60 protein-coding genes, 1 tRNA gene and 1 pseudogene (2 of these 62 cut by a window edge) are annotated in these 55,951 nt (G+C 57.9%); 28 read left to right on the top strand and 34 right to left on the bottom strand.

The window, feature by feature from the left end:
- On the bottom strand, positions 1–365 hold the 5' portion of the coding sequence (locus tag DHN55_RS03595; protein WP_108880009.1) for a serine hydrolase. Its footprint begins 850 nt before the window's first position; the window shows 365 of its 1,215 coding nt (coding positions 1–365); it begins with the start codon at positions 363–365; its stop codon lies beyond the left edge, outside the window.
- 237 nt (positions 366–602) lie between these two features.
- Between DHN55_RS03595 and DHN55_RS03590 the strand changes: the two genes are divergently transcribed.
- The 8 genes from DHN55_RS03590 to pheT all read left to right on the top strand — a co-directional run bounded on the left by DHN55_RS03590 (position 603) and on the right by pheT (position 8,187).
- Positions 603–890 carry a hypothetical protein gene (locus DHN55_RS03590; RefSeq protein WP_108880008.1) on the top strand — a complete coding sequence of 96 codons (288 nt, stop codon included), beginning with the start codon at positions 603–605 and terminating at the stop codon, positions 888–890.
- Between the two features lie 203 nt (positions 891–1,093).
- Positions 1,094–1,474 (top strand): hypothetical protein, encoded by a 381-nt coding sequence (locus DHN55_RS03585; RefSeq protein WP_108880007.1) that lies wholly within the window; start codon positions 1,094–1,096, stop codon positions 1,472–1,474.
- A gap of 182 nt (positions 1,475–1,656) precedes the next feature.
- Complete coding sequence (locus DHN55_RS03580) at positions 1,657–2,043, top strand: hypothetical protein (protein WP_337659886.1); 387 nt, start codon at positions 1,657–1,659, stop codon at positions 2,041–2,043.
- A gap of 168 nt (positions 2,044–2,211) precedes the next feature.
- Complete coding sequence (locus tag DHN55_RS03575; protein WP_108880005.1) at positions 2,212–3,462, top strand: cation:proton antiporter domain-containing protein; 1,251 nt, start codon at positions 2,212–2,214, stop codon at positions 3,460–3,462.
- Positions 3,463–4,019: 557 nt separating this feature from the next.
- Positions 4,020–4,217: a 50S ribosomal protein L35 gene (gene rpmI, locus DHN55_RS03570; RefSeq protein WP_108880004.1), complete on the top strand. Its 198-nt coding sequence runs from the start codon at positions 4,020–4,022 to the stop codon at positions 4,215–4,217.
- Between the two features lie 24 nt (positions 4,218–4,241).
- Complete coding sequence (rplT, locus tag DHN55_RS03565; protein WP_108880003.1) at positions 4,242–4,595, top strand: 50S ribosomal protein L20; 354 nt, start codon at positions 4,242–4,244, stop codon at positions 4,593–4,595.
- Positions 4,596–4,714: 119 nt separating this feature from the next.
- Positions 4,715–5,788 carry a phenylalanine--tRNA ligase subunit alpha gene (gene pheS, locus DHN55_RS03560; protein WP_108881683.1) on the top strand — a complete coding sequence of 358 codons (1,074 nt, stop codon included), beginning with the start codon at positions 4,715–4,717 and terminating at the stop codon, positions 5,786–5,788.
- A complete protein-coding gene (pheT, locus tag DHN55_RS03555) occupies positions 5,785–8,187 on the top strand; it encodes a phenylalanine--tRNA ligase subunit beta (protein WP_108880002.1) in 2,403 nt (800 codons plus the stop codon). Before pheS ends, pheT begins: the two co-directional genes overlap by 4 nt.
- Positions 8,188–8,549: 362 nt before the next feature.
- On the opposite strand, the gene msrA is transcribed toward pheT, so the two are convergent.
- Entirely contained in the window at positions 8,550–9,206 is a 657-nt protein-coding gene (gene msrA / locus DHN55_RS03550) for a peptide-methionine (S)-S-oxide reductase MsrA (RefSeq protein ID WP_108880001.1), read from the bottom strand.
- A 144-nt stretch (positions 9,207–9,350) separates the two neighbouring features.
- Between msrA and DHN55_RS03545 the strand changes: the two genes are divergently transcribed.
- Positions 9,351–9,440, top strand: a tRNA-Ser gene (locus tag DHN55_RS03545).
- Between the two features lie 49 nt (positions 9,441–9,489).
- Here the strand turns inward: DHN55_RS03545 and DHN55_RS03540 are convergent.
- Complete coding sequence (locus DHN55_RS03540; RefSeq protein WP_337659885.1) at positions 9,490–9,867, bottom strand: hypothetical protein; 378 nt, start codon at positions 9,865–9,867, stop codon at positions 9,490–9,492.
- Positions 9,868–9,988: 121 nt separating this feature from the next.
- Positions 9,989–10,372, bottom strand: a complete 384-nt coding sequence (locus tag DHN55_RS03535; RefSeq protein WP_108879999.1) for a GFA family protein — start codon at positions 10,370–10,372, stop codon at positions 9,989–9,991.
- Between the two features lie 244 nt (positions 10,373–10,616).
- On the opposite strand from DHN55_RS03535, the gene DHN55_RS03530 reads away from it, so the two are divergent.
- Both DHN55_RS03530 and DHN55_RS03525 read left to right on the top strand, forming a co-directional pair.
- Positions 10,617–10,880 carry a hypothetical protein gene (locus DHN55_RS03530; protein WP_108879998.1) on the top strand — a complete coding sequence of 88 codons (264 nt, stop codon included), beginning with the start codon at positions 10,617–10,619 and terminating at the stop codon, positions 10,878–10,880.
- The gene (locus tag DHN55_RS03525) at positions 10,852–11,400 is read left to right on the top strand and encodes an alpha/beta fold hydrolase (protein WP_337659884.1); all 549 of its coding nucleotides are present in this window, start codon (positions 10,852–10,854) and stop codon (positions 11,398–11,400) included. Before DHN55_RS03530 ends, DHN55_RS03525 begins: the two co-directional genes overlap by 29 nt.
- Before the next feature lie 42 nt (positions 11,401–11,442).
- Here the strand turns inward: DHN55_RS03525 and DHN55_RS03520 are convergent, their stop codons facing one another.
- The 3 genes from DHN55_RS03520 to DHN55_RS03510 all read right to left on the bottom strand — a co-directional run bounded on the left by DHN55_RS03520 (position 11,443) and on the right by DHN55_RS03510 (position 12,924).
- Positions 11,443–11,829 carry a hypothetical protein gene (locus DHN55_RS03520; RefSeq protein WP_108879997.1) on the bottom strand — a complete coding sequence of 129 codons (387 nt, stop codon included), beginning with the start codon at positions 11,827–11,829 and terminating at the stop codon, positions 11,443–11,445.
- Positions 11,830–11,953: 124 nt separating this feature from the next.
- Positions 11,954–12,379 (bottom strand): hypothetical protein, encoded by a 426-nt coding sequence (locus DHN55_RS03515; RefSeq protein WP_108879996.1) that lies wholly within the window; start codon positions 12,377–12,379, stop codon positions 11,954–11,956.
- 221 nt (positions 12,380–12,600) lie between these two features.
- Complete coding sequence (locus DHN55_RS03510; protein WP_337659883.1) at positions 12,601–12,924, bottom strand: PilZ domain-containing protein; 324 nt, start codon at positions 12,922–12,924, stop codon at positions 12,601–12,603.
- A 187-nt stretch (positions 12,925–13,111) separates the two neighbouring features.
- Here DHN55_RS03510 and DHN55_RS22210 point away from each other — a divergent pair, with 187 nt between their 5' ends.
- The 5 genes and pseudogenes from DHN55_RS22210 (at position 13,112) to DHN55_RS22205 (ending at position 15,594) form a co-directional block, all read left to right on the top strand.
- Positions 13,112–13,279: a hypothetical protein gene (locus tag DHN55_RS22210; protein WP_337659882.1), complete on the top strand. Its 168-nt coding sequence runs from the start codon at positions 13,112–13,114 to the stop codon at positions 13,277–13,279.
- A 242-nt stretch (positions 13,280–13,521) separates the two neighbouring features.
- The gene (locus tag DHN55_RS03505) at positions 13,522–14,001 is read left to right on the top strand and encodes a hypothetical protein (protein ID WP_108879994.1); all 480 of its coding nucleotides are present in this window, start codon (positions 13,522–13,524) and stop codon (positions 13,999–14,001) included.
- Between the two features lie 51 nt (positions 14,002–14,052).
- Entirely contained in the window at positions 14,053–14,433 is a 381-nt protein-coding gene (locus tag DHN55_RS22575) for a DUF4189 domain-containing protein (protein ID WP_443111082.1), read from the top strand.
- 186 nt (positions 14,434–14,619) lie between these two features.
- A pseudogene (locus DHN55_RS22570) lies at positions 14,620–15,072 on the top strand (FecR family protein); the annotation flags it as partial.
- A gap of 387 nt (positions 15,073–15,459) precedes the next feature.
- Positions 15,460–15,594 carry a hypothetical protein gene (locus tag DHN55_RS22205; protein WP_337659881.1) on the top strand — a complete coding sequence of 45 codons (135 nt, stop codon included), beginning with the start codon at positions 15,460–15,462 and terminating at the stop codon, positions 15,592–15,594.
- A 92-nt stretch (positions 15,595–15,686) separates the two neighbouring features.
- Here DHN55_RS22205 and DHN55_RS03490 read toward each other — a convergent pair whose 3' ends face one another.
- Positions 15,687–15,953 (bottom strand): hypothetical protein, encoded by a 267-nt coding sequence (locus tag DHN55_RS03490; RefSeq protein ID WP_108879991.1) that lies wholly within the window; start codon positions 15,951–15,953, stop codon positions 15,687–15,689.
- Between the two features lie 98 nt (positions 15,954–16,051).
- Here DHN55_RS03490 and DHN55_RS03485 point away from each other — a divergent pair, with 98 nt between their 5' ends.
- The 9 genes from DHN55_RS03485 (at position 16,052) to DHN55_RS03445 (ending at position 26,381) form a co-directional block, all read left to right on the top strand.
- Positions 16,052–16,540, top strand: a complete 489-nt coding sequence (locus tag DHN55_RS03485) for a GNAT family N-acetyltransferase (protein ID WP_108881682.1) — start codon at positions 16,052–16,054, stop codon at positions 16,538–16,540.
- Positions 16,541–16,652: 112 nt separating this feature from the next.
- Positions 16,653–17,417: a hypothetical protein gene (locus DHN55_RS03480; RefSeq protein ID WP_337659880.1), complete on the top strand. Its 765-nt coding sequence runs from the start codon at positions 16,653–16,655 to the stop codon at positions 17,415–17,417.
- Between the two features lie 153 nt (positions 17,418–17,570).
- Positions 17,571–18,656, top strand: a complete 1,086-nt coding sequence (locus tag DHN55_RS03475) for a hypothetical protein (protein ID WP_108879989.1) — start codon at positions 17,571–17,573, stop codon at positions 18,654–18,656.
- A gap of 32 nt (positions 18,657–18,688) precedes the next feature.
- Entirely contained in the window at positions 18,689–19,834 is a 1,146-nt protein-coding gene (locus DHN55_RS03470) for a hypothetical protein (protein ID WP_108879988.1), read from the top strand.
- Positions 19,835–19,845: 11 nt separating this feature from the next.
- The gene (locus tag DHN55_RS03465; protein ID WP_108879987.1) at positions 19,846–21,759 is read left to right on the top strand and encodes an AAA family ATPase; all 1,914 of its coding nucleotides are present in this window, start codon (positions 19,846–19,848) and stop codon (positions 21,757–21,759) included.
- A complete protein-coding gene (locus DHN55_RS03460; RefSeq protein ID WP_108879986.1) occupies positions 21,747–23,048 on the top strand; it encodes a DUF6638 family protein in 1,302 nt (433 codons plus the stop codon). Before DHN55_RS03465 ends, DHN55_RS03460 begins: the two co-directional genes overlap by 13 nt.
- On the top strand, positions 23,041–24,177 hold the full coding sequence (locus DHN55_RS03455) for a DUF2333 family protein (RefSeq protein WP_108879985.1): 1,137 nt from the start codon (positions 23,041–23,043) through the stop codon (positions 24,175–24,177). The genes DHN55_RS03460 and DHN55_RS03455 overlap by 8 nt, the downstream gene beginning before the upstream one ends.
- A 78-nt stretch (positions 24,178–24,255) precedes the next feature.
- Positions 24,256–24,684, top strand: coding sequence for a DCC1-like thiol-disulfide oxidoreductase family protein (locus DHN55_RS03450; protein WP_108879984.1), 429 nt, complete (start codon positions 24,256–24,258; stop codon positions 24,682–24,684).
- A gap of 8 nt (positions 24,685–24,692) precedes the next feature.
- On the top strand, positions 24,693–26,381 hold the full coding sequence (locus DHN55_RS03445) for a DUF4166 domain-containing protein (protein WP_337659879.1): 1,689 nt from the start codon (positions 24,693–24,695) through the stop codon (positions 26,379–26,381).
- Positions 26,382–26,386: 5 nt separating this feature from the next.
- On the opposite strand, the gene DHN55_RS03440 is transcribed toward DHN55_RS03445, so the two are convergent.
- The 8 genes from DHN55_RS03440 to DHN55_RS03405 form a co-directional block, all read right to left on the bottom strand.
- Positions 26,387–28,060 (bottom strand): AMP-binding protein, encoded by a 1,674-nt coding sequence (locus tag DHN55_RS03440; RefSeq protein ID WP_108879982.1) that lies wholly within the window; start codon positions 28,058–28,060, stop codon positions 26,387–26,389.
- Complete coding sequence (locus DHN55_RS03435; protein WP_108881681.1) at positions 28,057–29,238, bottom strand: acyl-CoA dehydrogenase family protein; 1,182 nt, start codon at positions 29,236–29,238, stop codon at positions 28,057–28,059. The genes DHN55_RS03440 and DHN55_RS03435 overlap by 4 nt, the downstream gene beginning before the upstream one ends.
- 17 nt (positions 29,239–29,255) lie before the next feature.
- Positions 29,256–29,780, bottom strand: coding sequence for a zinc ribbon domain-containing protein (locus DHN55_RS03430; protein ID WP_108879981.1), 525 nt, complete (start codon positions 29,778–29,780; stop codon positions 29,256–29,258).
- Positions 29,781–29,784: 4 nt separating this feature from the next.
- On the bottom strand, positions 29,785–30,996 hold the full coding sequence (locus tag DHN55_RS03425) for a thiolase C-terminal domain-containing protein (protein ID WP_108879980.1): 1,212 nt from the start codon (positions 30,994–30,996) through the stop codon (positions 29,785–29,787).
- The gene (locus tag DHN55_RS03420; RefSeq protein WP_108879979.1) at positions 30,993–32,690 is read right to left on the bottom strand and encodes an AMP-binding protein; all 1,698 of its coding nucleotides are present in this window, start codon (positions 32,688–32,690) and stop codon (positions 30,993–30,995) included. Before DHN55_RS03420 ends, DHN55_RS03425 begins: the two co-directional genes overlap by 4 nt.
- A 12-nt stretch (positions 32,691–32,702) precedes the next feature.
- Positions 32,703–34,016, bottom strand: a complete 1,314-nt coding sequence (locus DHN55_RS03415; protein WP_337659878.1) for a TRAP transporter large permease — start codon at positions 34,014–34,016, stop codon at positions 32,703–32,705.
- Between the two features lie 43 nt (positions 34,017–34,059).
- Positions 34,060–34,593, bottom strand: a complete 534-nt coding sequence (locus DHN55_RS03410; protein WP_337659877.1) for a TRAP transporter small permease subunit — start codon at positions 34,591–34,593, stop codon at positions 34,060–34,062.
- A 121-nt stretch (positions 34,594–34,714) separates the two neighbouring features.
- On the bottom strand, positions 34,715–35,695 hold the full coding sequence (locus DHN55_RS03405; RefSeq protein ID WP_337659876.1) for a C4-dicarboxylate TRAP transporter substrate-binding protein: 981 nt from the start codon (positions 35,693–35,695) through the stop codon (positions 34,715–34,717).
- 255 nt (positions 35,696–35,950) lie between these two features.
- On the opposite strand from DHN55_RS03405, the gene DHN55_RS03400 reads away from it, so the two are divergent.
- On the top strand, positions 35,951–36,844 hold the full coding sequence (locus DHN55_RS03400; RefSeq protein ID WP_108879975.1) for a LysR substrate-binding domain-containing protein: 894 nt from the start codon (positions 35,951–35,953) through the stop codon (positions 36,842–36,844).
- 30 nt (positions 36,845–36,874) lie between these two features.
- Here the strand turns inward: DHN55_RS03400 and DHN55_RS03395 are convergent, their stop codons facing one another.
- On the bottom strand, positions 36,875–37,711 hold the full coding sequence (locus DHN55_RS03395; protein ID WP_337659875.1) for an enoyl-CoA hydratase/isomerase family protein: 837 nt from the start codon (positions 37,709–37,711) through the stop codon (positions 36,875–36,877).
- A 225-nt stretch (positions 37,712–37,936) separates the two neighbouring features.
- Here DHN55_RS03395 and DHN55_RS03390 point away from each other — a divergent pair, with 225 nt between their 5' ends.
- Together DHN55_RS03390 and DHN55_RS03385 are read left to right on the top strand one after the other, a co-directional pair.
- Entirely contained in the window at positions 37,937–38,677 is a 741-nt protein-coding gene (locus tag DHN55_RS03390) for an MBL fold metallo-hydrolase (RefSeq protein WP_108879973.1), read from the top strand.
- On the top strand, positions 38,674–39,927 hold the full coding sequence (locus tag DHN55_RS03385; RefSeq protein WP_108879972.1) for an MFS transporter: 1,254 nt from the start codon (positions 38,674–38,676) through the stop codon (positions 39,925–39,927). Before DHN55_RS03390 ends, DHN55_RS03385 begins: the two co-directional genes overlap by 4 nt.
- 15 nt (positions 39,928–39,942) lie before the next feature.
- Here DHN55_RS03385 and DHN55_RS03380 read toward each other — a convergent pair whose 3' ends face one another.
- The 17 genes from DHN55_RS03380 to DHN55_RS03300 all read right to left on the bottom strand — a co-directional run.
- Entirely contained in the window at positions 39,943–40,278 is a 336-nt protein-coding gene (locus DHN55_RS03380) for a hypothetical protein (RefSeq protein ID WP_108879971.1), read from the bottom strand.
- A 2-nt stretch (positions 40,279–40,280) separates the two neighbouring features.
- Positions 40,281–40,580, bottom strand: a complete 300-nt coding sequence (locus tag DHN55_RS03375; protein WP_108879970.1) for a CDGSH iron-sulfur domain-containing protein — start codon at positions 40,578–40,580, stop codon at positions 40,281–40,283.
- Positions 40,577–42,538 carry an ASKHA domain-containing protein gene (locus DHN55_RS03370; protein WP_337659874.1) on the bottom strand — a complete coding sequence of 654 codons (1,962 nt, stop codon included), beginning with the start codon at positions 42,536–42,538 and terminating at the stop codon, positions 40,577–40,579. The genes DHN55_RS03375 and DHN55_RS03370 overlap by 4 nt, the downstream gene beginning before the upstream one ends.
- A gap of 134 nt (positions 42,539–42,672) precedes the next feature.
- Positions 42,673–43,866, bottom strand: a complete 1,194-nt coding sequence (locus tag DHN55_RS03365; protein WP_108879968.1) for a LysR substrate-binding domain-containing protein — start codon at positions 43,864–43,866, stop codon at positions 42,673–42,675.
- Positions 43,867–43,965: 99 nt separating this feature from the next.
- Entirely contained in the window at positions 43,966–45,096 is a 1,131-nt protein-coding gene (locus tag DHN55_RS03360; RefSeq protein ID WP_108879967.1) for a hypothetical protein, read from the bottom strand.
- A 1-nt stretch (position 45,097) separates the two neighbouring features.
- A complete protein-coding gene (locus DHN55_RS03355) occupies positions 45,098–45,934 on the bottom strand; it encodes a cobalamin-dependent protein (protein WP_108879966.1) in 837 nt (278 codons plus the stop codon).
- A gap of 18 nt (positions 45,935–45,952) precedes the next feature.
- Complete coding sequence (locus DHN55_RS03350) at positions 45,953–47,341, bottom strand: uroporphyrinogen decarboxylase family protein (RefSeq protein WP_108879965.1); 1,389 nt, start codon at positions 47,339–47,341, stop codon at positions 45,953–45,955.
- Positions 47,342–47,517: 176 nt separating this feature from the next.
- Positions 47,518–48,705: an ABC transporter substrate-binding protein gene (locus tag DHN55_RS03345; RefSeq protein ID WP_108879964.1), complete on the bottom strand. Its 1,188-nt coding sequence runs from the start codon at positions 48,703–48,705 to the stop codon at positions 47,518–47,520.
- Between the two features lie 63 nt (positions 48,706–48,768).
- Positions 48,769–49,485 (bottom strand): ATP-binding cassette domain-containing protein, encoded by a 717-nt coding sequence (locus tag DHN55_RS03340; RefSeq protein ID WP_108879963.1) that lies wholly within the window; start codon positions 49,483–49,485, stop codon positions 48,769–48,771.
- Positions 49,482–50,252, bottom strand: a complete 771-nt coding sequence (locus DHN55_RS03335; RefSeq protein WP_108879962.1) for an ATP-binding cassette domain-containing protein — start codon at positions 50,250–50,252, stop codon at positions 49,482–49,484. Before DHN55_RS03335 ends, DHN55_RS03340 begins: the two co-directional genes overlap by 4 nt.
- Positions 50,249–51,331, bottom strand: coding sequence for a branched-chain amino acid ABC transporter permease (locus DHN55_RS03330; protein WP_337659873.1), 1,083 nt, complete (start codon positions 51,329–51,331; stop codon positions 50,249–50,251). Before DHN55_RS03330 ends, DHN55_RS03335 begins: the two co-directional genes overlap by 4 nt.
- A gap of 5 nt (positions 51,332–51,336) precedes the next feature.
- Positions 51,337–52,206 (bottom strand): ABC transporter permease subunit, encoded by an 870-nt coding sequence (locus tag DHN55_RS03325; protein WP_108879960.1) that lies wholly within the window; start codon positions 52,204–52,206, stop codon positions 51,337–51,339.
- A 319-nt stretch (positions 52,207–52,525) separates the two neighbouring features.
- Positions 52,526–54,265: an arsenical pump-driving ATPase gene (gene arsA / locus DHN55_RS03320; RefSeq protein ID WP_108879959.1), complete on the bottom strand. Its 1,740-nt coding sequence runs from the start codon at positions 54,263–54,265 to the stop codon at positions 52,526–52,528.
- A gap of 8 nt (positions 54,266–54,273) precedes the next feature.
- Complete coding sequence (arsD, locus tag DHN55_RS03315) at positions 54,274–54,636, bottom strand: arsenite efflux transporter metallochaperone ArsD (protein WP_108879958.1); 363 nt, start codon at positions 54,634–54,636, stop codon at positions 54,274–54,276.
- An 18-nt stretch (positions 54,637–54,654) separates the two neighbouring features.
- Positions 54,655–54,969 carry an ArsR/SmtB family transcription factor gene (locus DHN55_RS03310; protein ID WP_337659872.1) on the bottom strand — a complete coding sequence of 105 codons (315 nt, stop codon included), beginning with the start codon at positions 54,967–54,969 and terminating at the stop codon, positions 54,655–54,657.
- Positions 54,970–55,044: 75 nt separating this feature from the next.
- Positions 55,045–55,737: a hemopexin repeat-containing protein gene (locus DHN55_RS03305; protein ID WP_108879956.1), complete on the bottom strand. Its 693-nt coding sequence runs from the start codon at positions 55,735–55,737 to the stop codon at positions 55,045–55,047.
- Positions 55,734–55,951, bottom strand: the end of a protein-coding gene (locus DHN55_RS03300; RefSeq protein ID WP_108879955.1) for a 4Fe-4S dicluster domain-containing protein. 349 nt of this gene lie beyond the right edge of the window; 218 of the gene's 567 nt are visible here — the last part of the coding sequence; its start codon lies off the right edge, out of view; its stop codon occupies positions 55,734–55,736. The genes DHN55_RS03305 and DHN55_RS03300 overlap by 4 nt, the downstream gene beginning before the upstream one ends.

Genomic DNA, 55,951 nt, shown 5'->3' with positions numbered 1-55,951 from the left:
GTCTGATCAAGGCTCTCGGCACCGGACACGAGCACCTTGGTATCTGCAAACTCCGGGATGAACATCGACACCGGGTCATCCAGGTGAACCAGCCCTTGTTCATACAACATCATGAACGCCGTCGACGTCACAGGCTTGGTCATTGAATACATGCGCGCCAGCGTGTCGGGTGTGTAAGCGGTCTTGGCCTCCACGTCCGAGTACCCGGTATGGCCTTCCCAGGCCACCCGGCCCTTGCGGGCGATCAGGGTCGCGGCAAACGGAAACCTGCCGCCATCGACATAGCGCTGCATCCAGTCGTCAATTCGGGTGAGACGGGCAGCGTCGAGGCCGCACTGGGCAGGAGATGATGTTTGTAAGGGCATGGCCGGGATTGAGGCTCAAATGGTGATGACGGTCAAGGGGTCGCAGCGCGGCAGGGCTGCTTTTTCACAATGCTGGCGCAAACGACCGGTCTGGGGGCTGAGATGTCTGTGCATCCGGCGAATTCCGGCATGTGACGGACTGCACATCCCAAAGATTACAATTCCGTCATCTTCACTGACATCAACGTGATTGACACGACATACAGACAAACAAGACAAAAAAGAGGAACCGGACCAATGACCACCATCCGCAACACAGCAATCGCCGCCGTCGCAGCCATCACCATCGCCGCTGCAATGGCCTCGCCCGCCCACGCCATTTCGAAAAAGGGCGCGTTCTGGGCCGGTGTCGGTACCGTCGCAGCCATCGGCGCTCTCGGCGCCGCACATGGCCACGGCTATTATGGCTACGATCATGGGTATCGCGGTGGCCGCCACTACCGCCGTTCGGCTCGCCGCTGCGCCCGCCGCTTTGGCTGGCACACATGGCGCTGGGAACGCTGCATGGCTCGCCGCGGCTACTGATCTCAAAAACTACCGTCATCACAATGAATTGCGCCATCGGGACAATCCCGGTGGCGTAAGTTTAATTTGTACCTGATCCCGGTTTGCCGCTAATCTGCCGTACACAGCGGATGTGTCTGGCGCGTAAGCACTTTTTACGCAGCCACAGCATCGAGAGTTAATGCGGTGAGAAAGACTGCAAGAATGACGACGGGAGTCTGGACATGTTCAGGAAATTGTCGGCCGTCGCGGCAACAGCGCTTATTGTGACGGCTGGATCACAGATTGCTTCGGCAGCTGTCGTATTGCCGGGGATTGCTGACAGGGCACCGCTCAGCAAGAGCGTAAGCGGCGGCAGCTACAAGGTGGCGCGCGATACGCGCAGAGCTCGTGAGCGCCGCCGGAAGATCCGGCGTGAGCTGGATGATATAGGCACCGGTATCATGGAAGGGTTCCTGGCGCTTGGCGCGGCAGCGGCAGCAGCGCGCGACCACAAGGTGTTCAGGCGCGACCGGTCCTGCAGGCGTATTGAGCGTCGCTGTGCCAAACGCCATGGCTGGGAGACCCGCAGGTGGGAAAACTGTGTCGAAAACCGGGGTTGCTAGATCAAATTCTGCCGATCAGACATTGCGTTGCCGGATCAGTCCGGGTGCGCTGTTTTTTGACATGTACTTGGTGTCGTTTTGCACCTAGTTTGCGCCGCAGAATCGGTACTGGCAGGTGCTTGGACGTGATGTTCACAGCCCGCCATGTGCAATAGATACAATCTAAGGACAGGAGTCTGAAATTGGTCAGGAAATTGTTTGCCGTCTCAGCGACAGCGCTGATGCTGATGGCCGGCTCGCAGATCGCATCTGCGGCAGCCATAGCGCCGGGAGTTGCCGTGAAGGCACCAATTGCGGCACCTGCAGCGGACGGCAGCTACAAGGTTGCAAAGAAGCAGCGCAGGGCGCGCAACCGCATCCGGCGCAACCGGCGCAAGCGCAACAGAAGGCGCAATCTGGGCATCGGCCTGGGGCTGACGGCAGGCGCGATAGCCATTGGCGCTGTGGCAGCCGCGGCACGCGAGCGCGAGGAATACAGGGCATGTCGCCGTATCGAGCGGCGCTGCGCGCGTCGCCATGGCTGGGAAACCCGCAGGTGGTACAGATGTGTCGAGAACCGTGACTGCTAGCCCGGTTGCAACTGAACGTTTGGCAACGCCGCCGGAGTGATCCGGCGGCGTTTGTTATTCCGGCCGGGTGGACCGGCAGGGTTTCCTTCTGCATTGTGGTTGTTGTAGCTGTGAAATGGTCATTTCATCCGGTTCGACCGGATTTTCGGTAACAGGGGCGCCACAAACATGAATACCTTGCAGATCACGGCACTGTTGATTGTCTTTGCCGGTGCCTTTGGGGCCATCAATTACCTGTTCTTCAAACTACCGTCAGCCATCGGTATTCTGGTCGTGGCGTTTCTGGCATCGTTGTCGGTGCTTGGCCTGGAAGCCTTGTTTCCGGTTCTCAGCATTGCCGAGGCCATCACCGCCTTTGTGGCGGAAATCGAATTTTCGCAAGCCCTGCTGGAAGGCATGCTGGGTCTCTTGCTGTTTGCAGGCGCCCTGCACGTTAACATTGACGATCTGCGCAATGAAGCATGGGTGATCGTCTTGATGGCGACATTGGGGGTTGCCCTTTCAACCCTCGTCGTCGGGGTTGGCTTTTACTGGCTTACCGCCATGCCGCTATTGGCGGCCCTGGTGTTTGGCGCGCTGATTTCGCCCACGGATCCGGTCGCGGTTCTCGGTGTTCTGCGGCAGGCCGAGCTGCCCAAATCCCTTGAAACCAAGATTGCCGGCGAGAGCCTGTTCAACGACGGTGTCGGCTACGTTGCGTTTTTGCTGCTCGCCGGGCTGGCGTTTCCGGTGGCAGGCGTACACGCAGATGCAAGCATTACCGGCGTGGCGGGCTTCTTTGCCAAGGAAGTGCTCGGTGGCGTGCTCCTGGGTGCGGTGCTTGGCTGGTGTGTGTTTCAGGTGATGAAGCGCATTGATGATTACCCGCTGGAAATACTGCTGTCACTCGGCCTGGCGTTTGGCGGTTATGAACTGGCCGTCGCACTGCACGTATCGGGTCCGATCATGGCGGTGGTGGCCGGGTTGTTTATCGGCAATACCGGCGTCAAATACGGCATGTCGGAACAAACCCGGCAACACCTGAACGCATTCTGGACCCTGATTGACGAAATGCTCAATGCAGTGCTGTTCCTGCTTATCGGGGTGGAGATTTTTGCCATTACATTCAACTGGGACACCATGACGACCGGGCTGGCGGCCATCGGACTGGCGCTTGTCGGCCGACTTGTCGCCGTGGCCATCCCCATAGCGGTTGTATCGCCGTTCAGGGGGTATTCGAAAGGTGTGGTGCCGATCATGACCTGGGGTGGCCTGAAGGGAGGCATCTCGGTGGCCCTGGCGCTTTCACTGCCGGCCAGCGAATGGAAACCTGAAATCCTGACCGCGACCTACCTGGTCGTGCTGTTCTCGATCATTGTACAGGGACTGACGGTTGCACCTCTCGCGAGGCGCGTGGGTCGTGAACCGGAAATGCTTTGATATCGCTCACGCAAGCAGCCTTCGGCTGCGCTCCGCTAGGGCGCACTTCGTGCGACGGCCGGTCGGCCTTGCCTCAGCACTTGCGTGCTTCGGATTGGAGCTCATCACTACTATTGTTCGGGGTCGGAGAACGGCGCGAAGCACGCAGTGCTGAGTAAAGCTGTTCGACCGGAATAATGAGTAACCACTTGCACCTACCTAGATGTTGAACCCCAACTAGGCCCGACCGGGCCTCGGGCCGGTCAGGCCCGCCCTGGCGGAGCGCAGCCGAAGGCTGCTTGCGTGAGCGGAACAAAACAAACCAGGCTGCTTGCGCAGGCGGCCGAAGGTGTTGCCAAGTGGCTCCATCGCGGTTATAAGCCACCTCGTTTGAACGAACCGCCCGGCCAGTGTGGGCTGCCGTGGCGGTTTAAATGCTTAAAAACAGGCTCAAACGACAGGCTCATCACGTCGCGAGCGAAGCAGGGCAAGGCCGATCGGCCAGCGCATGAAGTGCGCGCTCAGCTTGGGTTTGCGAACCGGATGAACATTGTCGTGAGCAAAATGGAGACAGCAAAATGCCCAAAATGAAGACGAAAGCGTCTTGCAAGAAGCGTTTCAGCTTCACCGCAAGCGGCAAGGTGAAATCGGCTCAGGCCGGTAAGCGCCATGGCATGATCAAGCGGTCGAACAAGTTCATCCGCAATCAGCGCGGGACGACAATCCTCACGGAGTCGGACGCAAGGATCATCAAGGGCTTTATGCCCAACCGCTAACGGTACGCAAGGAGTTACCCCAAAATGGCACGAGTTAAACGTGGTGTGACCGCTCATGCGCGTCACCGCAAAGTCGTCAAGGCAGCCAAAGGTTATTACGGCCGCCGCAAAAATGTGTTCCGCGCTGCCGTCCAGGCCGTGGAAAAGGCAGGTCAGTACGCTTATCGCGACAGGCGTCGCAAGAAGCGTAATTTCCGTTCATTGTGGATCCAGCGCATCAACGCTGCATGCCGTGAACTGGGCATGACCTATGGCCGATTTATCGAGGGCCTCGGCAAAGCCGGTGTCGAAGTCGACCGTAAAGTCCTGTCCGATATTGCCGTACGCGAACCAGACGCATTCAAGGCGTTGGTCGAAAAGGCAAAAGCTGCGCTGTAAGTCTTAACGCTGCTATCTGACTACACACACACCGAGTTGAAGCCGGGCATTGTTGTCGCAAGAGTATTGCGCGATAAGTCCGGCTTTGTTGTTTCTGAAAATGACCAATGGGTTTCACCATGACCGAACTGGCAGAACTGGAAAGCCAATTAGTGGGCGCCGTTGAGGCTGCGCACGACGAGGCAACGCTGGACACCGTGCGAGTGTCGGCGCTGGGCAAGAAGGGCGCCATATCCGAGCGCATGAAAACGCTTGGCGCCATGTCACCTGACGAGCGCAAACAGGCAGGCCAGGCCCTGAACGCGCTCAAGGACAAGGTGGCCGCAGCAATCGCGTCCCGCTCAGCCTCGTTGAAGGAAGCCGGCCTTGAAGCCCGCCTGGCGACGGAGTTCGTCGACGTGACATTGCCGGTACGCCCGGAAATGCAGGGCTCGGTGCATCCGGTTTCCCAGGTCTGGGAGGAGATCACCCAGATCTTCGGTGACATGGGTTTTTCCGTGGCCGAGGGCCCGCATATCGAAACCGACTGGTATAATTTCGGGGCCCTGAACATCCCCGATGATCACCCGGCCCGCCAGGAGCACGACACCTTCTACTTCAACCCGAAAGAAGACGGTTCGCGCATGGTGCTGCGCACCCACACATCACCGGTGCAGATCCGCACCATGCAGGAAAGCGAAACGCCGATCCGCATCATTGCACCGGGCCGCACCTACCGGTGTGATTCAGATCAGACCCACACCCCGATGTTCCATCAGGTCGAAGGCCTGGTGCTCGATGACAAGACCCATCTGGGACATCTGAAATGGTGCCTTGAAGAATTCTGCAAGGCGTTCTTCGAGGTCGATGCGGTAAAGATGCGCTTCCGCGCCTCGCACTTCCCGTTCACCGAACCGAGCATGGAAGTGGACATCAACTGTTCCTGGGAAAAAGGCCAGGTGAAGGTCGGTGTCGGCGACAGCTGGCTGGAGATTCTCGGGTCCGGCATGGTGCATCCCAACGTCATTCGGGCCGGTGGCCTGGATCCGGAAAAGGTTCAGGGTTTCGCCTTCGGCATGGGTATCGACCGGCTGGCCATGCTGAAATACGGCATTCCTGATCTCAGGGCGTTCTTCGAGGCCGACCTCAGGTGGCTGAGGCACTATGGCTTCCGTTCGCTCAACGTGCCGACACTGGCAGGAGGACTGTCATGAAGTTCACTCTGAAATGGCTCAAACAGCATCTCGACACCGACGCCACCATCGATGAAATCTGCGATGGCCTCGTCGGCGTGGGCCTTGAGGTCGAAGGCGTCGAGGACCGCACCAGGGCATTGGCGGAGTTCACCATCTGCAAGGTGAAAGAGGCCCGCCAGCACCCCAATGCGGACCGCTTGCGGGTATGCGATGTTGAAACCGCGGGCGGCCTGGTTCAGGTGGTGTGCGGTGCGCCCAATGCCCGCACCGGTCTGGTCGGCGTGTTCGCGGGTCCCGGCACCCACGTGCCCGGCACCGGTGTCGACCTTGAAGTCGGCACCATTCGTGGAGTTGAAAGCGCCGGCATGCTGTGTTCGGAGCGCGAGCTGATGATTTCCGATTCACACGACGGCATCATCGATCTGGCGGAAGATTTCCCCATCGGCATGAGCGCCGCCGAGGCGCTGGGTCTTGATGATCCGGTAATCGATGTTGCCATAACACCGAACCGGCCCGATGCGCTGGGTGTCTACGGCATTGCACGTGACCTGGCGGCAAAGGGCCTCGGCAGGTTGAAACCGCTGGACGTGCCGGAAATTGCTGGCACCTACAAATCTCCCATCGGTGTTGATCTGCGGTTCGCCGATGAAGACCCGATGCCGTGTTCGATGTTTGTCGGCCGCCACATCAAGGGCGTGAAGAACGGCCCGTCTCCGGACTGGCTGCAGCGCTGGTTGATGGCCATCGGCCTGCGCCCGATTTCCGCGCTGGTCGATATCACCAACTACATCACTTTCGGTTTCGGCCGTCCGCTGCATGTGTTTGATGCGGACAAGGTGCACGGCACCGTGCATGCCCGCATGGCAAAGCCGGGTGAAACACTCACGGCGCTCGACGGCAAGGAATACACGCTGGACGAGACCATGACGGTGATCGCCGATGACAACGGCGCAGAAGGCATAGCCGGCATCATTGGCGGCGAGGTATCCGGTTGTGGCGAGGACACCGAAAACGTGTTCATCGAAGCAGCCTTCTTCGACCCGGTTCGCACTGCTGCCACCGGCCGCAAGCTCAATGTGATCACCGATGCACGCTATCGTTTTGAACGCGGCGTGGATCCGGCCTTTGTGGAGGCCGGCGCCCAGCTTGCCACCCGGATGATCATGGACCTGTGTGGCGGTGAACCGTCCGAACTGGTGATCGCCGGCGCTGCCCCCCTGAACACCCGGGCTTACGACCTGCGCAAGTCCAGGGTCAGGTCGCTCGGCGGTATCGATGTGCCGGAAGCCCGGCAGGTGGAAATTCTCACCGCGCTCGGTTTCGGTGTCACCGACAATGGCGATGTGCTGTCATGTTCGGTGCCGACATGGCGTCCGGATGTCCATGGCGAGGCCGACCTGGTTGAAGAAGTGTGCCGTATCTACGGCCTGGACCAGGTGCAGTCCGAGCCGATGCAGCGCGCCCATGCCGTTGCCAAACCGGTTCTGACCACGCGCCAGAAACGCATGCTGGCGGCACGCCGGGCGCTGGCCGGTCGCGGCCTGAACGAGGCAGTGACCTGGTCGTTCCTGCCCGCAGCCCAGGCAGACCTGTTCGGCGGCGGTCAGCCGGAACTGAAACTGGCCAATCCGATCTCGGTCGAATTGTCCGACATGCGGCCGTCGCTGATCCCAAACCTGGTGGCTGCCACCGGCCGCAATGTCGACCGTGGCCAGGCCCAGGTCGGCCTGTTTGAGGTGGGCCAGGTCTATGCCGGTGACCAGCCTGAAGACGAGACCCTGCGGGCATCAGGTGTCCGGCGCGGCCAGACCGGCCCGCGGCACTGGGGCGAGAAGGCGCGCAATGTCGATGCATTCGATGCCAAGGCTGACCTTGTGGCCGCTCTTGCCGTGGCAGGCGCGCCGGTTGCCAGCGTCCAGGTCGTGCACGGTGCGCCGTCCTGGTTTCATCCCGGCAGGTCCGGCACGGTTCAACTGGGGCCGAAGAACCAGCTCGGCTGGTTCGGCGAAGTGCATCCGCGCGTGCTTGATGCCATGGACGTAAAGGGCCCTCTGGTGGCATTTGAGACGAACATCGACGCCATCCCCGAGCCCAAATCGTCCCAGGCCGCGCGTCCGCCGATGAACGCATCGGACCTTTTGCCGGTGAAACGCGATTTCGCCTTTGTCATCGACGCCGATGTACCGGCAGACAAGCTGCTGCGCGCCGCGCGCGGGGCCGAGAAAGCCCTGGTGTCGGATGTCTCGGTGTTCGACGTGTTTGAAGGCGGCAATCTCGGCGAGGGCAAGCGCTCGCTGGCCATCGAGGTCACGCTCCAGCCCAGGGACAAGACCCTGACCGACGAAGAGATCGACACCGTGTCCAAGGCAATCGTTGCCGGTGTCACCAAGGCAACCGGGGCTACCCTGAGGGGGTAGCTTGTTTAAGGGATTTCGCTCACGCAAGCAGCCTGACGGCTGCTTATTTTTGCTGGTCGAACAGCCTATCCGCCTTCGGCGGGCCGTTCTCCGACCTTGAACAACCGTTGTGATGAGTTCCTCCGAAGCACGAAAGTGCTGAGGCAAGGCCGACCGGCCGTCGCACGGAGTGCGCCCCAGCGGAGCGCAGCCGACAGGCTGCTGGCGTGAGCGGAATAGAACACCTCGTTCTCCGCACCCGAACAACCGTTGTGATGAACTCCTCCGAGGCATGTAGTGCCAAGGCAAGGCCGACCGGCCGCCGCGCGAAGCCCGCCCCAGCGGAGCGCAGCCGAAGGCTGCTTGCGTGAGCGATACAAACCTTATGCCTCGACGCCGACCCCGATCGGGCAGGCCACGCCGGTGCCGGCAAGGCCGCAATAACCGTTCGGGTTCTGGGCCAGGTATTGCTGGTGGTAGCTCTCGGCGAAATAGAACTCGGTTGCCTCACGAACTTCCGTGGTGATGGAACCGTAGCCCCTAGCGTCCAGCGCTTTCTGGTAGGCGGCCTTTGAGGCCAGTGCGGCATCGCGCTGGGCATCGCCGACCCAGTAAATGCCGGACCGGTACTGGGTGCCCATGTCATTGCCCTGCCGCATGCCTTGCGTCGGATCATGTGCTTCCCAGAAATATTTGAGGATCTGGTCGTAGGAAACGACCTTCGGGTCGAACACGACCATCACGGCCTCTGCGTGCCCGGTCTGGCCGGAACAGACCTCATCATATGTCGGGTTCGGCGTTGTGCCGCCGATATTGCCGACGGCTGTCACCCACACGCCCGGCCTGATCCAGAACACCCGTTCACAGCCCCAGTAGCAGCCGAATGCCAGGTAGGCGATCTCGTGGCCGGCCGGATAGGGACCTTTGAGCGGGTTGCCGTTGACCAGATGTTTCGCGGACGTCGGGATAGGCGTATCGCGGCCGGGAAGGGCGTCTGCGGCCGACGGTATCTCGAGCTTCTTGCGGGCAAAACCGAACATGAGCGTAATCCTTTTCCGTGTATCTGAAACACTGCTGCCTATGTTGGCATACGCGGGCGAACTTGCAAGTGGATCAGCCGGTTACAATTGTGTGATGCAGCCGCTTGATCTTCATCCCTTTATGTGTATGTTCCCGCCAGTGCTGGAGAGGTGGCCGAGTGGTTGAAGGCGCACGCCTGGAACGCGTGTATGCGGGTAACCGTATCAAGGGTTCGAATCCCTTTCTCTCCGCCAGTTTTCTCGCAAATGGGTATGTAGTTGATCCCGGCCGGAATGCCGACCATCAAAAAACCACGTCGGCCATGGCGTACATTTTCCATGCACCGTCAATTTTCGTAAACGCATAAAACCCGTGCACACGTTCGATGACAGATCCGTCTTTCCGGCATCTGGTGGCTGACGCCTGCATATGTGCGCTGGCGTCGTTGACACCTGACACCTCGAAAGACCAGTCGATCGAGTGATCCCATCCCAGTTCGGCTTTCAGTTTTGCCGGGTCGACAGGGTATTCATCCAGCATCTCGACCTGCCCGTTTTTGATGTAGGCGATCGGATAGCGGACAATCTTGTCGATCAGACCAACATCATTGGTTCTGAAGCCTTCGACGTAATAGCTTTGGTAGCAGGCGAGCAGTTCTTCTTTCAGTTGTTCAGGATGCAATTCCATCTCCTCGATGACCGGATGCCGTATGACCAGGCCGAAAGATAGACAGGGCCGGATACGGGCACAAACGAGCAAAACTTGTCCCATGCATCAGAAATTTTAAGGGGTCAGCCGGGGTTCAGCCTTGCCGGAACACCGGCGCATCGTCAGGCACCGGGTAATAGTCGCCTTTGTCAGCCACGAAAATGTGCTTGCCCATGGCCATGTCTCCAGCGTCTTCCAGACAACCGGCGGCGATGCCGATCCCGTCCTCGTCGTTCATTCGATAAAACAGGCTCGAACCACAGGTCTTGCAGAACCCCCGCTTTGCCGTCGTCGATGAAGCATACCATTGAAGACCGCTGTCGCTGGTGAATTTGACGCTGTCAAACGGCGCATGTGTCGAGGCCCACAAATGCCCGCTTGTCCGGCGGCACTGGCTGCAATGACAGACGGTCACTGTCTGCCTGACGGCATTCACTTCAAAGCGCACGCTTCCGCACTCACATCGGCCCTTGATCATTCCAGTGTCCTTTTCCGGCTTGTTTTCATGCCTTGCCAACTCCGGTGTTCATCTCGTCATTGAACTGCCGGAGGTTTTCAAGTTGCAAGGAGATTCTGCCAACCCGTAACTACCACAACCATACTGACAACCCGGTGTCAGTATGGTTGTGTTGAACGGCAATTGGGCCTGCTTCCATGTACCCCTTGCCGGTTACTGCAGTGGCTTGAATTCGCCCCGTCCCGGGAAGGAGGATTTGTCCAGCATGGACTTCAATGAATTAATGCCGTTCATCGTGTTCTGGATACCCTGGCTGATGGCGGTGAATGAACTGCGCAATCATTTTCGCAATGGTTTCATGAACGAGTACCTGCGCCGCAGTTCAGAGGACGACGAACCGGCAACGCGGACAACGACGCTTGCGCGGCATCCCATCAGTTACCGGTTGCTGTTACTGCTGTACGCCTCAACCGCCATCGCAGTGCCGGTCGTGACAGCATTTGTGCTGTACAACAGACAGGCAGGCTGAACGCCGCTTTGGCGGTTGTGCACATCCCGAGCGGGTGTCGGGCCTGGTGCTGGTTTCAGGCTATGCGGCCGGTTGGCGCATTGGCGCGTCGGTTGAAGAGAAGGAGAAGCGCGAAGCAGTTCTGACGCTTACCAAGCATGGCTGGGGAACCAGCAATCGCGCTTACCGCCACATATTTTCGCAAACCTTCATGCCAGATGCCAAGCCCGAAGACCTGGAGTGGTTCGATGAGTTTCAACGCCAGTGCACGTCACCGGAAAATGCGGTCAGATTCCAGAATGCCTTCGCCGATATCGATGTGCGCGAAAGTCTCGCAAAGGTGAAAGTGCCGACCATTGTGTTCCATTCACACGACGACCAGCGCGTCTCACTCGACCAGGGCCGTGAGCTGGCAATAGGTATTCCCAATGCCCGGTTTGTGCCGCTTGAAAGCCGGAACCACATCTTGCTGGATCACGAACCGGCCTGGGAAACCTGCCGGGATGCAATAACGGCTTTCCTGGAGGAGCACGGAATCTGAAAGTTGCCGGACCGCACTCGCCTGGCGCTGCATGTTTTGCGGTTAGTCCAGCAATCCCTGGGCCTTCGCATCGTCAATCTCGTTCACCAGGTTCTGGGTGAATTGCCGGACAACGCTGTCCTCGGTGTTTTGATTTATGGTGTTGATCGCCTTGCCAATGATCAGCCCGTGAAGCTTGTTCAGCTTGTCCTTGTAAGGTTGGATTGTCGCAACCTTCTGGGCATCGGCGCTGGTAGCCTGCAGGTACATTGCGGCACCGGACAAAACCAGTGCGAAGGCCATGAACACATATATGGGCGTGATCATTGTGGGCCTCGGCTGGTCCTTTTTCTGCTCTGCTTTCAACAGCAGATAGGCTAGTCCGGCCAGCAGAAATCCCAGACCGACAAAGCCCAGCTTCAATACTCCGACAAAATCCAGACTCTCCATCAGACCATCCTTTCAAAATTTGAATGACGATGATCTGACGCTAAGTCAGCAGCTCGGTGGCTTCAAGTTTTACCAATCACTACAAGAGTCGGTGAGCCGGCATCACCGACTGCTTGCCGCGCAGTTACTGGCTCCGGGTGTTGTTCTTCAGCGACCAGTTCTTGAAATCAAGATAAAGCCTCTTGATCTCCTCCGGTGAGTATTTCTTGTTTGAGGTCGCCTGGAGCAATTTTGCAAATGCGGCAAATTCCGGGTTTTTCCGGATTCTCGATTGCAACCTGGGAGCAACATTGTACCGCGTATTACCGTCCCCCACCTGGTCCACGCCCATGCTGAGCCCGACCTGGATGGTGTTGACCTTCAGGCCGTTGCCGCTGGCAACGACGGTCACGGCATCGGTGTTCGATTTTTGACGGTCAGTGATTTCAGACTGGCTTTGCGTTCCGGTGGATCCGGTGTTCAGCGCCGTCGGCACAATCATCAGGAAACCTGCCAGAAGCAGGGTACAGGGCCTGAGTTTGTGGAATTCGGTGAGCTTAAGGTAAAGCATGAGCGGTCTTTTCAATGGCGGGATCAGCATCATGGTGCCCCCCAGTGAAATTTCGTCCAAATGCGTCCTTTTGGTACACGAACTAACAGTAAGCCCAACGTTGGCTTGAGCTTACGTTCGGGAATATGCCCAAAATTGAGGCGATCAACAACAGTTTTTATGCTGACTGGAACGAAGTCCACGATTTTGGGTGGATGTAAATCCGCTACGACGTCAACCGATCAGGGCCGCAGGTCAAACGCTCCGTAAGCCAGGGCCCGGTTCCCGTCGTAGATGTTGTGGCGATAGTCAGGATCACCGATGAACTGAACACCGGCTTCTGATCCTTTCATCCAGCGCAGCCTGCAGGGAACTGCAACGTTTTCACTGGGGACCAGGATCTTGAATCTTTCAGGCAGGTATCTCAGCGGCACCGATGCGAGCTTCGCGCCCGTCAGGCTCATGTCCTTCAGTTCACAGAACACACGGCATCCGTTATCGCCAATCAGCAGGCTGACCGGGTGACTGAGCGCATAGCGCGGATGGGAATTTCGTTTGTTGTTCATGCGGCGCAATATACTCATGCCGTACGTCGGGTGAACTGCAAACTGTTTGTTCGGCTAACGAATGGTTGCCAAATGGGCAGTTCAAAACCGAAGCCGGACCATCGCGAAACCTTGCGGTAAACATCATTATTAACTGTCAAATCAAGCTGTTATCAACCTGACACGACGTTCATATAAAATGCCGGACATGGAACAGCTACTCGTAATCCTCGGCGTTGTGATTGCCGCTGCTGTCGCATTGTATTGTGTGCGGTTGCTGGATCGCGCCTGGCCGAAGCTCGGAAAGCGCCGCCCGCGGCGTCCCGCCAGCACTCACGAGGAGGTAAAACTGCCCGGCCATCGCAAGGGTTTGTGATGGTGCCGAGCGTTTTGGGTGCCCGCTTGACGGTGTATGCTTCAATGAACTGACACGTCCAGAAGGTCGCCGGCCTGTCGCCGCCGGCCCCTCCGGTTCTGCACTCACTTCGATTGCAAGTCAGCATCCTACGTAAGTCAGCATCCTAGCCATATGATGGCGTTTGCAACGTCCCGGTCCAATGTGTTCTTATGGGAGTGCTTTAATTCATTCTCATTTGATTCGATCCGGGGACATTTTCAATGACCATATCAACTGGCTACAGCAAACTTTGTAAATTCGCCGTTCTCACAATCGCAACGACAGCGTTTTTGGCAATGCCGGCAGCGATTGATTTCTCCAGTGGCAGTTCTTCCGGAAACTCTGCCTACGCCAAAGGTAATGGCGGTGGCAACGGTGGTGGTAATGGCGGCGGCAACGGCGGTGGCAATGGCGGCGGTAACGGCGGTGGCAATGGTGTCGGCGCTGGAAACGGTAGCGGCAATGGAATTGGAAATGCGGGCCGGGGGAATGCGAACGCCGGGCCGGGCAACAATTCAGCCGCCAATGCATCTGACACAGGCAAAGCAAACGCCGCGCCAAACTCGGCAGTAGGTCAGGCAGCCGCGGCGGAAGCCGCAGCAGCAGAGGCCGCAGCAGCCGAAGCGGCTCAGGCCGATAGTACCAGCGATACAGCGGCTGGAGATTCAGCTTCGGGAACCGGAACGGACGGGTTGCTTTAAGGGTCGAGCGATATTTTTAAGTTACCGGCCCTGATCATCTCCATCATTGCCTTGACGGTATTGACGGGCTGTTCTGGTAACACCTCCACTACCCGGTTGTCCGGTGCCAAGCCCGCACTCGAGAACGGCGCGCCGTTTGGTGCCATAGCATTTTCAAACTCAACCCGGAGATGGCAGATCGAAAGCGACCTGCCGACCCGTTTGGCTGCCCGGACCAAGGCGCTTTCCGGCTGTCGGGCAAACGACTGCAGGGTTTTGGCAGAATTTCGCCGTGGACAGTGTGCCAGCCTGTCGCTTGATGCGGCCAATGCAACTACAGCGCCTTATGTCTCGGTCGCGACGGATGCCGGTTCTGCAATCAGTTCGGCCCGCCAATCCTGCAACTCTGCTGGCGGGAAAGACTGCAAGGCATCTCCTCCCATTTGCAATTAGCAGCAATGTCTATGCGCATTGCAGTTCAGGCAACCGATTTGCCTTTGGGGCAACTTTGGGCCAAGATGCAATTACCTTGAGTTCCGGGGAACGAGTGGGCTTTGCAAAAAGTGGCTGTTAGTGAAATGCCGCTAACACTATTTGCAGGGGGGAATCGCAGGGCTCCACTTGAGAAAGTGGGATGGTATGCGTACGTGTCTGTTATCGATATCGATTGTTCTAAGTCTGATTTTCATTATTTCGCCCTCCAATGCTGCGCCAAAAGTCGGAAAAGCGGTCTCCGTAAAGCAGTCCGTCAAAGGCAATGGCGGACGTCGCATTGCGACCGCGAGCCCGGTGTATGCGAATGAGCGCATCAGGGCCAACAGCAGGGGTCTGGGTCAGTTTGAGTTGAACGACGGAACCCGTCTTGTTGTCGGACCGGGAGCCAACCTGACGTTGAATAGCCAGGTGACCGGCAGCAGAAGTTCGTTTTCCAAATTGGCGTTGCGCACTGCCGGCGGGGCTTTCCGCTTTATCAGCGGTAACAGCGGTTCTTCCGCCTACCGAATTACGACACCGGTGGCAACGCTGGCTATTCGGGGTACAGCGTTTGATTTCCGGACTGTCGGCGGGCGTACCTATGTAATGCTTCTTCGCGGTGCTGTGAGAGTTTGTGGCCGCGGCGGCCGCTGCAAGCTTTTGAACCGCCGGTGTTCGTACATCGTTGCAGGTTCACGCAACCGAATTTCTGATCCCATGAGGCCTCGCCGCGGGGTCCTCAACAGACGGCAGCTTGCCCGGATTTTTCCGTTTGTCGTGAACCAACGCCGGTTGAAATCCCGGTTTCGCCAGAACACGGGTGGATGCGCTTCACAGATCGCCAGAACAGGCAATCGCGGGTCAAATACAGCAACAGCTTCGGTTTCGGCTCCCTCTTCCCCCAATAACAGCTTGGGCAACCCTGGAAACAATAAAGGTGTAGGTCGGGCAGGCGAGGCGCCTGGACGGGGAAATTTCGGCGGCGGTAGCGTCGGACGAGGGGACGTGGGCAATGGCGGCGGTAACGGCGGCGGCAATGGCGGTGGCAACGGTGGCGGCAATGGCGGCGGTAACGGTGGCGGCAACGGCGGCGGCAACGGTGGTGGCAACGGTGGCGGCAACGGCGGTGGTAGAGGTTGATGCAGTTAAAAACATCACCCGTATCATCAATTCCCGATCTGCGTTCATTGACCGCCCGGTAACCTCAGCATTCATCCGTCTTCCGGTAGGTTTTAAAGCGGGTAATCCCGTTCCGGATCGACGCCGCAGGTTTCAATGAACTTGCGTACCTGGATAACCTCCTGCTTGGGCAAAGCGTGCGAGGCGACGTGGAAGTTGGCCACATGGCCGTTGAGTTTCACCTGCAGCTTGCCGCTGCCGGAATGGCCCAGGTCCGCGCCCAGCTCGGTGAAGATCGTCTCTACATCACGGAAATGCAGATTGGGATTGATCGGGTGAGCGAAAATCTGGTGCAGGACCTTGCGATGGCGATGGTTCATTGAGCATTGTTTCCCTGGCTGTTGCTTCACCGCAGAACCTAGCCAGTGCCGCAACCGTCGGCTTTGATACTGATCAATACCCGGGAGCACCGAAGGTCATGCACATTGACATCAGACCGTTCACGCCGTCAGACCTCGATGAACTTCAGCACATACGCGAACTGGCGTTTGCGCCCGTGTTCAGCTCTTTCCGCAACCTCGTCGGCCCCAAGATTGCCGGTGTCGCACTGGCCTCTGCCGAAGCGGAACAGGCCGAGCTTCTCGCCGGCATGTGCGCACCTGACTCGCCTGAACAGGTATTTGTCGCGGTTCTCGACGGGAAAATCGTTGGCTTCACGGGCCTGTCGCTTGACGAAAACACCAGGGTCGGTGAAATCGGTCTCAATGCAGTCCATCCGGACGTTTCAGGCCGTGGCATCGGAACCCGGCTTTACCGGTTTGCCATTGAGGCAATGAAGGCTGGGGGAATGAAAGTGGCCAGCGTCGGGACAGGTGGCGATCCCAGCCATGCACCCGCCCGCCGGGCCTATGAGAAGGCCGGTTTCGGCCCGGCCATGCCCAGCGTGTGGATGTACAGGTCATTGTGAGTTTGCACACCATCCGCTGGCAGTACATCAAGCCTCGGCTTGTGCAGAACCTCACATTCCTGCTGACAGTTTGTATGCAACAACACCCATACAATTTTTGAGGGGCACCCACATGAGAGTAACTTCACGCAGCAGGTGGTTGATTGCCATCCAGGTCTTTCTGGCATGGACCATCGCTGCTGCCGCAACACCAAGTCCCAGTGCCGTCATCTCCGATCAAATCATCGGTACGGTGCCCGACGGATTCTTCGTCATCCGGACCACGATCCTTCGCCCGCCGTACTATTACCAATTCCGCGAGCGGGTGGAGTTTGTCGAACTGGCCATCCCGAGCGGCAAGGTTCGGCACAGGTGCACTTTGCGCGAAACCGATAATCATTCAGACGCCGCTGCCGACAAGCCAGTCTGGACGCGGACCGAGGTGAAGACATCGGCATGCAAGATGTTTGAAACCCTGTCCCTCAAGCGTGCAAATTACATTGTGCCCAGAAGCACCGGTCCCGGCACTTATTCGTTTCACCTGGATGCGAAGGGGGTGACCGTGAAGGACAACTGGTCGCAAGACACCCCGACACCCGCTGCGTTGCTGCCTGCCAAAGACATCAGGCGGCAGATTGCAACCATCGCGACAATTCCCGCCGCAAGCCTTGAGTGGCAGACGGATGCCAATTCGGACGGATTGACAAGCCTGCTGGAGCTGGGCGACGGCGCCGATCCGTTGCATGAAGCGTGTGAACTGGATCCGGTTGCCACAACCGCGAGAGGCACCACGTGGCTGTTCCTCCGGTTCCGGTGCTGGTCGGGAGACGACGATGGAGACGGGGCGATTTTCTACTTACCTGCAGACAGCGCCACCTGGGCCAAGGACGAGAACTGATGCCGGTTTGCCGGGATTTTTCGACCGTGCACAGCCTCGCGTCGCTGCAACACTACCTTTACCAAAATCAGGTAAAGTTTGTTACGAAGATGTAATCTGTCCGTGTCGTGCCTATATTGGAAGCATGCAAACGAAAAGACTGGGGTGTGAAACATGATTGATACCAAAACACTGGATACCGAAATCGAGAAGACACAGACCGTCATGGAGGAAATGCGCTCCAAGATGGATGCCAGCAACGAGATGATCGAACAGATCGCCGAGGCCGACACGCTGGGAGATGTCGATTTCGATATCGAGAACGCCCGCATTCAGGACGTGTTGCAGCAGCAGAAGACCATGGAGGCAAACATCGCCGACATGATCATCGGGTTGGAAGACATCACCAATTCGTTCGGCGACGAATTCAAGAACATGCAGGAATACACCGTCGGTGAAAAACTGATCGGTTTCTTTTCCAAGACCAAGGCCCAGTCGGTGCGCAACGAACGGGTTCGCACCACCTCGCTGGCCGGTAATCTGCAGGACCTGCTGGCCAAGTCCAACATCATCGTCGGCATTCTGAAAGAACAGAAGTCCGTTCTTGAGCAACGCTATGCCACGTCTGAGGAAAGCCTGCGCAAGGTGATCGACCGCCGCAAGGCCGTGACCGACGACCTGCAGGCGACGCAGAAGCAGATCGAGAGCCTGAACCCGGCCCTGATGGACCTGGAAAACAAGATTGCCGCCTCGACGGATCAGGCCGCGCGCACCAAGCTTGAAGGTGAACGTTCCAAGCTTGCCACCGAATACAACCAGGCCCAGGCGCGCGAACAGGAACTTCTGGCCGGTTCGCAGACCCTGGAACGCTACACCTCCATGTTCCAGACTTTTGTCGACAGCCTGAACAACCAGATGGCGGCCCAGTCCACCCTGATCAACAAGCTGAACATCGACACCGAGCAGCGCGTGGTACTGTACAAATCACTGGAAGACTCGCTCAAGACCGCCTCCCAGCAGGAGGTCGCCCACAAGATCAACACGCTGGGGTCCAAGGTGGATACCGCAGCAGAAGAAACCATGGCCGGCATCGGCGCGGCCGCCCAGTCGCACATTGCCGACCTGCTCGAGCTGCATTCGAAGAATATGCTGTCGTCGCAGGAAATCCAGCGCCGTAAGAAGCTGGCTGACGATGCCTTTGCCCGGCGCTTCGGGACGGTTCTGGAGCAACATGAGGCGTCCCGGTACGTGTCCCAGTAAGCGTTGGTGCTGGTGAGGAAACACGACCGGTCATGACGGGACTTTCCCCAGAGATCTCGAACTATTTCGATGCTTTCGAGAGTGCCTTCAATGGTCTCGAGGCTATTGCCGAGACCGAGGGAGATGAGCGCAGGCGCAGCAACCTGTTGTATCAGGCGATCGAGGAGCCAATCATCCGGCTGCGCCATTCATTTGCCTGCTGGAAACTGAAATGCAGGTTTGCAGACCAGTTCAGCATTGATCGCAGCGAAAGCGGATTCCCGCTGTTCAAGAATGTGCTGGAACTTGAAGCTGACATGGACCGGGTCAAGGAACACCTGCTCGACCTGCCCACGGTGGAGCAGACCCGGATTGAAATGCTCGAACTGATGCTGAAGTTCAGGCAGCACCCCGGCGACCTGCAGAAGGTCATGGCCAGGCGCTTGTATTACGAAGCCCTCGATCAGGCGCGCGCCTTCACCACCTTCACCAAGCCCACCACCTTGCGGGTGTCAGTCAATCCGCGCTCCGACCGTACCTATTATGTGGTGACCTGGTCGGCCTATGACGGTACCGAAAACCTGCCGCTGGTCTATGTTGCGGTCATCGAGGATTCGTCCGAAGACGCGCCCAAGCCACGCCGGAACACCCCGCACGGGTTTCCCAAGGGCTGGATTGACGAAATGGCCATGAACGGCCTGCCAAACTTCTCGCTGCGCAGCCAGTTCAAGGACTTTGTCGCCGGCCATTCCGCCTACAGTCTCAGCCTGACGACAATTGCCAAGGCAATCGACGAGACATTCCCGACCCTGCATCCGAAGCAGTTGCGCCGCTTTGTACTGGGGCCGTTTTATGCCGGCGGTCTGACGGATCACAACAAGAAGGTGCAGTCGGTGCTCGACACGGTCAGTGCGCCGTCCGACAACTGGTTGTTCACATGGACCATGCAGGAACTTCATTCAAAGCATGAAGTACGCTCGAAAATGGGCATCTGGGGCTCGAGTCCGGCCAGGGAAATCTATCACGTCAACACTGACGATCTGGACTGCGTCGCGCAGGGCGTAAGTGCGCTGGAACGCTATGCGATGATCCCGCATACCGCCTATCAGTCGATGTACGCCAAGAACCTGACCGATGAAATTTTCAACGGCCATCGCTGCTATATTGCCAGCGGTGACCACATTCTGAAGCACGTTTGAACGGATAAGACATGGATATCGGACTGACTACTCTGCTGGAAAAGGACATCGTGAAACACATTCCCACGGTACAGTCCATGCTGGACCGTACCGCCGTGATTGTGAGTGATGCGGATAACAAGTCCGCGACTGAACTGGCCGGCACGCGGCGCCGGTTTGTGTCCACGGTATCCGGCGGCGATCGCCGGAAAACGGCGGAAGTGCGTATCCTGAAAACCATTTCCGGCATCTCGCCGGACGACACAATGCTGTCGCCGGCCCAGCATTCCCTGGCCTATCGGCTGCGCCGCGCCATGGCGGTGGGCCTGGCTGTCGGCGATGTCTTCGCCCAGCATACCGAGCTTGAAACGCTGGCTGCCGACAACCGCTCGTCGCCCTTGTCCGGCGATCGCGCCACGCAGTTTCACAAGCTGATGGCGGCGTCTGCATTCGTGTCCCTGTTCTGTGTCGCCAACTATCTGAACCAGACGCTGGATGCCCAGGACAACAGCACGACCTCTGCTGCAGATCCAAGCCTCGACCTGGACACGGTGCATGAAGCGTACAAGGCGTTCCTGCACGGCCTGGACAAGTCGATTGCCGGGTCGCCCGACGATGCGCAACTGCTGGCCAGGGCGCGCGATTTTGCTCGCCTGACAACCGATGCGCTGCTGTCGCGGCAGCGCCGGTTTTCCGAACTGGCCGCATTCGAGGCCATGCACATCCGCCTCGACAGCGACAATTTTGAGCTGAACGGGCTTGATGCGTCGCGTGGCGGCAAGCGCAAGCCGCTGGTCATGACCTTCAAGATGCCCAATGAGGTGGTCGGCAATCACATCGCCAAGTACCAGGCCATGAAGCTGGCAAAGATGCTGGTGGCTTATGATTTCGATCGCCAGCTCAATCCGTTTGTCGAACTTGGCGGCTTCCTGTTCACCTTTATTGGCGACGGCAATCCCGGCACCGGCAAGACCACGCTGATCCAGATGATTGCCGGTCTGATCAACTCCTACTGCGAAGTGGCCGGCTACACCTTTCATTACGAGAATTTCGGCGTTGACCAGATCAGCTCCTACCAGGGCAAGTCCGGGCAGAACTGCCGCCAGTTCATCGACAATGTCATGGACCCCAGGGTCATCGGTTTCGGCACGGTTGACGACATCGACCAGGTGGCGGCAAAACGCAGTGATGACCGCGCCTCGTCCGGCCAGCAGGAAATAACCGCGGTGCTGATGGAAAGCCTGTCAGGCGCCGGCACGGTGGTGCGCGGCAACTGCTCTATCGGCATGTTCTCCAACTATCCCGAAAATGTCGACGACGCACTGCGTCAGCGCGCCGGCGCGCGCTGGCTGGTCGACGGGCCACAGACCGTGGACGATTACATCGATATCTTTGCGCTGCTTATCGGCAAGGATCACAAGATCAGCCTGGGCAAGCATGACCTGTATGCCGCACAGGAGATCAAGAAAGCCGTGTCGGCGGCCTACGAGGACCACAATGATCCCCAGGAAGACGGCTTGTTGAAGGTCAGCAAGCAATTCAAGAAGAACGGCGGCAAGCTGAAGACACTGGCCGACGTGGGTGCCTACCTGCATGCCATCAAGCAGGCCGAGCCACGCTTTACCGGCCGTGCCATCAAGAACATTACCGATGCCGTAAAAATGCGGGCCATGGACGTTGACCTGCCGGATGAGTGGTTCGAGAAGCCGGACGTGTTCCTGCATAAAGACTATGACACCAAGCTCGGGATGATCAGCGAACTGCGCAGTCCGATCACCATGGAAACAGTGGTTCAGGAAGTGCACAAATATGCAGATTCCGAATTCCGCTATACCGACAAATCGGATGACAGTGCGGTTGAACGCCTGGTCCGCGAACAGCGCGTGCGTGAGCGTGCCGTGCGCGAAATCGATGATCTCAAGGATGCCGGACAATGGAACGGCTGATCGAAAGCGCGCTGATCTATGGCTCCATGGTGCAAATCGACCAGCCCCATCTGGTCGAGCGCTACAATCAGGCTCTCAATGCATTCGGTCTGGCGTCCACCAAGCGCAATGCCTTCTCGGTTGATGCCATGGGGTTTTCGCCGGAGATTGCACAGGACCTGAAAAACGATCAGTACCTCGATCCCCTCGGCATCAATCGCCGTTTCATAATCGTCTCGCCCGACCAGGCGGATATGCCGGTGGTCAATATAAGCTTCTCGTCAACGCCGGACCTGATGCGGGCCTTCTATGTGGAAAACAGCGAGGCAATCAGGAACCTGACCCTGAAAGACGTGGTTTACGGCGAGATCGAAGATGCCTCGTACCGGGTTGACCACCTTGATGATGTCCTGTCGATCAAGCGGGTCAAGTTCAAGCTGCACACCCATAACGGGTTGATGGAAAAGTCGAAGCGGCTCACCGGGCTGATTGAAACTTTTGAGGCGAACGGCGATGCCTGGCAGGACGATGAGCTGCTGGGCGAAATTGTTGACCTGGCCCGGGCATGTGGCGACATCCGTTTCAACCAGATTGCGCCGCAACACACACAGTTCGACGCCAGATCGTTCTGGACCATGCATTTCAATGGCATCTATGTGTTTCATGATGACGATGACAAGGTCATGGTGATTTGTGATCCGAAACAGCTGCAGGCCAATGAGGCCCGTCGCCCGCAGGACCGGTTCATTGCCATGACCGACCACGAAGCGGTTCTCGACTATCTGGTTGAGACTGGCCGGGTTGAGCCGTTGAACCTGGAATGGTTCGGCAAGTCCGGCATCATGGATATCCGCTTCGGAATATTCTGCCGGATGCAAATGAGCCTGCAGAACGCAAAACTGGACCCTTCCGTCATCACCGATGTCGAGGTCGACAACTGGGTGCACAAGAACCTGAGCCGGCTGAAGAGGTCAAAGTCGTTCCGGCAGCTGCAGGAACTTCACCGCAGCGTACTAAACGGCAACCAGCCCGACACGGAAAGCTTTGACGCTGAAATGAGACTGATGTCGGTCAGGGCAAATCCCGACCACGAAGACTGGCTGCTGGTGAACAGGTTCCTGACCGAATTCGTGCCCTATGATTTCCTGACCAGGTTCATCGTCAACAAGCAGGCGTTCTACCGCGATTATGAAACGTTCAGTGACACCCACCGCGAATATGCGGTACGGCTGATAACGGCAGTTTACTTTCCTGACAAACAGGAACTGTGGAGTGCGCTATTTGAAGAATGGAGGCTAAGCGATGCTTGATCCTATCCTGGAGTGGATGTCGCGCATGTTCGGCATGATCAAGACCTGGCTCGGCGCGCTTGGACGCGCGATCACGGCGCCGTTCCGGGCTCTTTACGGGTTCTTTCAGAGATCGGGATGGATCATTCGCGGTGTTATATTCGTCGCCATTTTGCCCATAGTGTTCGGGTACATGCACTTTGCCTGGCATGCTTTGTGGATTCGCGACTACAATCTCGACTACGCGGATAATCTCAGAATATCCGACCTCACCGGTATTGCCGATGAACAGGTCGCCGTTGAGGGCGGGCAGAACAGCACCAAGACCTGCGGCCGTTCCAACATTGTCACGGTGACCGAGGATCTGATCGACTTCAATGTCAATCGCAATGACTGGATTTCCAATCATCCGATGTTCAAGGCGGGACTCTTCTGGGCCTTGAGCTGGGACCAGACCTGGTTCTTCGACAACAAGGCGGCTTTCCAGCGCGGCGTTCACCAGGCTGCCAGCCGCACCGCGATTGAACTGGCGGATTCACTGGGGCGGACCCGTGGCACATCGGAAATCGACAAGGATCTGCAGGTCGCCAAGGGTAACATTCAGTTCGACCAGTTTACCTGGTACTTCAATGTGTTCGACAAGCAGCCGTTCGGTCCCACCACCCGGACACCGACCTACTACCGCAACGCGCAGAAATCATTGCAACGATACAATGAGCGCCTCGCCAATTGCAGTGCCACCTATGATGCCCGCGCCGACAATCTGATTCAGTTTCTTGACCGCATTGCCAAGGATATTGGCTCTACCTCGGCCTCGATCAAGGATCGCTCCGAACAATACAATTCCGGCTGGTTCGACACTCGTGCCGATGACATTTTCTGGTTTTCCAGCGGCCAGCTCTATGCCTATTACGGCATCCTGCGCGCGACACGGGCTGACTTCGCCGATGTGGTCAAGTCCCGCCGCCTGGATGATGTCTGGGACCGCATGGACGAACAGTTGCGCAGCGCCATCGAGCTTGATCCGCTGGCCGTCTCAAACGGCAAGGAAGACGGTTTCATCATGCCGACCCATCTCACCACCATCGGATTTTATATCCTGCGGGTACGGGCCAACATGGTCGAGATCAGGTCAATCCTTGACCGCTGATATCCGGTGCCACCTGCGTCCGGATGGAGCGGGCCGGGGCCGCTTGTAAATCATGCCTTCTCGCCTTATATTTCTGTTATGACAGAAACAACGGAAATAAATTTTGGTGAAGTTGCCCCTGTTTGGCTTTTTGACGGGGTCTGTGTGCTGTGCAACGGTGCAGTCCAGTATACGCTGAAACACGAAAAAGAGCCGCTCATCCGGTTCGTTTCGATCCAATCGGTAGAAGGGCGGCAACTGGCAGTGCAGCACGGTCTTGATCCAGACGACCCGCAGAGTTTCCTGTTTGTTGAAAACGGTAAGGCACTGGCCAGGTCGGACGGCGTGCTCGCACTGGCCCGCCATCTCGACGGTCCGGCCCGGCTGATCTCCTGGTGCCGTTTCCTGCCGAAGCCGCTGCGCGATTTCGCCTATGACCGGATCGCCCGCAACCGCTACCGCCTGTTTGGCCGAAAATCCGAATGCCCGATCCCGGATGCCGGTATCAGGCACCGGTTTGTACTCTAGGCTTTTCCATGAATCGGCGTGTGCTGCTTATCGGGGGAACCGGGATTTTTGGCGAGCGTCTGGCCCGGCATCTGTGCCCGATGGGCGGGATCGATCTTATCGTCACGTCGAGGAATGAACTGAAAGCGCAGCAGTTGGCAGCCAGGCTTGTTCAGGCCCATCCCTATGCCTCGGTTTCGGCAATCCAGCTGGATCACCGGGACAATCTGCAGTCCCGGCTTGAAACGGTGAAGCCGTTCATTGTCATTGATTGCTCAGGCCCGTTTCAGCGCGCCGGTTACGGGGTTGCCAGAACTGTGCTGGAGGCAGGCGCTCACATGATCGACCTGGCAGATGCACGCGATTATCTTGAAGACTATGCCGGTGCCCTTGATCAGGTCGCAAAGCGCCATGCCGCCGTTGGTCTTGCCGGGGCAAGCTCGACACCGGCACTGTCCGCGTCGGCTGTCCGCAGTCTGAGCGCGGGCTGGCAGCGGATCGACAGCATCGACATCTGCATAACTCCGGGTGGCAAGAGCGAGGTGGGCCGGGCGGTGATCTCGGCCATCATGAGTTATGCCGGGCGCGATATTCCTGTCTGGCGGGAGGGCCGGTTATCGCAGACCCCCGGTTGGCTGGGCGCACGCACCGTCGCAATGCCGGACCTTGGCAGGCGTCGTGTTGCACCGGTCGAGACTTTGGACGCGCAGCTTTTAGGTCCCCGCCATGCAGTTACCTCCCGTGTCCGGTTTGCCGCCGGCCTGGAGTCGCTGCTGGAACAATGCGGCATGCAGCTTGTGGCGCGGCTTGCAAGGTGGCGCCTGCTCCGGCGTCCGGAACGTCTCGTTCCGATACTGCTGGCGGTGCGAAACCTGACCCGGCTGACGACGTCGGATCGCGGCGGGATGAGTGTGGAAGTAAAGGGGCTTGATGCAACAGGCACGGCTGTACGGGTGCAATATTCCTTGTTGGCGAAGGAGGGTCACGGTCCCTATGTGCCGGTTCTTCCTGCTGCTGCAGCGGTCAAGGCGCTCCTGCGCGGAGGCATTGAACCGGGCGCGCATCTGGCGGAGCGGGTCCTGTCCCTGTCTGCAATCGAAGCGGAGATGGCGTCCTATTCAATCGAAACCAAAACCGAACGGGTCCAGCTTGGTGAAGGTATTTTTGAGGAACACCTGGGTCGGGAAACCTTCCAGATGATGCCGGCCGCCTTGCGGACCCTGCATGGAGCTGGCGGTGTGCCGGTGTGGTCCGGACGGGCGGAGGTACGCGCGGCTGAATGGTTCGTGCCGCGGCTGCTTGCCCGATTGTTCGGGTTTCCTGCTAGCGGTAGCGAAATCCCCGTCACCGTCACCGTGGATCGTGATCCGGGCGAAGACGGACCCGGACGGGAAACCTGGGTCAGGAATTTTTCCGGTCAGCGTTTCTCTTCCGTTTTGCGGCATCACGGGGACGGAACTTTCTGGGAAACCTTTGGCCCGTTCTCGTTCCGGCTTGGCCTTGCAGCCGATCGCGAAAGCCTGGTGATGCCGGTGACCGGATGGAAGCTGGGACCCGTGCCGCTGCCCCGGGCTCTGGCTCCCCGGTCCCGGACGCGCGAGTACGAAGATGAGCAGGGCCGGTTTTGCTTCGACGTTGAACTGACACTGCCGGTGTTGGGATTGTTCGCCCACTACCGGGGATGGCTGGTACCGGGCCCTTCCGCTCCAACGGCGTAAGGTTGTTAAACCTTGCTGCCCTTCCGGTTTTCTTCAAGTTCACGAAGCAGCTTGCGGTTGAGCTTGCCGCTGGTGGTCGTCTCCATGTCTTCGACATACTCGATTTCTCTCGGGTATTTGTAAGCGGCAAGCCGGCTTTTGACATGCGCCTGCAACTCTTTGGTGAGTGCCGCTGATCCCTCGACACCGGCCGCGAGGCGCACAAAGGCCTTTACGATGGCACCGCGTTCGGCATCCGGGCTGCCAATCACCGCTGCCTCGGCAATGGCCGGATGGCGGGCCAGGCAGTCTTCAACCTCGGCAGGACCAATGCGGTAGCCCGCACTCTTGATCAGGTCGTCCGTTCGCCCGCGATACCAGAAATACCCGTCTTCGTCTCTCACGGCGAGATCGTGGGTTCTGATCCAGCCGTTGTTCAGGCGGATCGCCTCCGTGAGTTCAGGTTGCTGCCAGTATTCAAGGAACAATGTCGGGTCCGTCGCGGAAACGGTGATCTCGCCGACTTCATCTGGCCCCACCTCTTGTCCGTTTTCATCCAGCAAGGCAACGCATCGGCCGGGGAATTCCCAGCCCATCGATCCCGGTCTGATGGGACGCAGTTTCTGGCAATTGCCGATCATTTGATTGACTTCGGTCATGCCATAGCCTTCGTTGCAGACCGCGCCCAGTTCCCTTGCCAGCGCGCTGTGGGTTTCGCCAGGCAGGGACTCACCGCCGGTGAAAATGGTACGCAGTGAAAGCCCGTAGCGCTCGCGGGCATTTTTGACAAGAGCAATGCGCTTGAGTGCAGTGGGGGTCAGCAGAATATGGGTAACCCTGTGCCGGGCCATGAACTCCAGCGACCAGTCGGCATCAAAACGGTGGTCACAAACGATCAGGGTGTGCCCAAATGCCAGTGACGGAAATACCACGTCATTGAGGCCACCGACCCAGGCCCAGTCGGCACCAGTCCAGAACACCAGATTGTCCTCGCGAAGTTCCAGGTTGTAGAAAAGCTCCAGCGACGCATTGAGCGCGTGCAGGATACGATGACCATGCAGGATGCCCTTTGGCATGCCAGTCGACCCCGAGGTGTAAATCAGTAATGCCGGATCTTCCGGCCCAGTCGTGACCGACTTGAAGTCACCCGGATCTGCCGTAGCGCAATCCATGAAAGGCAATTCGCCATCGGCGAACTTGCCGATCGTGATCACCTGATCCAGCTGTTGGTATCCGTCACGCTCGGGTCTGAATGGTTCCCAGATCACATCACGGGTAAAGAGCACCCGCGCCCCGCTATCGCTGAGAATGTGTGTCATGGCATCCGGGCCGGTCAACTGCGAGATAGTGGTCGCAATTGCACCCAGTTTGTAGGTGGCCAGATGAGCAACAATAATTTCAGGACACTGTGCGCTGTGGATCGCAATCCGGTCGCCTCGTCCGATACCCAGGCGCTGCAGTGAAGCAGCAACACGTGTTGCCAGGTTTTCAAGGTCGGCAAAGCTGTATCGTTGAAGAGTGCCGTCGACAGTTTCAAAAATGACGGCGGTTTTGTTGGCCTTGGCACCTGTCGCATGGCGAGTAACCGTGTCCGCAGCGATGTTGGCGTTTGCCGGGATGTCGAGCGTGAAGCCCCGCCCGTCCGGAGATGGATGAAACGCTGTATTGTCCAGCTGATCCGGTTTGATTGACCATGTCATGCGTGTGCTTCCGGTGTGGGGCCATCGTGAGCTTTCAACAGATCACGCGCTATGATGTGGCGCTGGATTTCGCTGGTGCCGTCCCAGATGCGTTCAACCCGGGCATCACGCCAGATGCGGGCTATTGGCAACTCCTCCATGACCCCCATGCCGCCGTGTATCTGGACGGCATCATCTGCCAGTTTCGCCAGCATCTCGGTGACAAACAGCTTGGCCATGGCCGGGTCTGCCGGGGTAGCCGTGCCATTGTCGACCTTGAAAGCGGACTGCAAGGTCAGCAGTTCGCCGGCAGCCAGTTGTGTTGCCATGTCGGCCAGTTTGAAGCTGACCCCCTGGTTTGCTGCGATCGGTTTGCCGAACTGGACACGTGACCTCGCCCAGGCACTCGACAATTCAAGCGCCCTGTGGCCGCGACCAAGGCACATGGCTGCAACCTGCAGACGGGTCGCCCCAAGCCATGTGTTGGCCAGTTCAAACCCGCAATGCTCCGCGCCCAACAGGTTTCTCGCCGGCACCCGGCAGTTGTCCAGTTCAATGATGCAATTGTTGTAGCCGTGATGAGACAGGCAGTGATAGCCATCTCGGACATTGATGCCGGGCGTGTCCTTGTCGATGAAGAAACCCGACACCCGGTTTCGCGCGCCGCGTGGCGTATCGACCATATCGGTTGCCGCGAACAGGACGATGAAATCGGCAATGTCGGCTTTGCTGATAAAATGCTTGGTGCCGTTGATGACAAAGTCATCCCCGTCCCGCACTGCCCTGGTGCGCATGGACCGCAGGTCTGAACCGGCCTCTGGTTCGGTCATGGCGACACAGTCAAGCCGTTCACCACGCACGGTCGGCAGCAGATACTCTTCAATCTGGCTGCCCGTTGCCGCTCTCAGGATGTTGCTGGGCCGGGCGACGCAGTATTGCAGTGCCAGGTTGGCCCGGCCAAGTTCGCGGTCAACAAGCACCATGGTCACTGCATCGAGGCCGCCGCCGCCCAGATCAACAGGAAAGTTCGGCGCGAACAGGCCCAGGTCGATAGCCTTTCGCTTGATGTCGTCAGCGATTCCTTGTGGCACCGACCGCAACCGCTCGACCTCATCCTCATGTGGATAGAGCTCTCTTTCAACGAAGGCGCGGATCGTGCGGACGATCATCTCCTGTTCGTTGCTCAACTCGAAATTCAGGCCCTGGACCATGTGCCCTAATCCGCCAATTCAAACCAGAACAACTGCATCGGGTGATCGACCGGCTCTGTCGCCCATTTGACGGTCATGGCTGCACCGGGCACCAGCTTTTCGTGGTCTGGGCAATTGCGGATTTGTTGCAGCATTGCCGTGTCGGTGCCCTCCAGCGTTACATAGCCCAAAATCAAAGTGTCCTTGCCGCCGCCAGTGGTCAGCGTGTAGGCACTGAGCGAAGCGGCCTCCAGCACGCCATTGTCGGCCACTTCCACCCATTCGGTTATCGCAAGGTCATCGCCGCAATGAACCCGGGGCGGCATCCAGACCTTGCCGCATTCAGGGCAACGGGTCGCCAAAAGCCGCTTTTCTTCCAACGCCAGAAAGAACGGTGACACCTTGCCGAGTGAGTGCTTGAACTGAAAGTGCAGTTCCATGTCCAGCCGCTCGACGTTACGAAATGCATGCCAGGGATCGTCGCTGCCCGATCGGCCGGATGGATCGGCATTTTCGATTACATCAAGTTTGCGTTTCACCAGGTCTGCCATGCTCCTAGTCCCTGCGTTCCAAGATTGATACGATTGAAAAGCTTGCGGTCCCGCCGTGAATATCAGTCAGGCCGCGCCGGGCGCCCTCAACCTGACGTTCTTTCGGGCATTCGCCACGTAGCTGTTTAAGAATTTCAACAGCCTGGGCCAGCCCCATGGCGCCGGGTGGCGCGCCCTGGCCGATCAGCCCGCCGGACGTGTTGGTTGGCAGCTCGCCGCCAAGGTCAAAGACCCCGCGCTCGGTCAGCGGGCCGCTTTGACCATAGTCGCAAAACCCGAGATCTTCATAAGCCTGCAGTTCTGCACCGGTATAGGTATCGGCAACCTCAGCGACATCCAGATCCTGTCTCGGGTTTTTGATGCCGGCCATCCGGTAGGCCATTTGGGCAGCTTCCCTTTTGGCGCGGAAATGAGCCAGGCCCGGATAGGGTTTGGGGCGGTCGCCGAGACGCACCCGGTCAGTGCCGCAGCCAACACCGGTGAGATAAACCCTGGGCCGATCGCGCCAGCTGGCTGCATGCTGCCTGGCCCAGCTTTCCGTGGCGATGACCAGGCTCGACGCGCCGTCGGCCAGGACTGCGCAGTCAAGACGCTTGTAGGGGGCAACAACGGGCGGTGAGGTGAGCACATCGTCTACGGTAATGGCCATTGGCATGCAGGCCATCGGATTGCTCTGGGCATTGCGATGGTTTTTGACCGATACGTGGGCCATCTGTTCCTCGGTGGTGCCGTAAAGCCGGATATGCTCCTGCATCATCAAGGCGTAATAGGCCATGAAGAAGCCGCCCGCAGCCATTTCGAAATCAACGTCACCGGACAAAGCATAGACTTCACGCACCGTGGCCGATGTAACGCCGCGCCCGACAGCGTCGCAGCCGACAACCAGAATGGAGTCACACAATCCCGATTTGACATAGGCATAGGCGGTTCTGATGGCTGCACCACCGGTGCCGCCGCCGGCTTCGACGCGGATGCTTGGCCTGGGGCAGAACGCCAGCGCGTCCTGGATGACCTGGCCCATCGATAATTGCCGCGCGAGGATTTCGCTTTCATAGGCAACAAGCGAGTGCTCGATCTCAGCTGGATCGACGCCGGCGTCCCGGATACCGTCCAGGGCAGCCTCGATCATCCAGTCGATCGGCGTACCATCACTGCGCTCGCGGGCAAACTTGGTCAACCCGCCGCCAAGCACGACAATGTCTTCGCCTGCGCTCATGCGGCAGATCCTTCCGATACTTTTTTGATTTCAAGCCGGCGCAGTTCGCCGCGGCGAATCTTGCCGCTGCTGGTCAATGGAAAACTGTCAACAAACTCTATTTCGCGCGGATACTTATAGGCAGCCAGGTTGGTCTTGACGTGGTTTTTCAATTGCCGGGCAAGGTCATCGCTGGCAGACGCGCCAGGCATCAGCCGGACGAACGCCTTGACGATTGCGCTGCGCTCGGCATCCGGTTTGCCGATCACTGCGGCCTCGGCAACCAGTTCATGCCTGACCAGCGAGTCCTCGACTTCGGCCGGCCCGATCCTGTAGCCGGCACTCTTGATGAGGTCATCATTGCGGCCCTGATACCAGAAGTAGCCTTGCTCATCGCGTTTGGCGAGGTCGCCGGTTCTGAGCCAGTTGCCGAGTTGCATTCTCTCCGGCACACCCGGTTGCCCCCAATAACCGAGAAAAAGGCTTGGATCGTCGGGTTTCCACGAGGCAATCTCGCCGACGACATCGTTGTTCTGCTCAATACCTTCATCATCGATGATTGCCACCCGCCGACCCGGATACGCCCGGCCCATCGAGCCTGGAATGATCGGATAAAGCGCTTCGCAATTGCCGACCAGATGGTTGAACTCGGTCAGCCCGTAAAACTCGTTGCAAACAATGCCGAATTCCTCCTCGGCCCAGCGCACAACGTCGCCGGGCAGACTTTCACCACCTGTGCAGATAACCCGCACATCCAGGTCCCAGCGCGATCTTGGGTTCGGCACCTCCGCAAGGCGCTTAAGGGCCGTCGGCGTCATGAAGGAGTGGGTCACCTTGTGGCGTGACATGAATTCAAATGCCCATTCGCTGTCAAAACGCTGCTGGGTCGCAACAACGGTCTGGCCAAGCTGCCAGGCCGGCAATACGAGATCAAGCAGGCCGCCGACCCAGGCCCAGTCCGCCGGGCTCCAGAAGACGGTGTCATCGCGATCAAGTTCCAGGTTGTAGAACATCGTGACTGTCGGCAAATAGGCATGCAGGATCCGGTGGGCGTGCAGCATGCCCTTGGGCATGCCTGTGGAGCCGGAGGTGTACATCAGCAATGCCGGCTCATCCGCATGGGTTTCCACAGGCGTAAAACCGGACGCATCGGTGTCGAGGCAGGCGTCGAATGCGATCTCACCATCCTGGACATCCGGTCCTCGCATGATGATGTGTTCAAGCGATTCAAAGCGTTCTCCGGATGCACCCAATCTATCCCAGGTTGGCCGGTCGGTGACCAGGATGCGGGCACGGCTGTCGTTTAGGATATGATCCACGGTGTCATGGCCGTAAAGATGCGAAAGGGTCAGCACAACCGCGCCGAGTTTATAGATTGCCATATGGGCGATGGCGGTCTCCGGTGCCTGGCCGGTTTGCACTGCGACGGGTTCACCGCGCGCAACTCCCATGCCGGCAAGTGAAACAGCAAACCTGCAGGCCAGTGTATCCAGTTCACCGAATGTGTAAGAGGCAAGGCCTCCCGCATCGTCTTCATAGATCAGCGCGGTGGATTGCGCTTTTGGACCGATGGCATATCTGCCGATTGTATCCTGCGCGATATTGGCATTTTCGGGTATCGCGATTTTGATATGATCGCTGCCGTCGGCCTTGGTCAGATTGGTCTTGTCCATCACCGGCTTGTAGAGTTCGGCATCAATAAAATTCGGGTTCATTGAACGGGTCTCCTAACCGTCGATCATTGTCTGCGGCAACCATGTCGCGAGCTCCGGAAACAGGATCAGGAACACCAGCACGATCAGGTCAAACAAAATGAACGGAAATACTCCTTTGTAGACATCGCCAAACGTGGCCTGATTGCCCACTGCCCCCATCACCGCGAACAGATTTATCCCCACCGGCGGTGTGATGACCGATATTTCGATGAGTTTGACCAGCACGATACCAAACCAGATCGGATCGATATCAAGGGCAAGCACGACCGGGAACAGAAACGGCAGAGTGACCACCATCATCGAGGTGGTGTCGAGGAAGCAACCCAGCACGAGGTACAAGATGGAGGCCATAATCATGAACTTCAGCGGCGTGTCGGCAACACTGGTGATCAGGATAACCAGTTCGTCAATAACCCCGGTGACAACCAGCATGCGGGACAGCAGCAGGCCACCGATCAGGATCAGGAAGATGATACAGCTGATGAAGGCGGCATCCTGCAGCGCCGGTACGAGCCAGCCGCGCAAACTCTTCATTCTGAACAGCGCAAAGACAAACGCACCTGCCGCACCTGCCGCACCGGCGGCAGACGGCGGGAAGATACCTGAATAAATACCGCCGAAGACCAGCATGATCAAAACCACGATTGGCCAGATCCTGCCCAATGCGCTCCATCGCTCCTGCAGGCTGACAACACTGGTGATCTCAGGTGCCAGAGAAGGTTTCAGACGTACCAGGACATAGATGCCGGCAAGATAGACTACGGCGGTCAGCAGGCCGGGAATGACGCCGGCAATGAGCAATTGCCCAACCGACTGCTCGGTCATGATTGCGTAGATGACCATTGTAATTGATGGCGGAATCATTGCGGCAAAGCTGCCGGCGCCGGCGATGGCACCGATGGACAGGCTGCGTGAATAGCCAAACTTGATCATTTGCGGAAAGGCGATCCGGGTAAAAACAACCGCATTGACCGTTGTTGAACCCGAGATGGCTGCAAATGTTGCCGAGCCGATAATCACAGCTTGATAGAGACCGCCCCTGAACCTGCGCAACCACATGTCTGCGGTCTTGAAAAGCTCCGTGGTGATGCCTGAGGCTTCGGCCAGCACACCCATCAACACGAACATGGGCAGGACGGCGAGGCCGTATTCATTCACTGTTGCAAATGGCAGTGAGCGCAGTTGGCCGGTGACAAACAAATCGCCAACGGCCAGATACATGCCGACAATACCGACCCCACCCATCGCCACCGCGACCGGAATACCGAGCGCCAGACAGACAAACAATGCAATGACGCTTATGTAACCGACGGCTATCGGGTCCATGTCGGCCTCCCTGACGGTATGCAAGGCGTCATGAATCTGAACATCAGAGTTTGCCCATGGTGCTGTCGGCGCTGTCGTCAACTTGCCAACCGAGTATGTGGCCGATGAGATCGATCAGGCATTGCAAGGTCATCATGCTGGCTCCAAACGCCAGGGCAAACCGGGCCGGCCAGATCGGAAAATTGACGATGCCGGATGCGTATTCCCCTTGCGAAAAGCCAAGCGCTGCAGCCTTCCATCCGAAATAGGCGATCAGGCCAAAAAAGGCAGTGGTGACCACGTACTGCAAGATGTCGATAATATACTGCACGGCGGCCGGCATGAGATTGTAGACAACTTCCACCCTGAGATGGGCCTTTCGCGCCTGGGCCAGCGATAACGCGAAAAACACGACCACCACCATCATCGTCGCCATGAACTCAAAGGCCGCCGGCACCGGCCAGCCAAACATGTTGGTTCCGATAATGTCCAGCGACCCGGCTATCATCATGAGCAACATGGCAATGCCGGACAGAAACGCCAGTAGCAGCCCTACCTTTCCGACCCATGCCGCCCACACTGGTCTGGCCTTGCTCATAGACGATCCGATCATTCTGTTTGGATAAGTATGGGAAGTAACTCCCGGTGCCGGGACGAGGTCCAGCACCGGGGTATCGTTTGCTAAGGCCGACTGTCGTGATCGACGGACCTAACCGACACTATTTTACTACTTCTTTCCAGATTTTGATCGTCTTGGCTGCATCCTCGCCGCGGCCCTTGGCAGCCATTTCCTTGATGAAATCACCAAAGAAGTCAGGGTTCAGTTCGCGCCATTTGGCCTGTTCGGCTTCCGGGAATTCGTGGAACTGGACACCTTTGGCTTTCAGTTCACCAATTGCCTTCTTGCCGGCTTCAATTGTCACGTCGCGGTCCTTGCGCATGGCCTCAAGAGAAACTTCCTGCAGAATTTTTTGCTGCTCCGGCGTCAACTTGTCCCATGACTTCAGGGAAATCCAGGTGGCGTTGGTCGGACCTTCCCAGATCGTGATCTCGTGAATGTGCTTGGCCACTTCGTACATCTTGTAATTCATCATCAGGTCGACTGAGAACGGGATGCAGTCCACGGTGCCGCGCGACATGCCTTCGTAAAGTTCAGGCAGAAACATTGTAACCGGTGTCGCGCCAACGGCTTCGACGGCCTGCGGCAGCGCCTTGCCCCAGGTGCGCATTTTCTTGCCCTTCATGTCGGCAACGCCCTTGATGTGTTCCTTGCAGACCAGTTGATAGGCATTCAGGTGGTGAAAGAACAAGGTCTTCACGCCATTTTCCTTGGCTTCGTCATCAAAGGCTTTGACCTCGACCATCAGCCGTTCCATCAGTTCCGTGGCCTGTTCCACCTTGGCCATGGCCATCGGAATGGAGTTCGGCGCGGCATGGAACGGCAACTGGGCCGGGAAATAGCCGGGTGACATCATGGCGATGTCGATTGCACCTTGTTGCAGCAGCGGCAGGTTTTCCTGCGCCTTGCCAAGTGCCCCGCCGAAGAAGAGTTTGATTTCTACTTCGCCATTTGTCCGCTTTTTGACTTCATCCGCCCACCATTTGTCGACCTGTGAGCCGGCATGAGTTTCGTTCCACTGGCTGTTGGCGCGCAACAGTACTTTGGCGTCACTGGTCTGGATACCGGCACTAACCAACATGGCGCCGACCGCAAGACCCAAACATAATTTTGAAAACACTCTCATTTTGTCCTCCCAGACAGGTTTCGTGTCCCGAATTCTGGGTCAGGACACCACAATTTGAGTGCGCGGCGATGGTGCCAGTCACTCGCAAAACCTAATATTTTCATCATCCTCGCAAAGCGCGAGTATCAAATCAAATTGCTATTCTTTATAGTTATCCATAAGGGTTTCTGATGAGTTGCCGGCTCGTGCACGAAGCTGTGGAGGATCCAAATGAATCTCAAGCATATGGAAGCGTTGGTCTGGATATGCCGCCTCGGTAGTTTCAGTGCCGCGGCGCGGCGCCTCAATACCACCCAGCCAGCAATTTCCATGCGTATTGCCGAATTGGAGAAACGGCTGGGCATAGCGCTGTTCGACCGCCGCGCGCGAGCCCTGCACATAACGCCGGAAGGCCGGGAATTTGCCGATTATGCGCACCGGATAGTTGATCTCGTCCAGGAGGCCGAAGGCCGGATGAGTGACCGCAGTCAGTTAAGTGGGCGACTGAAACTCGGCGTCACTGAAAGCGTTGCGCTGACCTGGTTGTCCGATCTTGTGGTGCGTCTGAACGAAGAGTTTCCGGCAATACTGATCGACCTCGATATCAATCTCACCCAGATCGTGTGGCGCAAGTTGCGTGATGGCGAACTGGATCTGGCCATATTGCCCGGACCGGCATTTGGATCCGACCTGTCGATCACCTATCTTGGCAGCATACTTTACACCTGGATGGCCAGCCCCAAGCTGAAGCTGGTCAATGCGGACGGCCAGTTGTCTGCAAACGACTTTAACCGCGTGCCGGTGATTACACTGTCGGAAGATTCAAACCTGCATGAAATTATCGAGACCTGGTTCAGCAGCAACAGTTCGGCACCGCGCCGCGTTGATGTCTGCAACAGCCTCGGCGTCGTCGCCGAACTGACCATGGCAGGTCTTGGCATCAGCATGTTGCCACCGATCATTTTTTCCGACGAGATTGAGCGCGGTGATCTTTTTGAGTTGAAGACCAAGCCTGACATCAAACCGCTGGAATTTTGGGCAGTGCAGACGAGTCGCCATGTGTCTCCGATCACCGAGACCATTGCCCAGTATGCCAGGCAGGCCAGTACATTTCGGTTTGCGTGATGCAGAAGACCGGCCAGGCTGGAGCACGCTTTAATTCTTATCTCCGCCTTCATCGAAGCGTGTCTCGCGCCATGCCAAAGCTGCCTTCAGTCCATCGCGTTGCGAGATCTCCTTGAACATCCGGCGAGATGGTGTCTCCAGCGTTTCGATTTCCACTGACAGATCGAGATTGGCTGCAAGCGCCTCCCGCAGGCCCATGGCATCGAGAGACTTGTTGATGGCCAGTTTCGTGATGCGAACTGCATCATCGTCGAGTGCGGCAATCCGAGCCGCCATCTGCATGGCGCGGTCAAGGCCTTCGCCTTGTGGAACAACATGGTTGACCAGGCCAATTTCATAAGCCCGTTCAGCGGAAATCCGGTCGTCGGCGCTCAACAACAGTTCCTTGGCGATTTTGGGACCGGTCAGAAACGGCATGACCATGGCCGTAATGACACTGCCGAATTTAAGTTCCGGCTTACCGAAAAACGTGCCTGCCTCGGCGATTGTGATATCGCAGGCCATCGCCATGTCGCACCCGGCTGCCATGCAATAGCCATGGACGGCGGAAATCGTCGGCTTTGGGAAGTCCCAGAACAAGGTTACGAACTCGAGGTTTTCAGACAGTACGCGCCTCCAGCCATCAGGGCCGGATGTGTCACCGGCGGCATCGTCCTTCAGGTCCATTCCGGCGCTGAACGCCCGTCCTGCCCCATGGATCACGATCACCGCGATATCGGAATCCGCCTCCAGGCAATCCAGCGTTGCGCGAATGTCGGACATGGTTTGCCGGCTGATGGCATTTAGCCGCTCCGGCCGATCCAGTGTAATTTTTGCAACACGGTCGCGGACCTCGGTTTTTACTGTTTCAAATGTCAATGTTCCCATGAAGGCGAATTCTTCCACGGGCCAACCCTGACTGTAAACAGCTGTGAATCAATCTGCGGTAATGACCTTACGGTTCTACCTTTCCCAAACCTGTAGCCCTCTCGGTGGTGTATGCAAGCATCGAGTATTGCGCTCGCAGCGACTTGATGGCCACTATAACTCCAAGAGTACACTGCCAGCGCCTGTCGGGCGTCGGCGGTGCAGGGCAACTAAGGTCATGTGGTGATGAGTGTAACCGTGACATTCGCGGGTTCGGGAGATGCTTTCGGGTCCGGTGGCCGGCTGAACACGTGCATTGTCGTGGATGCGCCGGAGATGCGCTTTGCCGTTGATTTTGGTGCCTCCAGCCTCGTCGCGCTGAACCGGCTGGGCATTGACCACAACACAATCGAGGCCATTGTCGTTACCCATCTGCATGGCGATCACGCGGGCGGCATTCCGTTCATGCTGCTGGATGCAATGCTGGGCGCCAGGCGGCAGTCTGCTCTGACAATCATCGGGCCACCAGGCATTGAGCGATGGGTTGAACAGGCGACAGCCGCGCTGTTTCCGGGCTCGCACATGATGAAACCGCGGTTTGCCCTGGAGTTCGTGGAGTTGTCGAACACGTCGACACACCATCATGACCAGCTTGCCATCGAGGTCATGCCCGCCATTCATACACCTGAAACGCTGCCCACGTCAGTGCGGCTGGGCATCGGCGGGAAAATCATTTCCTACACTGGAGACGGCGAATGGAACCCGCACATGCCTGCGCTGGCTCAGGGCGCTGACCTGCTGATCATGGAGTGCTATGCCTTCGGCAAGCCCGTGAAGTATCATCTGAACTACCCCGACATAGCGGCCAACCGGGAAGCACTGAACGCCAAGCGCATCGTGCTGACCCACATGGGGCCGGACATGCTTGCCGCGGCTCGCGATATCCCCGAGGCAACCGCGTTTGACGGCATGGTCATCACGCTTTGAGCAGCCGCACCCAGACATTCAGCATTGCGATCCTGCTGTTCTGTATCGCCCTGCTTGCGCTGGCAACAGGGCTGCAGGGATCGCTGGTCGGCCTTCTCGCCTCGCAGGCGGAGTTCGGCGGCGTTGCAATAGGCTATATCGCAACCGGTTATCCCGTCGGCATACTGCTGGGCGCCTGGCTGGTGCCGCGCATGATCGAGGAGGTCGGTTACATCCGGGTGTTCGCCGGTCTGGCTTCACTTGCCTCTTCATCAGCGCTTCTTCTGGCAATTTTTGTCGAGCCGACCTGGTGGTTCATTCTGCGGGTGTTGACGGGCATTTCGACAACCGGGCTGTACATCATTTGCGAGGCGTGGCTGAACGCGTCTACGTCAAACCGCACCCGCGGCCGGGTGATGGCGCTATACCTTGTCGTGACTTACTCCATGATGGGCGCAGGTCAGTTCCTGCTCAACGTTGATGACAGCAGCGGCTATGTGCGCTTTTTGCTGGCCTCGGTCATTTTGTCTTTGGCGCTGGTGCCGATCACCCTGCTCAGAATAGAGGTTCCTGCCGTGACGCGGACGCCGCCGGTGTCGCTGGCAGTGGTTTTCCGGGCGTCACCACTCGCCACTTATGCGATTTTCGTGAACGGTCTGGCCCAAAGCGCGCTCTTTGGCCTCGGCTCAGCCTATGGCGTCATCAAGGGCATACCGGTCTGGTGGATATCGGTGATGATCGCGCTGCCGACCCTTGGTGTGACGATTGTGCAGTATCCACTGGGAATGCTGGCAGACAAGGTGGACCGCAGGCTGGTCTTGCTGACGGTAAGCCTGTTTGCAGCACTGGCCGCATTTCTGGCTGCCACACAGCAGGGCAGCCTCCTGATCACCATCATGATGTTTGCCGCTTTCGGGACATTGGCCATTCCAACCCGGTCCGTCGCGTTGGCGCACATCAATGATCAGATGGAAAGCCGGCAGATGTTGTCGGCCTCCAGCCGCCTGTTCGTGATCTACGGGTTTGGATCGTCTCTCGGCCCGTTGCTGGTCGGCACGCTGATGCAAAGCTCGGGCCCGGACGCCTTCATGTATTTTCAGGCGGCAATCTTCTTCTCGGTGCTGTTGGTTTCGGCATTCAGGATGGCGCTCGGCCCTGCCAGGCGCCGGTCAAGCCAGGTGAAGAATGCCATTGCGTCGTGGCACATTGTACCGACACAGGTGAGCAAGTCGCCACAGAAAACGTCTTCTCCGAAAGACAGCTTGCCGTAAGCTATTGATTTCAAGTTATTCACCACCCGCAGAACCTGCTTTCGGCACGAAGGTATTGGTCCAGGTCTGGGTTCCATCGCTGCCGGCGTTCTGGACCGACTCGATCGTTTTTTCACAAAGCGCCTTTTGAAAGCCTATGCACAGGCAGGCGAAATCACGCGCATCGATGAACGTGCCGAGAAAGTAGTCGTCGTCAATGTTCCCGTTCTTCCTGTTGTTGTCCGCCAGCTGGGTGGACACTGCCAGCGGGCTGTTGATGTCCAGCCCGGGGGTAACCTCATCATGTGCAACACCGGTTATGCTCAACACCATGTTGCTGCGTACCTGAACCTTGAAAGCATCGGTAGCCATGATCAGAACAGGTCCCACTTTGAGTTTTCCGGTGTATGACCGCGGCAGGTCCCGAAGCAAAACGGCTTGTTCGGAGATTGCCTGCATCCACAAATATGAAACTCGCCGGAGATCGGTGCAACAAATTCTATCGGCTCGAAATTTGTCCCGGCGTGCGACTGGTCGCACCAGGGCTGGGTTTTCGACAGGCCGCAACTGCACCACAGATAGGTTGCTCCGGCTTCGACCTGCACAATATAGGGACCGCGTGCCGTGAACGGACCATCCGTTTTCTGTGCCGGTGGTGTGGGGCCGTCGCTCATCGGCCTGCCAGCCCTTCCTGTACCAGCCAGTTGTTCAGTTTTTCGAAAGGCTCGGTTGAATGCGGCAGGCTCATCGCCGCAACGAAATAATCCTGGAATTCAGGTTCTATGGCGGTTTCCACCTTGTCGACCATCCGGCACACCCGGTCTATCTCGGCCCGTGAACTTGCCGACAGCAGGGCAATGCGCGCACCCGTGCCGGCGGCGTTGCCGGCGGAGGAAACTTTTTCGAGATCGCAATCGGGAATAAGGCCGATCGCCATGGCATAGCCGACGTCGATATAGCTGCCGAAAGCCCCGGCCAGGTAGATGCGGTCGACATGGTCTGTGCCCATCCGGTCCATCAGCAGCCGCACGCCCGAATAGCACGCAGACTTGGCCAGTTGTATGGCCCGGATATCGGACGGGGATACATAGATGACACGATCACCGTCGCGGTGCAGCACGTACTCAAAGTTCCGTCCTTTGGCAACGAAGTTGGGATGGTCTGCGACATCCAGTTTCCGGGCCTGCATACGGCCCGAGGCGTCGACGATGCCTGACAGAAACAGCTCCGCCACCGCCTCGATGATGCCGGAGCCGCAAATCCCGGCCACGCCGATGTTTTCGGCAGCTTCGTCGAAGCCTTCCTCGTCCGACCATTGTTCAACCCCGATGATCTTGAATCTGGGCTTGAGTGTTTCCCGGTCAATCCGCACCCGCTCGATGGCGCCGGGTGCCGCGCGCTGGCCGCAGGTGATCTGCGCGCCTTCAAAGGCCGGTCCGGTGGGCGAGGAACACGCAATCAGCCGGTCCTTGTGGCCCAGCACAATCTCGGCATTGGTGCCGACATCGATAACCAGGGTCATCTCATCGCTCAGGTGCGGGGCCTGGCTCAGGATCACACCGGCGGTATCGGCGCCGACATGACCGGCAATGCAAGGCAGGAACCAGACATGGCCGGCGCGGCTGATCGGAATGTTCAGGTCCCGGGCATGCACGCTGGTACCCTCATCGACGACCAGCGGAAACGGTTCCATTCCCAATTGTGTCGGATCAATGCCCATGACCAGGTGATGCATGGTGGGATTGCCCACAATGGTCATTTCAACGACATCCTGAGTCGAAATGTCTGCTTCCTTGCACACCTCAATCACCAGGTCCGCCAATGCGGTCTGGATCGCGGCGGTCAGGTTCGGTGCTTCATTTTCGTTTTGCTGCAGATAGGAAATCCGGCTCATCAGGTCTTCGCCAAAGCGGATTTGCGGGTTCATGACACCGGCACTGGCCATGACATCGCCATTGTCGAGCGCACACAGGTGACCGGCAACCGTCGTCGTGCCCACATCAACGGCAATCCCGAAGACGCGTTCCTTGAACCCGGGCCACACCGCAATCACCTCATGGCCCGCGCGAACCGCTACCGTTGCCTTGAACTCACCGCCGTAGACCTCTCCGGCACGCAGTGCCGCAGAAAGCTCGCACAGACAAGAGATGTCCCATTTCAGATCCGACAGCCCCCATTCCCGGGACAGGTCGGCGTTGATCCTTTCAAGATCTGACCTCTGGTCTTCCATGCTGGGTTTCTGCAGTTCGACATAGTGAAGCGTGACAATCGGATCGACCACGAGATCACGGATTTCATCGGCGCTCTTGCGAACCATTTGCCGGTGAATCTGGCTCTCTTCGGGAACATCGACGACAAGGTCACCCAGAAGCTGGGTCTGGCAGCCGAGCCGGCGCTGGTCGCCCAGTCCCTTGATCTTCTTGTAACGCTCCTCCGTGGGCCCGAATTCGGACAGGTGCGACGGGTCGGACACGATTTGCAGTTTTGCAAATTCACCAAATGAAGGTTCAATCTGGCAGCGTCCGCACACCGCACGTCCGCCGCAGACGGTGTCGAGGTCAACCCCGAGTGCCCGGCTGGCATCCAGCAGGCTCGTTCCGATCGGAAACTCCCCCCGCTTGCCGGATGGCATGAATACTAGTTTTGCCTTTGAATTCATTATGTAAACTGACTGTCATCAATGCGTGGAATCCACATCGATCAACTATATGACCCGCTTCAGGCCACAAGTATGCCGCGAGCACATGCCCCCCCTGACCGTGCCCGTCAGGTCATATTGCGTTTTCTCAGATCACCCCAGTTGGCCCGGATTTCGTCGACGATGAAATCACGCAGCAGCGAAATGCGCTGCGACAGCCCCAGTTCCTGCGGATAGACAAAATAGATCGGGATCTTCGGCCCGATCACATCCGGCAGGACCCTGACCAGTTTGCTGGACCGTTCACTCAGGTAAAACGGCAACGCCGCCAGCCCCAGTCCGTTTTCGGCCGCCCTGTAAATCCCGTATATGTTGTTGATCGAGATATCCGGTACGTGATTGGGTTCTGAAGGGCGATTGAACTGGGACAGCCAGTTCAGCTCTCTTATTGGCTGGTGGCCCATGCCGTCGCCATAAACGATCAACTGGTGCGCGTTCAGGTCTTCTACCGAACGCGGTATTCCATTCTTTTTCAGATACTCCTGGCATCCGTAGATGTGATAGGAAAATTCTTCAATGAACTTGAACACAAGATTGGGCTGTTCCGGCTTGCTGAACCGGATTGCACAATCTGCCTCTCGCTTGCACAGGTCCAGGACTGCATTGTCCACCAGTAACAATGAGACTTCGATGGACGGATGCATTTCGTGAAACTTGCCCAACCGCGATGACAGCCAGGCTGAGCCGAATGCCTCGGTCGTCGTCAGCGAAAGGGGGCCGACCGGCGTTTCGTGCATCTCATTCAGGCGGGCCAGGCCCAGCTCCAGCGAGTCCCACATCTTCTGGATGGAATCCAGAAAATACTCGCCATACTCCGTTGGCAGAAGTCCTTGCCGGTTTCGGAAAAAAATATCGTAGCCGAGCTCTTGTTCCAGGGTTCCAATCTGCCTGCTGACGGCAGATTGCGTGATATTCATGATCTGGGCAGCTTTGGTGAAACTGCCTGCTTCATACACAATCCGGCAGTTCCTCAGGCGGTTCCAGTCCAGATGGTAGACCTTCTGGAAAGGGACCCGCGCCACACCGTCAGGTTCATCAATAGTGCCCGTAATCCCTACTGCCGTGCCATTTTCCAGCACGAACCAGCGAAACACACGGTCGTTGTGACCGGGCCAGGGCCTGTACAGGTCATGATGCAGTGTCCACTCGACACCCGGTGCGAAATAGAGCTCTTCAACTTCCTGAGAAAGCTCGCTTTGCCGCACCAATCCAGCCGGGCAATTGGGGCATTCGGCATCCAGCAGTTGTTTCAATGTCGGCATGAAAACCCGACTTCTCCACTATTTCTGATACAGGCAATTACGCCGCATTTCGGCAGCCTTGTCATCAACTTTGTTTTTTTCGGTGTGAAACGTGAAGTGTCAATGCCGCCCGAACCGGCCGTTCAACCCTGCAATGACTTTCGCTTTCTTGTCTGCCAGGAGGCCTTTTTGCGAGTTCGCCAACCGCCCCATTGGTGTGGCGCAGGAATGTATCATGCGTTTGAGCGGGATGTAGGCAATGAACCCGCATACTGCCAGCGCATGAAAGATCCACAACGCCTCGATGGCTGTCTCTCCGGATGGGGAAACCGGGATAAAGGCGAGCCCGACGAACGATGCCCATGCGGTGGCTGACCCGGCAGGTTCAAGTCCCAGCCGTGCGCCTTCGAGCATGAAGCCGGTCACCGTCACGACGAGCAGGATAACTGTTGTCGGGGTGTCGGTGAATTTTTGCTCGGCCTTGCCGTGCACCATGACCCGGAACACCAGCGCAAGCACGCAACCAACCAGCAGCATCAGGCCTGTCAGGTCATAGGCCAGATCAAAAGCCAGTCTTAGCGGATGGTCGGGCTGATGCCAGATGTCGGTCCAGCCGAAGGCCGGGAACGCTTCTCGAAACGCGACCGCCACGATCTCGACCAGAAACATCAGCCCGAAACCCCAAAAGATCAGTTGATGCCGCAACCAGCGAAACGGACTGACTGCAAGCAGCGTTCGATGCAGGACAACTTCATCGACCAGTGTGCGCGCCAGTGCATCCTGATCCAGGCTGTCCCGGTTCCACAGATCCCCGAAACGTCGGAATGTCGGCAGGTTTCTTTGCACAATGATGCGATAGATGCCGACATCCAGGATCACGATGGCCGCCAGAATGGCCGGTCCGAACACCAGGTACCTGAGCGGCACATTGCCCATCGCTGCTTCGTGGGTATAGTAACCGATGAAGCTCGCAACGGCGAACACGTAAGCCCATGCACCCATCCAGAATGCGCAGGTGAAGGCCTGCCTCAGGGTTGCCGTGTCAAACCACCTGGTCAGCGCGAAGATGGCCAGCAGGACCACGCCGGAAAACAGCAGAAGAGTTGCGATCAGGAACAATGCGTAGCCGATGGCGGCATGACTTTGCCCTGCCAGCCCCAATACAATCAGCAACCCTGCCAGGATGTAGTTGATACTGCGCAAGCCGACCCGGCCGGGTCTGGGAATTGCATCGGGCGGTTGCTGGGTCATTTTACTCAGCCGCTGCTGCTTTTGCGGCCTCACGTTCGCGATCGATTTCCAGCATTGCCTCGTGCAGCTCCTCCGCCCCGCCTGTCAGGTTTTTCAGTCGCGTCACGCAGGCCTTGGCCTTGTCTACGGCCACCAGCGCATCCATGGCGTAGGCATCTGCACCGATCTTGTCACACCAGGCCTGGCTGATGGGGGCACCGCCAACGAAGACTTTCAGGTCCTCGCGCAGTCCTTCGGCGGCAAACACTTTCAGGGTTTCCCACTGCATGTTCATCGTGGTGGTCAGCAGCGCCGAGAACCCGACAATCTGCGGATTGTGTTCGCGGACGGCTTCCACGAATTTTTCCGGTGGCACCGTCACGCCCAGGTCATGCACGGTGAACCCGGCGGCTTCCATCATCATGGCGACGATTTTCTTGCCGATGTCGTGCAGGTCACCTTGCACGGTGCCGATAACGACGGTTCCGACTTCCTCGCTTTTTTCCGCCAGGATCAGCGGTTTCAGCCGTGCCAGCGCTTCGTGCATGCACTTGGCCGACATCATCACTTCCGGCAGGAAGTACTCGTCCATCTTGAACCGGCGCCCGACCTCGGCAATGCCGGTGGCCATGGGCCCCGCGATCAGTGTCCGGGCGCTGACGTCGCCGCCAAGCGCTGTATCGATGAACCCGACGGTATCGGCGTGTTCACCGTCGATGATATTCCACTCCAGCGTATGGAACAGTTCCTTCAGTTCGGCCGGCGCGTCATTCCAGCGGTCGGTTTCCATGGAGTCTTCGAAATCGTACTGGAGATCCTCCAGGTCAAATTCGATTTCGGTGTCAATCTTCAATGGCATTGAGTCGATACCCCGCTATTATGCCGCAGCAGTCGGCTTTGGCCGACGCTTTCTTTTCTTCTTCGGGCTTGGATCCCAGGGCTCATATCCGTCACCGGTATCCGCTCCCTGGGGCGGTGTGTCCGGCAGAGGATATTTGCCGTATTCACGAGCTTCCTCGATCATGGCCAGGGTGTTTTCGACCGGCACATCATGTTCAAGCCGGTGCGAGGAGCTGAGAAGGAAACCACCCCCGTGGCCAACTTCCCAAATCCGCTGGCGCACTTCGGCGCGGACGTCTTCGACGGTTCCCCATGGCAGGGTTTCCTGGACATCGATACCGCCGTAAAAGAACATTTCGTCGCCGAGCTGGCGTTTCTTCGCGGCCGGGTTCGAATGCCGGGCCACTTTCGGCGGCATCGAGTCGTACCCGTCAACACCGCAGTCAATGAGATGGCGCATGAACGGTTCCGGTATGGCACCGCAGCTGTGGAACTGGATTTTACCGTCCGGATTCTTGGTATGATAAAATTCCTTGGTGGCAAGCGTTGCCCGTTTGTAATGCGGCACCAGCTGGTTTTCGAACATCGGCAGGGACATGAAGGCTGTCTTTTCAGAGGCCAGGTCTTCCGGGCTCATGCGGAGCCAGTCGATATACTCTCCGCACTGGGCAAGAAACGCCTTGTTATGCTCGATTTCCAGGTCGACGAGCTTGATCAGCATGGCGTCGAGAAACTCAGGGCTTTCGATGAAGTCGGAGAAAATCTTGGCGTATCCGACCATGTACTTTGCCTGTTCGAACAGCCCGCCGCGACCGCCTTGTCCCATCAGGGCAAACGGTGTTTCTTCCTTGATGTACTTGCAGTATTCGCGCAGCGACATGCCGGGCACGGGGCTGTCCTGCCACATCGCCTCGTCCCACGGGTCCGGCCACGGGAACTCGCGCAATATCTCCAGCCCCTCTTCAAGCGGCGCACTGGTGGCGTCGAACAGCGGATAGCCGATCATTTCGTAGTAACCGCCGTTTTCGTGCGGAGTCCATTTCCGCACCACACCCCATTCATCGATGTTGATTTCAGCATCATCGGGCGGTGAAGGCACCTGCAGCGGGACCGGGATTGAATCCAGGTCAAGAATACGGAACCCCGGCGATCCTCCGGACGGACCGATCGAAACCCGGACAAAGTCAACGTCCAGTTTTTCTGCCAGGTCAGCCTCGAACGCTACGTCGGTTGTCCACGTGGTGGACCCGGTTCGATAGTTCTTGAAGTCCTCGTTGTAGCCCATTCCCAGGCCTCTACGAAGATGCTGGTAGCCTTCAACCGTACCCCACAGACCGATTGGCACACGGTCGGGTTCTTTCAGGTTCAATGCGTCCAGTGTTCTTTGACGTTGAGGCGGGATAGCTCTTCCGATTGTCGCTGTCATCTTGCCTCCTTGCTTTAGTCTGTGGCCGAGTTCGGGCGTGTCACTCCTCGAACTGGGGCATCAGGTTTTAATTTACCACCGGCTGCCAGGTGCTCGAAGTTGGCCAGTTCGGTCCCCCGGCGCCTGCAACTCATAGATATGAGCGGGGCCTCGCTCGGCCCCGCCCACTGGTCGGTTTATTTCATCCACGGCGGCGTGAAGTCTTCGAATTTGCCGTTGTTGAACTTCACGAAGGACATGTCCTTGATGATGAAGTGATTTGGCGCATTGCCTTCACCGATGGTGACGCTTGGCACCACACTGTCTTTCCAGTCATCGATGCCCTCGAGCGTCGTGACAAGGCGATCACGGGTGATCGGGCCGTCGCTCATGCGGCGCAGTGCTTCAGTGAAGACCTGGCTGCCGGCGAAACCCCACAGGTGGATCGCGTCCGGCTGTTCTTCAGGATAGTACTTGGCGAGAATTTCCTTGGATTCCTGAATCTGCGGGGCAGGGGAATCGAAGTCCCGGAAAATGGTAGCGAAATACACGCCGTTTACAGCGTCGTTTCCGGCCAGTTCCGCAACCTTGGGGCTCTTGCCAAAGAACACGTTGACCACCGGAACGTCCCATCCGAGCTTGGCACGCTCGGTGTAGAACTTGGCTGCCGGCTCCGGTGCACACGAACAGATTACGGCTTCGGCACCCGATGCCTTCATGGCGATGACCTGGGATGACACGTCCACTTCCTTCGGCTCATAGCCTTCGGAAGCCACAACCTCCACCCCTTCTGACTTCAGCACGGACTCAATGCCCGCTATGTGGGTCTTGCCGGACGGGTCGTTCTGGTACAGGACCGCGATTTTTTTTGCGCCGAACACTTCCTTGGTAAATTTCACCAGTTGCTGGCCTTCGGTGAAATAGCTTGGATACAGCGGGAATACCCATTTGCTTTCGATTGTCAGGTTCTTTTCAGCGCCCGTTCCCGCACCAATCAGCGGCACATTCTTGTCGACGATGTAGTCAATTACCGCGCTTGTCGGTGCTGATCCCAGCGGTGAAACAATGGCAAAGCAGTCGTCGCGTTCGACAAAGCGTTTTACCGCTGTTTTCGTGCGCGCCGGTTCGTACTTGTCATCAATCATCCGGTATTCGATCTTGCGACCGTTGATGCCGCCATTGTCATTGACGTGTTTGAACCATGCATCTGCACCCTTGCCCATGCGAAAATAGCTGGACACTTTTCCGGTCATGGGCTGGTACGAGCAAATCAAAACACTATCGTCTGTTATGCCGGGTCCGTTTTCCGCGACAGCGGGCGTGGCCATTGCTGCGAGTGCTGCAATCGCTGTGCCGTATATCATTGGTTTGACTAACTTTTTCATGTTTTCCTCCCAAGTTGAGCGCAATTTGCGCGATGCGCCGCTTTACCCGGTCCGCGGGCAAAATCAGGCGATTCCTAGATAAGTTTCATAAACCTCCTTGTTCTCCTCCAGCTCGTTTGAAGAGCCGGAGATCATTACTTTCCCCAATTGCATGACGTATCCGTAGCTCGATACCTTGAGCGCCATTTTCATGTTTTGTTCAACCAGCAGGATGGTCAGCTCCCGTTCCGCGACAAGCCTTTGCAGGGTTTCGAAAATCTGAGAGACCACGATGGGCGCGAGCCCGAGGGACGGTTCGTCGAGCATCAGCAACCGCGGTGCCGCCATGAGGCCGCGTCCGATTGCCAGCATTTGCTGTTCGCCGCCGGACAGCGAGCCGCCAAGCTGTGTGTGCCTTTCCTTGAGACGTGGGAAAAGGTCGAAAATGTCATCCAGGTCCTTCTCGATCTGGGCCCGATCCGACCGGGTGTAGGCACCCATTTCAAGATTGTCGGTGACCGACAGGTCCTTGAAGATGCGCCGCCCTTCCGGCACCTGGGCAATACCCTTGCGCGTTACCGCATTCGGTGTCTGGCCGGTGATGGCCGTGCCGTCCCACTGGATCGATCCTCCGGCGGGTTTGACCACCCCTGAGATGCATTTCAGTGTCGTTGACTTGCCCGCCCCGTTGGCGCCCAGAAGTGCCACGATGCTTTTCTGGGGCACTTCGATCGAAACATCCTTGAGGGCGGTTATCGGGCCGTAATTCGCTTTCAGGCCTTCGACTTGCAGAGAACTCATACGTGTTCCTCCTCGCCCAGATAAGCCTTGATCACTTCCGGGTTCTTGCGGATTTCCTCCGGGGTTCCTTCTGCGAGATTGGCGCCGAAATTGATGACGTAAAGGTAGTCACACACCTTCATGACCATCTTCATGTCGTGTTCGACCAGAAGCACCGAAACGCCCAGTTCGGTGTTCACCTTGCGAATGATTTCCTGAAGTTCTGCGGTTTCATCATCGTTGCAGCCGGCCACCGGTTCATCGAGCAGCAGGATTGATGGCTTGGAGGCCAGCGCCCGGCCCAGCTCGACGCGTTTCTGATAGCCGTAGGGCAGGTTGCCGACCTCGTTTTCCAGCTCTGCGGTCAGGTTGAGGGTTTCTGCTATTTCCAGCGCGCGTTCTTCGATCTCGTGTTCCTTCTGCCGCGCCGACGGGGTCCAGAACATGGCCTGGATCGGATCGCCCATCAGCGAATGCCCGCCCGTCATGATATTGCGCAACGTGGTCTGGTCCTTGAACAGGTTGATGTTCTGAAAAGTGCGGGCCAGGCCGCGGTGGACCATTTCATGGGGCCGCAGCGCGTCGATGTTTTCGCCGTTGTGGAACACCGATCCGGCCGCGTAGGGCTGGAACCGTGTCAGTACGTTGAACAGGGTTGTCTTGCCGGCCCCGTTGGGGCCGATCAGGCCCACGATCTTTCCCTTTTCGACCGTCAGCGAGATGTCATTGCACGCAACAACCCCGCCAAAGCTGACCTGAATGCCTTCGCAGCGCAGATGTTCGCTCATTGCCCGGCCTCCTCTGCAGCCATGGACCCACCTGTCTTTCGCAACAGGCGGCGGCGCGCATTCTTGAGGGGTCTGACGAGCAGTTCCATGATGCCGGCCGGTGCAAAGCGCAACACGAGGATCAGCACGACGCCTTTCAGGATGAAGGAGAAATCAGCAAGTTGTTCAAAGAAAAACGGCAACATCACAACGAAGAAACCGCCCAGGAACGGTCCGAAAATGATCGTCGAACCGCCGACGACAACAGCCATCAGAATGTCGACGGAGTACCAGATGTCGGCAAAAACCTCTGCCGACACATAGTTCACCACATGCGCGTTCAATGCCCCCGCAATGCCGGTGATTGCCGCGCTCAGGGTGAAGGCAAGCGTGCGGTACTTGAGGCGGTTCACGCCGCTGGACATGGCCGCCTTTTCCGCATCCCTCAACGCCATGAAGGCGCGCCCGGTTCCCGAGTTCGACAGCGCGAACACGAACAGTGTCACCAGTATCAGGCATACCGTCGAGACATAGTAGAAGCCGTGATCGCCGATCTCTATCCCCAGAACATGGTTTGCTTCCAGCAGAATGCCGTCGCGGCCCTGGAAGAAAGGAACATTGTTGAGGATGGTCCCGACAAAGAAGGCGAACCCAAGTGTGCCGATTGCCATGAAGGCCCCGGACAGGCGCAGGAAGATCAGCGCCAGCACCGCCCCGATAGCCCCTGCCATCGCCATGCCGGCCAGGATGCCGATTACGAGGTCAACGTGCAGATGCAGTGTCAGCAGCGCCGATGTATAGGCGCCGATCGCCAGGAAGCCTCCGTGCCCCACCGAGACCAGCCCGGTGAACCCGACGAGGACCAGAACCCCCAGCGCGGCAATGATGTATATGATCACCAGCGACGCCTGGCTCAGCATCCAGCCTTTGACGTCCGGAAACAGCGGGGCAGCCAGCATGGCCACGAAGAACGCTGCCGAAAACAGGATGTCGTTGCGCATGAAACGGCGTTTCAGGTCCTTGACGGCCTGGGTCCTGCTGCGGGCAATGGTGTCCTGACCGGATTGAGCGTCGGAGGTTTTGTCCCTGTGAGCATCCATGACCATCAAATCTCACGCCGTTGTTGAATGCCCATCAGGCCCTGCGGGCGGAAGGCCAGCAGCACGACAATCATTATGAAGGCCACCGAGGTCTTGTAGTGGCTGCCCAGATAGCCGCCGGCGAGGTTTTCAGCGACGCCGATCATCAGCGCTCCGATCACGGCCCCGCGGAAGGAATACAGTCCGCCGAACACGGCTGCCACGTAGCCCTTGATCAAAATCTCGTCCATCATTTCAGGCGACACATAGATGATCGGTGCCATCAGGACGCCGATGAAACCTGCGATCGCGCCTGCCATGCACCAGGTCAGCGTCACGATGAACTTCACCGGAATTCCCATCAGGTGGGCTGTCTCGGGATCATCGGTGACCGCGCGCATGGCGATACCTTGCTTGGTTTTGGTGAAGAACCACCACAGCACCCCGCCGATCAGCAGGGCAACTCCCATATTGTACAGGTGTCCCTTGCTGACCAATGCGCCGAACAATTCCACCGGTGTCGGATCGAAGTTGACCGGAAATGCCTTGGTGTCGCGTCCCCATATCCATCCGGCAAAGCCATGCAGGATATAGTAGACGCCGATTGTCGTGGTGAAGAGCGTCAGCCAGTCTGAGTCAGCGACCGGCCGCATGATGACACGTTCAACGAACGCGCCGAGGAACATGCAGGAAGCCACCACCAGCAGCAGCATGGCGAAATAATTCAAGCCCCATTCCTTGAGGAAAATGATCCCCAGGAATGCGCCGATCATTGCAAAGTCGCCTTGCGCGAGATTGATGGTTCTTGTGTTGCGAAACACGACAACCACTGCGATCGCCGTAAGGGCATAAAGGCTCCCCGTCGCAAGCCCGCTCAATATCTGCTGGCCTAGCATGGTTCCTCCCAAATTTTTGCTGCCCGCTTTTGCGGGTCAGTCAGGCTTTGGACTTCAGACCAGTCAGTCTTCGTTGGAACTCTTCAGTTCAGTATCCAAAGCATCTGGAAAAAGTGCCGCTAAGTTGCCAAAGGTTGCATTCCCCAGAATCGGCCCCCCCTTTCAAATTCCTGCAATGACGATGTCTCGCGGGCGGAGGGAAATTGGGAGCGTTCTCATATTTGGCGGAAATCCGGGCCGGAATGGCACGCGAGGTGTAGCGAGCGCACAAAAAAAGGGGCGGAAGTTTTCCGCCCCTGTCATTACCTGTCAGACCTGTTCAGGCTGATTGACGCAACTCGCTTTGCGCAGGCATTGTTGTTTTCAGTTCAATCAGCACCGGATAGGTCGACTGCTCGTTCTGTATTTCAGTGAGGTACCGGTTTTCCTGCGCGCGCCTGGCGACAAGAACCGGGTCGGTCACGGCAAGCGGCGACAGGGATTGATTGGCGACCCACGCAAACGGTTCAATGCCAGCACGCCGCAGATCGGACTGCAGCTGTCCTGCCTCATGCACAGGCGTCGCCTCCGGCAGGGCGCACAGGACAATCCGGGTGAAGTCGCCGTCGCGAAGCCGCGGCAGCAGCTTCAGGACAGAATCCGACACCGACTTGGCCTGACGGCTGACCTCCTTGTGGTAGGATTGCGCAGCATCCAGCAACAGGATCGTATGGCCGGTCGGCGCCGTGTCCATGACGACGATCCGGTCTGTTGCCTCGTTCACGGTTTCCGCGAAAGCCTGGAACACGGCGATCTCCTCGGTGCACGGCGATGCCAGGTCTTCTTCCAGCAGGGCCAGGCCGTCCGCATCCAGGTTTTTGCCTGTGGTTGCCAGGACCCGCTCACGGTAATTGGCCACCTCCTCTTCGGGATCAATACGCGACACCTTGAGGTTTGCCGGTACATCGCCGGCAGCGTCCGCAACATGGGCTGCCGGATCGGTCGTGGTCAGCAATACCTTGCGCCCGCGATTGGCCAGCTCCCGGGCGATCTCTGCTGCGATGGTCGTTTTTCCAACACCGCCCTTGCCCATCGTCATGATGACCCCACCGTCGCCATCAAGCTTGTCTACGAGCTCGTCGAAGCTCGACCAGCCGCCAATGTCGGGGGCTTGCGCTGCAATCTCAGGCAGCTCGAATTCGGGGATGAAGAAGGCTTTCAATGCCTCCATGCCCACAACCTGGCGCGGACGCAGCGGCAGATCGATGCGAGGCAGTTTGGCCAGGGCGTCCGGAACGGATTCAAGGGCCTCCTGGCCCCGTGCCTCAAGGCCGACCGCAATTGCATCAGACCTGTCATTTGCCTTGAACACCCCGTTCACCACGAGTTGCTGATTGGTGATGTCGAGATCCAGAAACTCTTCTGCGGTCCGAGCCGCTTCCGCCAGCGCCGACTGTTCCGGGCGTGAAACCAGGACCACAGTTGTCTTGGCTGAATCCGACAATGCATCAACCGTCGATGCGTACAGGTCGCGCTGTTCAACCAGACCCTGCAGCGGACCGAGGCAGGACGTGCCCGCGCTGGCATTTTCAATGAACCCCGACCATGCCGTCGGCAGGGTCAGCAGGCGCAGCGTATGCCCGGTTGGCGCCGTGTCGAAAATGACGTGGTCAAATCCGGCAATCGCGTCCGGATCCCCAAGCAGGCGGGCGAATTCATTGAAGGCCGCGATTTCAACTGTGCAGGCCCCCGCCATCTGCTCTTCCATCGCAGCAATTGCAGTTTCAGGCAGGATGCCGCGATACGGCCCGATCAGTTTTTCGCGATAAGCTTCAGCAGCGGCCTCGGGATCAACGTTCAGGGCGAAAAGGCCAGGCGCTGTGGCAATCTCTGTCGGCTCGCCACCGATCGACTGGTCAAAAACCTCTTCCAGGTTGGATGCCGGATCGGTCGAGACCAGAAGCACCTTTTTGCCGTCACCGGCCAGGCGGACGCCTGCCGCACAACTTGTCGATGTCTTGCCGACCCCGCCCTTGCCGGTGAAGAACAGGTTGGGCGTCGTTTTTTCCAGGAATGTCATGTTTTGTCCTATCCGCAACAGCTGCTGGCGGTTTTGTCAGTGTCCGATGCAGCCTGTGCGCCGTCATCCTTGATGCCAACCGACGCAAGCAACTCCGCCCGCCCGGGATAATCGCCCTTGGACAGGACTTCATCTCCGACAAAAACGATCGGCAGGCAATCCACGCCTTCGCTGTCCAGGAGCGATTTCACAGTGGTGTTCTTTACATATTCTCCCGGCTGGTGGCCGAGGGTGAAACGATCTACGGATACGCCGGATTTCCGGGCTTTTTCCAGGGCGCTGGAAAACTGTGCAATGGCTTCGTCCGCATCGGGGCCGCAAACGCCGGTCGAACAGCACTGGGCGGGGTCGTAAACTCTGATATTTGCCATGATGGGGGTTCCTTCCTCTCAGGCTTGGTTGACAAATGATGCCGGGGTGTCGGCGGATTCCTCTTCCGCCCCGGCACAGCAATTTTCCAGCAGGTAGGCACTCAGCGCATAAACCGCGCTGATATTTGCCCGGTACAGGTTCTGACGGCCGCGTTTTTCACGCATCAGCAGGCCTGCCGCCGTCAGGATGTTCAGATGAAAGGCCAGTGTCGCCGATCCTTGCCCAAGCTCCTCGCCAATTCGCCCGGCGATTGCACCATCAGGTCCCATGCGCACCAGATATCTAAGAATGTCCAGGCGGGTTTCCTGCGAAAGAGCAGCGAGTCGATTCAATACAGTCGTTTTCTCCATATCTTTAGAGTTATCGAGATATCGAGCGGAGTCAAGTGACCACTGGTCTGTTCGGATCTATTCAAACTCAGGCCAGCCAACCCACCCGGCGGGAATGTCCAGGCGGTAGTTGTTGGAATGCGTGCCGATATCCCACCGGGTGTAGAGATCGCCCAGGAAGAAATACAGCTTGTTGTTTTTCAGGGCGGAACTTCTGTTGGGCCAGTTCACGCTGACACCGCACAGTGGAGCAACGGTCAGACCGCCGGTCCAGCCTTGCCCGATTTTTCGCGGATATCCGTCGTCGCTTTTCGTTGGCAGTGCGCCGTCCGCAACGGTGAAGCGCGTGTATTCATCGCCGCGAAACACATAGACGGTCTGGCTGTCACCACGATCCACATAGATCGGCGCAAACGGGCCGCCGGAGCTTGCCGCGCACGGCAAAAGAGTGCCAACCGGCGTTGTTGCTTCATCGACCTTGTTGGTTTTCACGTCCCAGCCGACAACGCTGTCCTGGCCCTGAAAGAAAAACCAGATCTTGTTGTGCCAGCCCGGGACATGGATGGCGCCGCAAAGATCAGAGCCTGGAAAATGATCCTGCAGACCGGGCCAGCCTTCGGCAATTTCCATAGGGTAGTCCGGCCACACCTGTTCTTTTTCGATATCCCAGCGGATGTACTGGCGCTTCTTGAAGAAATACAACGCATGTGCCGGCCCGGTTTTGGCCGATCCGGTCCAGTCGACATGAACTGCCGCCAATGGTCCGATCATTTGTTCCCGCCGAAACGGTCGGCACCGTCAACAACCACTCCCGGAAAGCCTTGCATGCCCTGGCTACCGCCCAGTTTTCCGGCAACCTTCCTGCGGTTCTGCTGCGCCAGCTCGGCAAGTGATCCTGACTTGATGGCCCCGGTCGGACACACTTCCTCGCAGGCGCGCGGCATGTCGTGCGGGCGTTCGCTGCCCGGCGTCTGGCAGAAATTGC

The organism is Anderseniella sp. Alg231-50 (assembly GCF_900149695.1).
Classification (GTDB): Bacteria; Pseudomonadota; Alphaproteobacteria; order Rhizobiales; family Aestuariivirgaceae; genus Anderseniella.
The sequence above is the reverse complement of the archived record's forward strand: the minus strand, read 5'-3'. Positions and strand labels throughout refer to the sequence as shown.

Bases quoted from the DNA above. Each gene is read 5' to 3' on its own strand.
- DHN55_RS03590 (WP_108880008.1), top strand. From the start codon at position 603: ATGACCACCATCCGCAACACAGCAATCGCCGCCGTCGCAGCCATCACC.
- DHN55_RS03585 (WP_108880007.1), top strand. From the start codon at position 1,094: ATGTTCAGGAAATTGTCGGCCGTCGCGGCAACAGCGCTTATTGTGACG.
- DHN55_RS03575 (WP_108880005.1), top strand. From the start codon at position 2,212: ATGAATACCTTGCAGATCACGGCACTGTTGATTGTCTTTGCCGGTGCC.
- rpmI (WP_108880004.1), top strand. From the start codon at position 4,020: ATGCCCAAAATGAAGACGAAAGCGTCTTGCAAGAAGCGTTTCAGCTTC.
- rplT (WP_108880003.1), top strand. From the start codon at position 4,242: ATGGCACGAGTTAAACGTGGTGTGACCGCTCATGCGCGTCACCGCAAA.
- pheS (WP_108881683.1), top strand. From the start codon at position 4,715: ATGACCGAACTGGCAGAACTGGAAAGCCAATTAGTGGGCGCCGTTGAG.
- pheT (WP_108880002.1), top strand. From the start codon at position 5,785: ATGAAGTTCACTCTGAAATGGCTCAAACAGCATCTCGACACCGACGCC.
- msrA (WP_108880001.1), bottom strand. From the start codon at position 9,206: ATGTTCGGTTTTGCCCGCAAGAAGCTCGAGATACCGTCGGCCGCAGAC.
- DHN55_RS03535 (WP_108879999.1), bottom strand. From the start codon at position 10,372: ATGATCAAGGGCCGATGTGAGTGCGGAAGCGTGCGCTTTGAAGTGAAT.
- DHN55_RS03530 (WP_108879998.1), top strand. From the start codon at position 10,617: ATGGACTTCAATGAATTAATGCCGTTCATCGTGTTCTGGATACCCTGG.
- DHN55_RS03520 (WP_108879997.1), bottom strand. From the start codon at position 11,829: ATGGAGAGTCTGGATTTTGTCGGAGTATTGAAGCTGGGCTTTGTCGGT.
- DHN55_RS03515 (WP_108879996.1), bottom strand. From the start codon at position 12,379: ATGCTTTACCTTAAGCTCACCGAATTCCACAAACTCAGGCCCTGTACC.
- DHN55_RS03510 (WP_337659883.1), bottom strand. From the start codon at position 12,924: ATGAACAACAAACGAAATTCCCATCCGCGCTATGCGCTCAGTCACCCG.
- DHN55_RS22210 (WP_337659882.1), top strand. From the start codon at position 13,112: ATGGAACAGCTACTCGTAATCCTCGGCGTTGTGATTGCCGCTGCTGTC.
- DHN55_RS03505 (WP_108879994.1), top strand. From the start codon at position 13,522: ATGACCATATCAACTGGCTACAGCAAACTTTGTAAATTCGCCGTTCTC.
- DHN55_RS03490 (WP_108879991.1), bottom strand. From the start codon at position 15,953: ATGAACCATCGCCATCGCAAGGTCCTGCACCAGATTTTCGCTCACCCG.
- DHN55_RS03485 (WP_108881682.1), top strand. From the start codon at position 16,052: ATGCACATTGACATCAGACCGTTCACGCCGTCAGACCTCGATGAACTT.
- DHN55_RS03480 (WP_337659880.1), top strand. From the start codon at position 16,653: ATGAGAGTAACTTCACGCAGCAGGTGGTTGATTGCCATCCAGGTCTTT.
- DHN55_RS03475 (WP_108879989.1), top strand. From the start codon at position 17,571: ATGATTGATACCAAAACACTGGATACCGAAATCGAGAAGACACAGACC.
- DHN55_RS03470 (WP_108879988.1), top strand. From the start codon at position 18,689: ATGACGGGACTTTCCCCAGAGATCTCGAACTATTTCGATGCTTTCGAG.
- DHN55_RS03465 (WP_108879987.1), top strand. From the start codon at position 19,846: ATGGATATCGGACTGACTACTCTGCTGGAAAAGGACATCGTGAAACAC.
- DHN55_RS03460 (WP_108879986.1), top strand. From the start codon at position 21,747: ATGGAACGGCTGATCGAAAGCGCGCTGATCTATGGCTCCATGGTGCAA.
- DHN55_RS03455 (WP_108879985.1), top strand. From the start codon at position 23,041: ATGCTTGATCCTATCCTGGAGTGGATGTCGCGCATGTTCGGCATGATC.
- DHN55_RS03450 (WP_108879984.1), top strand. From the start codon at position 24,256: ATGACAGAAACAACGGAAATAAATTTTGGTGAAGTTGCCCCTGTTTGG.
- DHN55_RS03445 (WP_337659879.1), top strand. From the start codon at position 24,693: ATGAATCGGCGTGTGCTGCTTATCGGGGGAACCGGGATTTTTGGCGAG.
- DHN55_RS03440 (WP_108879982.1), bottom strand. From the start codon at position 28,060: ATGACATGGTCAATCAAACCGGATCAGCTGGACAATACAGCGTTTCAT.
- DHN55_RS03430 (WP_108879981.1), bottom strand. From the start codon at position 29,780: ATGGCAGACCTGGTGAAACGCAAACTTGATGTAATCGAAAATGCCGAT.
- DHN55_RS03425 (WP_108879980.1), bottom strand. From the start codon at position 30,996: ATGAGCGCAGGCGAAGACATTGTCGTGCTTGGCGGCGGGTTGACCAAG.
- DHN55_RS03420 (WP_108879979.1), bottom strand. From the start codon at position 32,690: ATGAACCCGAATTTTATTGATGCCGAACTCTACAAGCCGGTGATGGAC.
- DHN55_RS03415 (WP_337659878.1), bottom strand. From the start codon at position 34,016: ATGGACCCGATAGCCGTCGGTTACATAAGCGTCATTGCATTGTTTGTC.
- DHN55_RS03410 (WP_337659877.1), bottom strand. From the start codon at position 34,593: ATGAGCAAGGCCAGACCAGTGTGGGCGGCATGGGTCGGAAAGGTAGGG.
- DHN55_RS03405 (WP_337659876.1), bottom strand. From the start codon at position 35,695: ATGTTGGTTAGTGCCGGTATCCAGACCAGTGACGCCAAAGTACTGTTG.
- DHN55_RS03400 (WP_108879975.1), top strand. From the start codon at position 35,951: ATGAATCTCAAGCATATGGAAGCGTTGGTCTGGATATGCCGCCTCGGT.
- DHN55_RS03395 (WP_337659875.1), bottom strand. From the start codon at position 37,711: ATGGGAACATTGACATTTGAAACAGTAAAAACCGAGGTCCGCGACCGT.
- DHN55_RS03390 (WP_108879973.1), top strand. From the start codon at position 37,937: ATGAGTGTAACCGTGACATTCGCGGGTTCGGGAGATGCTTTCGGGTCC.
- DHN55_RS03380 (WP_108879971.1), bottom strand. From the start codon at position 40,278: ATGGCTACCGATGCTTTCAAGGTTCAGGTACGCAGCAACATGGTGTTG.
- DHN55_RS03375 (WP_108879970.1), bottom strand. From the start codon at position 40,580: ATGAGCGACGGCCCCACACCACCGGCACAGAAAACGGATGGTCCGTTC.
- DHN55_RS03370 (WP_337659874.1), bottom strand. From the start codon at position 42,538: ATGCCATCCGGCAAGCGGGGGGAGTTTCCGATCGGAACGAGCCTGCTG.
- DHN55_RS03365 (WP_108879968.1), bottom strand. From the start codon at position 43,866: ATGCCGACATTGAAACAACTGCTGGATGCCGAATGCCCCAATTGCCCG.
- DHN55_RS03360 (WP_108879967.1), bottom strand. From the start codon at position 45,096: ATGACCCAGCAACCGCCCGATGCAATTCCCAGACCCGGCCGGGTCGGC.
- DHN55_RS03355 (WP_108879966.1), bottom strand. From the start codon at position 45,934: ATGCCATTGAAGATTGACACCGAAATCGAATTTGACCTGGAGGATCTC.
- DHN55_RS03350 (WP_108879965.1), bottom strand. From the start codon at position 47,341: ATGACAGCGACAATCGGAAGAGCTATCCCGCCTCAACGTCAAAGAACA.
- DHN55_RS03345 (WP_108879964.1), bottom strand. From the start codon at position 48,705: ATGAAAAAGTTAGTCAAACCAATGATATACGGCACAGCGATTGCAGCA.
- DHN55_RS03340 (WP_108879963.1), bottom strand. From the start codon at position 49,485: ATGAGTTCTCTGCAAGTCGAAGGCCTGAAAGCGAATTACGGCCCGATA.
- DHN55_RS03335 (WP_108879962.1), bottom strand. From the start codon at position 50,252: ATGAGCGAACATCTGCGCTGCGAAGGCATTCAGGTCAGCTTTGGCGGG.
- DHN55_RS03330 (WP_337659873.1), bottom strand. From the start codon at position 51,331: ATGGATGCTCACAGGGACAAAACCTCCGACGCTCAATCCGGTCAGGAC.
- DHN55_RS03325 (WP_108879960.1), bottom strand. From the start codon at position 52,206: ATGCTAGGCCAGCAGATATTGAGCGGGCTTGCGACGGGGAGCCTTTAT.
- arsA (WP_108879959.1), bottom strand. From the start codon at position 54,265: ATGACATTCCTGGAAAAAACGACGCCCAACCTGTTCTTCACCGGCAAG.
- arsD (WP_108879958.1), bottom strand. From the start codon at position 54,636: ATGGCAAATATCAGAGTTTACGACCCCGCCCAGTGCTGTTCGACCGGC.
- DHN55_RS03305 (WP_108879956.1), bottom strand. From the start codon at position 55,737: ATGATCGGACCATTGGCGGCAGTTCATGTCGACTGGACCGGATCGGCC.